This window comes from Halovenus anhuiensis (assembly GCF_037080055.1).
Classification (GTDB): Archaea; Halobacteriota; Halobacteria; order Halobacteriales; family Haloarculaceae; genus Halovenus.
In genome coordinates this window covers 1-55,685 of the sequence record NZ_JBAOJI010000005.1, presented here as the reverse complement: position 1 = coordinate 55,685, position 55,685 = coordinate 1, and the positions used below count along the sequence as shown (strand labels likewise).

At 55.3% G+C, this 55,685-nt stretch carries 62 protein-coding genes and 1 tRNA gene (1 of these 63 running past the window's edge); 36 read left to right on the top strand and 27 right to left on the bottom strand.

The genetic code is table 11. The features are described from left to right. A protein-coding gene (locus V8P86_RS12660; RefSeq protein WP_336327641.1) for a PAS domain-containing protein crosses the window boundary here: on the bottom strand, window positions 1-2,232 show its 5' portion. It extends 21 nt beyond the left edge of the window; 2,232 of the gene's 2,253 nt are visible here — the first part of the coding sequence; it begins with the start codon at window positions 2,230-2,232; its stop codon lies off the left edge, out of view. Window positions 2,233-2,660: 428 nt separating this feature from the next. Here V8P86_RS12660 and V8P86_RS12655 point away from each other — a divergent pair, with 428 nt between their 5' ends. Continuing rightward, window positions 2,661-3,008 (top strand): DUF5811 family protein, encoded by a 348-nt coding sequence (locus V8P86_RS12655; protein ID WP_336327640.1) that lies wholly within the window; start codon window positions 2,661-2,663, stop codon window positions 3,006-3,008. Between the two features lie 11 nt (window positions 3,009-3,019). Here V8P86_RS12655 and V8P86_RS12650 read toward each other — a convergent pair whose 3' ends face one another. Further along, window positions 3,020-3,247: a DUF8015 family protein gene (locus tag V8P86_RS12650; RefSeq protein ID WP_336327639.1), complete on the bottom strand. Its 228-nt coding sequence runs from the start codon at window positions 3,245-3,247 to the stop codon at window positions 3,020-3,022. Between the two features lie 129 nt (window positions 3,248-3,376). On the opposite strand from V8P86_RS12650, the gene V8P86_RS12645 reads away from it, so the two are divergent. From V8P86_RS12645 to V8P86_RS12635, 3 genes are read left to right on the top strand one after another with little or no spacing between them, the layout of a single operon-like run. After that, window positions 3,377-4,282: an ABC transporter ATP-binding protein gene (locus V8P86_RS12645; protein ID WP_336327638.1), complete on the top strand. Its 906-nt coding sequence runs from the start codon at window positions 3,377-3,379 to the stop codon at window positions 4,280-4,282. Next, a complete protein-coding gene (locus tag V8P86_RS12640; RefSeq protein ID WP_336327637.1) occupies window positions 4,279-6,180 on the top strand; it encodes a PrsW family intramembrane metalloprotease in 1,902 nt (633 codons plus the stop codon). Before V8P86_RS12645 ends, V8P86_RS12640 begins: the two co-directional genes overlap by 4 nt. Next, window positions 6,173-7,267 carry an ABC transporter permease gene (locus V8P86_RS12635; RefSeq protein ID WP_336327636.1) on the top strand — a complete coding sequence of 365 codons (1,095 nt, stop codon included), beginning with the start codon at window positions 6,173-6,175 and terminating at the stop codon, window positions 7,265-7,267. Before V8P86_RS12640 ends, V8P86_RS12635 begins: the two co-directional genes overlap by 8 nt. 3 nt (window positions 7,268-7,270) lie before the next feature. On the opposite strand, the gene V8P86_RS12630 is transcribed toward V8P86_RS12635, so the two are convergent. Further along, a complete protein-coding gene (locus V8P86_RS12630) occupies window positions 7,271-7,696 on the bottom strand; it encodes a DUF371 domain-containing protein (protein WP_336327635.1) in 426 nt (141 codons plus the stop codon). 85 nt (window positions 7,697-7,781) lie between these two features. Continuing rightward, on the bottom strand, window positions 7,782-7,937 hold the full coding sequence (locus tag V8P86_RS12625) for a hypothetical protein (protein WP_336327634.1): 156 nt from the start codon (window positions 7,935-7,937) through the stop codon (window positions 7,782-7,784). Window positions 7,938-7,958: 21 nt separating this feature from the next. Here V8P86_RS12625 and V8P86_RS12620 point away from each other — a divergent pair, with 21 nt between their 5' ends. From V8P86_RS12620 to V8P86_RS12610, 3 genes are read left to right on the top strand one after another with little or no spacing between them, the layout of a single operon-like run. Beyond that, window positions 7,959-8,558 (top strand): rhomboid family intramembrane serine protease, encoded by a 600-nt coding sequence (locus V8P86_RS12620; protein WP_336327633.1) that lies wholly within the window; start codon window positions 7,959-7,961, stop codon window positions 8,556-8,558. A gap of 49 nt (window positions 8,559-8,607) precedes the next feature. Further along, window positions 8,608-9,255, top strand: coding sequence for a helix-turn-helix domain-containing protein (locus V8P86_RS12615; RefSeq protein ID WP_336327632.1), 648 nt, complete (start codon window positions 8,608-8,610; stop codon window positions 9,253-9,255). A gap of 59 nt (window positions 9,256-9,314) precedes the next feature. Next, window positions 9,315-9,773: a pyridoxamine 5'-phosphate oxidase family protein gene (locus tag V8P86_RS12610; protein ID WP_336327631.1), complete on the top strand. Its 459-nt coding sequence runs from the start codon at window positions 9,315-9,317 to the stop codon at window positions 9,771-9,773. Window position 9,774: 1 nt separating this feature from the next. Here V8P86_RS12610 and V8P86_RS12605 read toward each other — a convergent pair whose 3' ends face one another. The 5 genes from V8P86_RS12605 to V8P86_RS12585 form a co-directional block, all read right to left on the bottom strand. Then, a complete protein-coding gene (locus V8P86_RS12605) occupies window positions 9,775-9,909 on the bottom strand; it encodes a DUF7560 family zinc ribbon protein (RefSeq protein ID WP_336327630.1) in 135 nt (44 codons plus the stop codon). 292 nt (window positions 9,910-10,201) lie between these two features. Beyond that, window positions 10,202-10,906, bottom strand: coding sequence for a DICT sensory domain-containing protein (locus V8P86_RS12600; RefSeq protein WP_336327629.1), 705 nt, complete (start codon window positions 10,904-10,906; stop codon window positions 10,202-10,204). A gap of 8 nt (window positions 10,907-10,914) precedes the next feature. Beyond that, entirely contained in the window at window positions 10,915-11,298 is a 384-nt protein-coding gene (locus tag V8P86_RS12595; RefSeq protein ID WP_336327628.1) for a DUF7344 domain-containing protein, read from the bottom strand. A gap of 76 nt (window positions 11,299-11,374) precedes the next feature. Then, window positions 11,375-12,340, bottom strand: coding sequence for a formyltetrahydrofolate deformylase (locus V8P86_RS12590; protein ID WP_442909395.1), 966 nt, complete (start codon window positions 12,338-12,340; stop codon window positions 11,375-11,377). Between the two features lie 83 nt (window positions 12,341-12,423). Then, window positions 12,424-13,266: a VOC family protein gene (locus tag V8P86_RS12585; RefSeq protein WP_336327626.1), complete on the bottom strand. Its 843-nt coding sequence runs from the start codon at window positions 13,264-13,266 to the stop codon at window positions 12,424-12,426. Between the two features lie 194 nt (window positions 13,267-13,460). Here V8P86_RS12585 and V8P86_RS12580 point away from each other — a divergent pair, with 194 nt between their 5' ends. The 3 genes from V8P86_RS12580 to purQ all read left to right on the top strand — a co-directional run bounded on the left by V8P86_RS12580 (window position 13,461) and on the right by purQ (window position 14,725). Further along, window positions 13,461-13,634 (top strand): hypothetical protein, encoded by a 174-nt coding sequence (locus V8P86_RS12580; RefSeq protein WP_336327625.1) that lies wholly within the window; start codon window positions 13,461-13,463, stop codon window positions 13,632-13,634. 162 nt (window positions 13,635-13,796) lie between these two features. Continuing rightward, window positions 13,797-14,048, top strand: a complete 252-nt coding sequence (purS, locus tag V8P86_RS12575; protein WP_336327624.1) for a phosphoribosylformylglycinamidine synthase subunit PurS — start codon at window positions 13,797-13,799, stop codon at window positions 14,046-14,048. Further along, window positions 14,045-14,725, top strand: a complete 681-nt coding sequence (gene purQ, locus V8P86_RS12570) for a phosphoribosylformylglycinamidine synthase I (RefSeq protein ID WP_336327623.1) — start codon at window positions 14,045-14,047, stop codon at window positions 14,723-14,725. Before purS ends, purQ begins: the two co-directional genes overlap by 4 nt. Here purQ and V8P86_RS12565 read toward each other — a convergent pair. Both V8P86_RS12565 and V8P86_RS12560 read right to left on the bottom strand, forming a co-directional pair. Next, window positions 14,722-16,056, bottom strand: a complete 1,335-nt coding sequence (locus V8P86_RS12565; RefSeq protein WP_336327622.1) for a metallophosphoesterase — start codon at window positions 16,054-16,056, stop codon at window positions 14,722-14,724. The genes purQ and V8P86_RS12565 overlap by 4 nt on opposite strands. Before the next feature lie 64 nt (window positions 16,057-16,120). Next, complete coding sequence (locus tag V8P86_RS12560) at window positions 16,121-17,197, bottom strand: archaeosine biosynthesis radical SAM protein RaSEA (protein ID WP_336327621.1); 1,077 nt, start codon at window positions 17,195-17,197, stop codon at window positions 16,121-16,123. Window positions 17,198-17,389: 192 nt separating this feature from the next. On the opposite strand from V8P86_RS12560, the gene V8P86_RS12555 reads away from it, so the two are divergent. The 11 genes from V8P86_RS12555 (at window position 17,390) to V8P86_RS12505 (ending at window position 26,266) form a co-directional block, all read left to right on the top strand. After that, on the top strand, window positions 17,390-18,205 hold the full coding sequence (locus tag V8P86_RS12555) for a DUF726 domain-containing protein (RefSeq protein WP_336327620.1): 816 nt from the start codon (window positions 17,390-17,392) through the stop codon (window positions 18,203-18,205). A gap of 45 nt (window positions 18,206-18,250) precedes the next feature. Continuing rightward, window positions 18,251-19,522: a histidinol dehydrogenase gene (gene hisD, locus V8P86_RS12550; protein WP_336327619.1), complete on the top strand. Its 1,272-nt coding sequence runs from the start codon at window positions 18,251-18,253 to the stop codon at window positions 19,520-19,522. A gap of 56 nt (window positions 19,523-19,578) precedes the next feature. Further along, window positions 19,579-19,974 (top strand): YlbF/YmcA family competence regulator, encoded by a 396-nt coding sequence (locus V8P86_RS12545; RefSeq protein WP_336327618.1) that lies wholly within the window; start codon window positions 19,579-19,581, stop codon window positions 19,972-19,974. Window positions 19,975-20,014: 40 nt separating this feature from the next. Next, window positions 20,015-20,845, top strand: a complete 831-nt coding sequence (locus tag V8P86_RS12540) for an MBL fold metallo-hydrolase (RefSeq protein ID WP_336327617.1) — start codon at window positions 20,015-20,017, stop codon at window positions 20,843-20,845. 57 nt (window positions 20,846-20,902) lie between these two features. Then, window positions 20,903-22,159, top strand: a complete 1,257-nt coding sequence (locus V8P86_RS12535) for a hypothetical protein (RefSeq protein WP_336327616.1) — start codon at window positions 20,903-20,905, stop codon at window positions 22,157-22,159. A 113-nt stretch (window positions 22,160-22,272) separates the two neighbouring features. Further along, window positions 22,273-22,806: an amino acid-binding protein gene (locus V8P86_RS12530; RefSeq protein ID WP_336327615.1), complete on the top strand. Its 534-nt coding sequence runs from the start codon at window positions 22,273-22,275 to the stop codon at window positions 22,804-22,806. After that, on the top strand, window positions 22,803-23,747 hold the full coding sequence (locus V8P86_RS12525; protein WP_336327614.1) for a homoserine dehydrogenase: 945 nt from the start codon (window positions 22,803-22,805) through the stop codon (window positions 23,745-23,747). Before V8P86_RS12530 ends, V8P86_RS12525 begins: the two co-directional genes overlap by 4 nt. A gap of 181 nt (window positions 23,748-23,928) precedes the next feature. Beyond that, the gene (gene tuf, locus V8P86_RS12520) at window positions 23,929-25,197 is read left to right on the top strand and encodes a translation elongation factor EF-1 subunit alpha (RefSeq protein WP_336327613.1); all 1,269 of its coding nucleotides are present in this window, start codon (window positions 23,929-23,931) and stop codon (window positions 25,195-25,197) included. 1 nt (window position 25,198) lies between these two features. Continuing rightward, a complete protein-coding gene (rpsJ, locus tag V8P86_RS12515) occupies window positions 25,199-25,507 on the top strand; it encodes a 30S ribosomal protein S10 (RefSeq protein WP_336327612.1) in 309 nt (102 codons plus the stop codon). Window positions 25,508-25,586: 79 nt separating this feature from the next. Then, window positions 25,587-25,658, top strand: a tRNA-Ala gene (locus tag V8P86_RS12510). A 197-nt stretch (window positions 25,659-25,855) separates the two neighbouring features. After that, on the top strand, window positions 25,856-26,266 hold the full coding sequence (locus tag V8P86_RS12505) for a hypothetical protein (protein WP_336327611.1): 411 nt from the start codon (window positions 25,856-25,858) through the stop codon (window positions 26,264-26,266). Between the two features lie 82 nt (window positions 26,267-26,348). Here the strand turns inward: V8P86_RS12505 and V8P86_RS18930 are convergent, their stop codons facing one another. Further along, window positions 26,349-26,567: a DUF7692 domain-containing protein gene (locus tag V8P86_RS18930; RefSeq protein ID WP_442909394.1), complete on the bottom strand. Its 219-nt coding sequence runs from the start codon at window positions 26,565-26,567 to the stop codon at window positions 26,349-26,351. A 238-nt stretch (window positions 26,568-26,805) separates the two neighbouring features. Here V8P86_RS18930 and V8P86_RS12500 point away from each other — a divergent pair, with 238 nt between their 5' ends. The 8 genes from V8P86_RS12500 to V8P86_RS12465 all read left to right on the top strand — a co-directional run bounded on the left by V8P86_RS12500 (window position 26,806) and on the right by V8P86_RS12465 (window position 33,475). Beyond that, the gene (locus V8P86_RS12500; protein WP_336327610.1) at window positions 26,806-27,597 is read left to right on the top strand and encodes a transcriptional regulator FilR1 domain-containing protein; all 792 of its coding nucleotides are present in this window, start codon (window positions 26,806-26,808) and stop codon (window positions 27,595-27,597) included. Between the two features lie 176 nt (window positions 27,598-27,773). Then, window positions 27,774-28,124, top strand: a complete 351-nt coding sequence (locus tag V8P86_RS12495) for a nuclear transport factor 2 family protein (RefSeq protein WP_336327609.1) — start codon at window positions 27,774-27,776, stop codon at window positions 28,122-28,124. A gap of 208 nt (window positions 28,125-28,332) precedes the next feature. Then, complete coding sequence (locus V8P86_RS12490; protein WP_336327608.1) at window positions 28,333-29,364, top strand: sugar phosphate isomerase/epimerase family protein; 1,032 nt, start codon at window positions 28,333-28,335, stop codon at window positions 29,362-29,364. Between the two features lie 314 nt (window positions 29,365-29,678). Continuing rightward, window positions 29,679-30,725, top strand: a complete 1,047-nt coding sequence (locus V8P86_RS12485) for a thiamine pyrophosphate-dependent dehydrogenase E1 component subunit alpha (RefSeq protein ID WP_336327607.1) — start codon at window positions 29,679-29,681, stop codon at window positions 30,723-30,725. Next, window positions 30,725-31,750: an alpha-ketoacid dehydrogenase subunit beta gene (locus tag V8P86_RS12480; protein WP_336327606.1), complete on the top strand. Its 1,026-nt coding sequence runs from the start codon at window positions 30,725-30,727 to the stop codon at window positions 31,748-31,750. Before V8P86_RS12485 ends, V8P86_RS12480 begins: the two co-directional genes overlap by 1 nt. Beyond that, window positions 31,747-32,007, top strand: a complete 261-nt coding sequence (locus V8P86_RS12475; RefSeq protein WP_336327605.1) for a lipoyl domain-containing protein — start codon at window positions 31,747-31,749, stop codon at window positions 32,005-32,007. The genes V8P86_RS12480 and V8P86_RS12475 overlap by 4 nt, the downstream gene beginning before the upstream one ends. After that, window positions 32,000-32,791 (top strand): 2-oxo acid dehydrogenase subunit E2, encoded by a 792-nt coding sequence (locus tag V8P86_RS12470; protein ID WP_336327604.1) that lies wholly within the window; start codon window positions 32,000-32,002, stop codon window positions 32,789-32,791. Before V8P86_RS12475 ends, V8P86_RS12470 begins: the two co-directional genes overlap by 8 nt. Window positions 32,792-33,052: 261 nt before the next feature. Further along, a complete protein-coding gene (locus V8P86_RS12465) occupies window positions 33,053-33,475 on the top strand; it encodes a CBS domain-containing protein (RefSeq protein ID WP_336327603.1) in 423 nt (140 codons plus the stop codon). A 570-nt stretch (window positions 33,476-34,045) separates the two neighbouring features. On the opposite strand, the gene V8P86_RS12460 is transcribed toward V8P86_RS12465, so the two are convergent. Continuing rightward, window positions 34,046-34,846 (bottom strand): Cdc6/Cdc18 family protein, encoded by an 801-nt coding sequence (locus tag V8P86_RS12460; protein WP_336327602.1) that lies wholly within the window; start codon window positions 34,844-34,846, stop codon window positions 34,046-34,048. Between the two features lie 207 nt (window positions 34,847-35,053). Here V8P86_RS12460 and V8P86_RS12455 point away from each other — a divergent pair, with 207 nt between their 5' ends. Continuing rightward, window positions 35,054-36,076 (top strand): Cdc6/Cdc18 family protein, encoded by a 1,023-nt coding sequence (locus V8P86_RS12455; protein WP_336327601.1) that lies wholly within the window; start codon window positions 35,054-35,056, stop codon window positions 36,074-36,076. Here V8P86_RS12455 and V8P86_RS12450 read toward each other — a convergent pair. Continuing rightward, window positions 36,068-39,349, bottom strand: a complete 3,282-nt coding sequence (locus V8P86_RS12450) for a KAP family P-loop NTPase fold protein (protein WP_336327600.1) — start codon at window positions 39,347-39,349, stop codon at window positions 36,068-36,070. The genes V8P86_RS12455 and V8P86_RS12450 overlap by 9 nt on opposite strands. Window positions 39,350-39,615: 266 nt before the next feature. Here V8P86_RS12450 and V8P86_RS12445 point away from each other — a divergent pair, with 266 nt between their 5' ends. Both V8P86_RS12445 and V8P86_RS12440 read left to right on the top strand, forming a co-directional pair. Then, entirely contained in the window at window positions 39,616-40,068 is a 453-nt protein-coding gene (locus V8P86_RS12445) for a hypothetical protein (protein WP_336327599.1), read from the top strand. Further along, window positions 40,065-40,280: a hypothetical protein gene (locus V8P86_RS12440; protein ID WP_336327598.1), complete on the top strand. Its 216-nt coding sequence runs from the start codon at window positions 40,065-40,067 to the stop codon at window positions 40,278-40,280. Before V8P86_RS12445 ends, V8P86_RS12440 begins: the two co-directional genes overlap by 4 nt. Window positions 40,281-40,448: 168 nt before the next feature. On the opposite strand, the gene V8P86_RS12435 is transcribed toward V8P86_RS12440, so the two are convergent. After that, window positions 40,449-40,808: a hypothetical protein gene (locus V8P86_RS12435; protein ID WP_336327597.1), complete on the bottom strand. Its 360-nt coding sequence runs from the start codon at window positions 40,806-40,808 to the stop codon at window positions 40,449-40,451. 77 nt (window positions 40,809-40,885) lie between these two features. On the opposite strand from V8P86_RS12435, the gene V8P86_RS12430 reads away from it, so the two are divergent. Next, window positions 40,886-41,281, top strand: a complete 396-nt coding sequence (locus V8P86_RS12430; RefSeq protein WP_336327596.1) for a hypothetical protein — start codon at window positions 40,886-40,888, stop codon at window positions 41,279-41,281. A gap of 10 nt (window positions 41,282-41,291) precedes the next feature. Here the strand turns inward: V8P86_RS12430 and V8P86_RS12425 are convergent, their stop codons facing one another. The 7 genes from V8P86_RS12425 to V8P86_RS12395 form a co-directional block, all read right to left on the bottom strand. Then, window positions 41,292-41,771, bottom strand: coding sequence for a hypothetical protein (locus tag V8P86_RS12425; RefSeq protein WP_336327595.1), 480 nt, complete (start codon window positions 41,769-41,771; stop codon window positions 41,292-41,294). Next, a complete protein-coding gene (locus V8P86_RS12420) occupies window positions 41,768-42,292 on the bottom strand; it encodes a hypothetical protein (protein WP_336327594.1) in 525 nt (174 codons plus the stop codon). The genes V8P86_RS12425 and V8P86_RS12420 overlap by 4 nt, the downstream gene beginning before the upstream one ends. Window positions 42,293-42,302: 10 nt before the next feature. Further along, entirely contained in the window at window positions 42,303-42,926 is a 624-nt protein-coding gene (locus V8P86_RS12415; protein WP_336327593.1) for a transglutaminase-like domain-containing protein, read from the bottom strand. 99 nt (window positions 42,927-43,025) lie between these two features. Next, on the bottom strand, window positions 43,026-43,442 hold the full coding sequence (locus V8P86_RS12410) for a DUF8104 domain-containing protein (RefSeq protein WP_336327592.1): 417 nt from the start codon (window positions 43,440-43,442) through the stop codon (window positions 43,026-43,028). Between the two features lie 33 nt (window positions 43,443-43,475). After that, window positions 43,476-43,628 (bottom strand): hypothetical protein, encoded by a 153-nt coding sequence (locus tag V8P86_RS12405; protein WP_336327591.1) that lies wholly within the window; start codon window positions 43,626-43,628, stop codon window positions 43,476-43,478. A gap of 59 nt (window positions 43,629-43,687) precedes the next feature. Next, window positions 43,688-44,929, bottom strand: coding sequence for a tyrosine-type recombinase/integrase (locus tag V8P86_RS12400; RefSeq protein ID WP_336327590.1), 1,242 nt, complete (start codon window positions 44,927-44,929; stop codon window positions 43,688-43,690). Window positions 44,930-45,072: 143 nt separating this feature from the next. Then, window positions 45,073-45,294 carry a hypothetical protein gene (locus V8P86_RS12395; RefSeq protein WP_336327589.1) on the bottom strand — a complete coding sequence of 74 codons (222 nt, stop codon included), beginning with the start codon at window positions 45,292-45,294 and terminating at the stop codon, window positions 45,073-45,075. 80 nt (window positions 45,295-45,374) lie between these two features. Between V8P86_RS12395 and V8P86_RS12390 the strand changes: the two genes are divergently transcribed. From V8P86_RS12390 to V8P86_RS12380, 3 genes are all read left to right on the top strand, one after another. Continuing rightward, window positions 45,375-45,779 carry a dual specificity protein phosphatase family protein gene (locus V8P86_RS12390; protein ID WP_442909393.1) on the top strand — a complete coding sequence of 135 codons (405 nt, stop codon included), beginning with the start codon at window positions 45,375-45,377 and terminating at the stop codon, window positions 45,777-45,779. Between the two features lie 74 nt (window positions 45,780-45,853). Continuing rightward, on the top strand, window positions 45,854-47,929 hold the full coding sequence (locus V8P86_RS12385; RefSeq protein ID WP_336327587.1) for a GmrSD restriction endonuclease domain-containing protein: 2,076 nt from the start codon (window positions 45,854-45,856) through the stop codon (window positions 47,927-47,929). A 226-nt stretch (window positions 47,930-48,155) separates the two neighbouring features. Continuing rightward, window positions 48,156-48,584: a hypothetical protein gene (locus tag V8P86_RS12380; RefSeq protein ID WP_336327586.1), complete on the top strand. Its 429-nt coding sequence runs from the start codon at window positions 48,156-48,158 to the stop codon at window positions 48,582-48,584. Between the two features lie 24 nt (window positions 48,585-48,608). Here V8P86_RS12380 and V8P86_RS12375 read toward each other — a convergent pair whose 3' ends face one another. The 5 genes from V8P86_RS12375 to V8P86_RS12355 form a co-directional block, all read right to left on the bottom strand. Then, the gene (locus V8P86_RS12375; RefSeq protein WP_336327585.1) at window positions 48,609-48,938 is read right to left on the bottom strand and encodes a hypothetical protein; all 330 of its coding nucleotides are present in this window, start codon (window positions 48,936-48,938) and stop codon (window positions 48,609-48,611) included. A gap of 73 nt (window positions 48,939-49,011) precedes the next feature. Further along, window positions 49,012-50,994: an ATP-binding protein gene (locus V8P86_RS12370; RefSeq protein WP_336327584.1), complete on the bottom strand. Its 1,983-nt coding sequence runs from the start codon at window positions 50,992-50,994 to the stop codon at window positions 49,012-49,014. Window positions 50,995-51,041: 47 nt separating this feature from the next. Beyond that, window positions 51,042-51,587: a TATA-box-binding protein gene (locus V8P86_RS12365; RefSeq protein WP_336327583.1), complete on the bottom strand. Its 546-nt coding sequence runs from the start codon at window positions 51,585-51,587 to the stop codon at window positions 51,042-51,044. A gap of 10 nt (window positions 51,588-51,597) precedes the next feature. After that, complete coding sequence (locus tag V8P86_RS12360; RefSeq protein ID WP_336327582.1) at window positions 51,598-54,582, bottom strand: type I restriction endonuclease subunit R; 2,985 nt, start codon at window positions 54,580-54,582, stop codon at window positions 51,598-51,600. Window positions 54,583-54,594: 12 nt separating this feature from the next. Then, window positions 54,595-55,685, bottom strand: a 1,091-nt coding sequence (locus V8P86_RS12355) for a restriction endonuclease subunit S (protein ID WP_336327581.1), incomplete at its 5' end; no start/stop codon positions are given.

Genomic DNA, 55,685 nt, shown 5'->3' with positions numbered 1-55,685 from the left:
GATGAACACGCTTCCGTCAGGTTCGTTGTCCTCGATCCAGACAGCTCCGCCGTACCGATCAACCAGTGTCTGGACGAGATACAGTCCGATTCCAGTCCCTTCACTGTCGAGACCTTTTTCACCCTCCTGGAACATTTGCTCCTTTTTGTCGTCGGGAATCCCTGGCCCGTTGTCTGCAATACGAACCCGAACCACCTCCTCGTCAGCAGTCGCCGAAACGGTGACTTCGGGAAGCTCTTTGTCGTTGTGAACGATAGCGTTGTTCAGCAAGTTCCGGAACACCGACTCCAGCATATCATCAGCCAACACTGTTACCTCCGGGACCGTTCCATCAGCAGAGATGAGGGCGCCTTCGTGGTTCGTTCGCACGTGTTCCATCTGCGTGTTGAGGACCGATCGAAGATTCACTGGCGTCTGCTCGGTCTCTGAGCCGAGCATCACATTAGTAACTTCAGCAGCAGTCTGAGTGATTCCAACTGCGTCGCGGCCTGCGTCCATTATACTTCGAAGATACTCTTCGCCGTCTTCCTCGATGTAGTTACCGAGGACATCGCCGTAAGTGAGTATGATCTGGAGGTCGTTGCGAATATCGTGACGGACAATTTTATTGAGCACCCCCAGATTATCCCGCTGGCGTTCGAGTGCTCTCTCGTATTCTTTGAGTTCGGTTACGTCTCTGGCATATCCCAACACCGCATCTTCGCCGCTGCCCTGAACCTCGTACGGGATTTTTGTCGTCTGAAGAATCCTCGTTTCGCCCTCGGCAGTGGTCAACTCTTCTTCGGGGATCACTTTTGATTCTCCCGATTCAATCACGTCGATATCATCCTTTCGGAACGATTCAGAGTCATCAACATCAGGAATGATCTCCTTTTCTTTGCTCCCTTCGACCTGCTGGGGAGATAACCCATAGATGTTGGCGGTGGTTTCGTTGGCCAGAAGGTACACACCGTCGCGGTTTTTTGCGAAGACGAGGTCAGGTACGAGATCGATAATCTGCCGGAGTTGCTCGCGCTGGCGTTCGAGAGCCTGCTCGTACTCTTTTATCTCGTCGATGTCGAGATGGATACCGACGGCCCGAACTGGTTCGCCGTCCTCGTCGCGTTCAGCGATTCTTCCGATGTCACGGATCCACTTCCAGTCACCGTCGGCAGTCCGCATCCGGTGTTCCGTATCGTACATGTCGGTTTCACCTGCAATGTGTTCGTCCAAAACCGCCTCGACGGCGTCGAGATCGTCGGGATGGACGCGCTGTTCCCACTCCTCGAGACGTGGTTCGATCTCGTCGAGAGAGTATCCGGGCATCTGGGCCCATTGCTCGTTGAAATCGACCTCGTTGGTCCTCATGTCCCAGTCCCAAAGACCGAGATCTGCCCCCTCGACAGCGAGTTCGAACCGCTCTTTGAGGCGCTCAATCTCTCGTTCCCGTTGTTTTTGCTCGGTGATGTCAGTCGAGACACCGCAGATACCCGTGACCTCCCCGTCGTCGTCGTGCACTGGTGATTTTCGGGTGAGTCGGACGGTGTTTCCTCCGGCCATCGGGAGTTCCTCTTCGAGTTCGATCGTCTCGTCGCTCTCGATGACCCGCTGATCGTCTCGTGAGATCTGTGTCGCGATTTCTGGTGGGAAGATATCGTCGTCCGTGAGCCCGACGATCTCTTGATCGTCTACGCCGAACAACTCCCGGCATGCCTGATTCATCAGCAGATACTGGCCGTCGACATCTTTCAGAAAGACCGCTGCAGACATGGTTTCGAGGACGGTTTCGAACTGGCGGTCCAGTCGCTGTAGCTTCTGCCGTTGGTCTTTTTGTTCGGTAATGTCACGGGCAACCCCCACGATTTGGGTTACGTGCTCTCCGTCGGTTATCGGGGTGAGTTTCGTCTGCCAGTGACTCATTCCACTCGGGAGATCTAGTGTCTCTTGGTACTGTATCGACTCTCCCTGTTCGACACAGCGGCGGTAGTTCGCTGCAACGGTCGCGCCCTGTTCGTCGCCGAGGAGTTCTCGTGGTGTCTGTCCGCGTACTTCCTCCGAAGAAAAGCCAGTCGGATGCTGGTGTGTGGCGTTGTGTCGTCGGTACCGGAACGTATACTCCTCGTCGTGTTGCTCAACATCGATCAAAAAGACGGCATCTTCCATTTCGCGGACGATTACCTCGTAGACGCTCTCTCCCTCGCCGCCAATCGCTTGAAACTCTCTCGTTGTCTCTGGGCCCGAGTCCTCGTGCATGGTGTATTATCTAGACACTAATGGGATGCTGACAATTAGCAATTCTGCATTATGTCAGTATTTTATTAATCTGCATGGATATCATCATTCGAGAAGTACACACACGAGATTTGAGTTTCTGGAGCGTTCGCCCACCGGACAGAAAGTCCCAACTGCTCGATGGTATCATCGTGTAGTGTCTGAGAGATTAGCTCGTAATACCCGACATAGAGTGTAATCCAGCAGCGCTCGTTGGCGGCCCGTCGACACGGTCCAAATGACGAGGTCAAAGCGCTATTTGCAGCGCGCTAACCTCGCAAACAGGTCGCTCGACCCATTTTGAGAGGCGAATAGCACTGTCGTGACGTGTACCTCGGCGGAGACAGCCGCAGGTTTTGTACTGGCCGCCGCCTTTATAAGCGCCTGCCACCTATGGAATAGGGAACCACATGTATGGGAATACCCCGTTTGGCGACGAGTCGTCGGACATCGAGCTGACTGCCGAGCAGCGCAAACATCTCCGACAGGAACTCTCGACCGTCGCGGACCGGACGCGTGATCTCCTGCCCGGAGAGTTCGTCGTCGGCTCCGAACTCGTCGATAGCTCGAACGGTCCGCAGGCGACCGTTGCGGTCCAGCCGCCCATCGGCGGCATCGTGAGCGCGAACTGTACGCTCGACGAGGAGATGACAATCGACGAAACACAGCAGGAAGATCTCGCGGTCGGCCTGGCAGCGAGCGCTGCGCTGCAGGTCAAACAGGCACAGCAGGGCGAGCGCTCGCCCGTCGCGCGGTAATCAGATTTTTTCTACTCCCGGCGCTCACTCGCCGTATCTGCGGATTCGACCGTCGGTGGCCGATAGAACAGTGTGTAGATCATCCCCCCGGTAGCCGGAACGCTGGCGGCGAACAGCGACCGCGAGAGCTCCACTGCCGGAAGGAGCCCCACCACTAGCCCCACCAGCAACACGCCGCCGATCACGAGCAGGGAGAGATCGTGCCGGCAGATTTCGATCTCGTTCGCCTCTGCTGCCATGTTCATCTCTCCGGTCGCATCGTAATTAAATATTATTACCCGCGACGGTCGTGGGAGACCACAACACAGTTTTGCTGGCGATAATCGGGGGGCCAGATATACATTGGTCGGGTCGAAAGAAAAGGGTAGATGATCGAGGCGCGGGAGCTACGCAAGGAGTACGGTGGCTTCGTCGCCGTCGAAGGGAGTACGTTCAGCGTTGAGTCGGGGGAGGTCTTCGGCGTGATCGGCCCGAACGGAGCGGGCAAAACGACGACGCTGAAGATGCTCGCCGGCTTGCTCGACCCGACCGACGGGAGTGCCGAGGTGGCCGGCTACGACGTGGGCGAGACGGAGATGCGCCACCATCTCGGCTTTCTACCGGAGGAATCGCCGCTGTACGAGGAGATGACGCCGATTTCGTATCTCTCCTTCTTCGCGGATCTGTACGACGTCGACGACGACGTGGCCGAGCGGCGCATTCACGAGACGCTCGACGACCTCCAGTTAGAACACCGTCACCGCCAACTCGGCGATATGTCCAAAGGGATGAAACGGAAGGTCGCCATCGCACGCTCGCTGATCAACGATCCGGAGGTGTTGATCTACGACGAACCGGCGAGTGGACTCGATCCGCTCACGACGAATTACATCATCGAGTTCACCGAGCGGCTTGCCGAGGAGGGGAAGACGATCATTTTCAGCGCGCACAACCTCTTTCACGTCGAGTCGATCTGTGATCGGGTCGTGATCATGAACGAGGGTCAGATCGTCGCCCGCGGCGACCTCGCGCAACTGCAGCAAGAGTACGGCGAGACGACCTATCACGTCTACACGACCGTCGAACTGCGGGACAGCATTCGTGAGAACGGCCGCTACCGAACCGTCGTCGAGAGTATGGACGCCGTCGACGAGGTTCGGACGTCGGCACAGGAGGCCGGTGGGGAGGTGATCGATATCCGGACGGAAGAATCCAGCCTCGAAGAGGTGTTCCTGAACGTCGCCCAGTCCGGGACGACCGGCAGTCGATACGTCGACGAGGAGGACAGACAGTGAATCCGCGCAAACTGCTGCGGATCGCCCGCTGGGAAGTCCAAAAAAACGCCGGCGGGCTCGACCGGCGGACGGTTGCCATCACGCTGACGGTGATCGTTCTGTTCGGCGCCGTGTCGCCGCTAATCGCTTCCGGTGGCGTCGGACTGGAAGACGGGATCTATCGCGTCGGCGTCGACGAAGACAGCCAGTACTACGGCGTCGCCGAAGCCGATCCCAAATTCGAGATTATCGAGGGCGCAGGTGAAGACGAACTCCAGAACGGAGAGATCGAACTGCTGATCGAACGCGACAGGATCCGCATCGCGGACACCCGGAAAGGGTCGGCGGCGTTCTCGGAGTTCCGGGACAGCATCCAGTTGTACAACAACCAGCAACTGGCCGGCGAGGACAACCAGACTGCTGCCTTCCCGATTCAGGTTACTGTCGAGTTCCGCGAACAGCAGGCCCCCGAGGAGCAAGAGCCGACAGACAACGAGACGATTGTCGACGAATCCAGCGATAATACGGACGACGGCAGCGGAACGGACGGCGGCAGCGGAACAGACGACGGCAGCGGTTCGGACAACGGGAGTGGCGGAGAAAGCGGGACAGGGGACGGCGACGGATCGAGTGATGGCGGAGACTCCGACGGGACAGATGGCTCGGAGGACGGCAACGATTCGAGTACCAGCGGAGATCCAGCGGTCGGCACTGCGACACCGACGCTGTCAGAAGACGAAATCAGCGGTTCACCCGCGGACATCAACCCACCATTCCCCTTCCAGTCGCTGGTGCTTGCGTTCGTCTTCGTCATCCCGCTGAACTTCCTGATTCAGGCGTACGGATCGACGATGCTCTCGGAGCGACTCAACCGGCGCGGTGAACTCATGCTCGTCTCGCCGGTCTCCCGGTTGGACATCATCGGCGGGAAGACGCTGCCGTATTTCCTCGGGGCGATGGCCGTCGAGGGGGTGATCGCCGGCTCGCTGTACTACATCGCACAGGGCGGGTTCGGCGGCCTCATCTCGCTGTTTGCGGTCATGCCTATCGTCCTCCTGTTTCTCTCTGCGACCTTCCTCGGGGCGATGTTCGCCCGGTCGTTCAAAGAACTCACGTTCGTCACAGTCACGATCACAGTCGTCCTGACGAGCTATGCGTTCGTCCCGGCGATATTCACCGAGTCCGGAGCGCTCGCGCTGATCTCGCCGCTGACGCTGGTCGTCCGGGAGTTACAGGGCGAGGCAATCGCGCTCTCGTCGGTCGTGTTCTCGACGATTCCCCCACTGTTGACCTCGATGCTCTTTTTCGGTCTCGGCTCGGGGCTGTACCGCGAGGAAGACCTGTTCAACCAGCGCTCGATTCCGGGGAAGATTCTCGACGCACTCGCAGTTCCGATCTCTCGTCCCTCCCACGTCGGGATCATGACGGTCGTTCTGATCCCCTTTGTCTTCGTGAGCCAACTGCTCGCGATCGCGTTCATCTTCGCCATCGGGCAGGTCTCGTTGCAACTCGCGACCGTGCTCATCCTGGTCGTGGTCGCAGTGGTCGAGGAGTTTGCCAAGAGCCTGCACATCTACGCCGCTCACAGTCACAACACCTTCGAGCGGACGAGTCGAGTGGCGCTCGTCCTTGGTCTCGCCAGCGGCGTCGGTTTCTTCCTCGGGGAGAAAATCGCGCTGCTCGCCCAGTTGGTCGGACTCCCGGAACTGGCGGTTGCCGAGGCGGGACTGACCGGCGGGATCGTCGAGGGGCCGGTCGTCCTACTCTTCTTGCTCGCGCCGCTGGCGTTACACGTCGTGACGGCGACCATCTCCTCGTTCGGGGCCGCCCGGGATCGGTGGTCGTATTTGGCGGCGGTCGCGCTGGCGATCGTCGTCCATCTGGCCTACAATCTAACGGTGGTGACCTTCGTTGCGTAACCCATTGACTGCATTCAGTTCGGACAGTCGCATAACGATCGCCGGCAGAGAGATATCGGCACTCAGCCGCGAGAAGACCATCGTGCTGGCGCTGGTGATTCAACTGATCATCGCGGGCTTTTCCTCGTTTCTGGTCGTCGGGCTAACCTCGCTGTACGACCCGTCGGCAGAGGGAGGAGAGGTCGAGGTGGGCATCACCGGCGACGAACAGACGAAACTGTACCGCGTCGCAGAAGAGACCGAGGGCGTCAGCCCGAACGCGTACGAGGATCGACAGGCCGCCCTAGAGGCCTTCGAGAACCGCGAACTGAACGCGGTGTTACACACGAGGACCGTACAAACCGACAGTGGCACCCGTATCGCGGTCGATGCAGACGTGCCGGCCGAGAGTCTGGAGACGACGCTGATCATCGTCCGCCTGCAGGAGTTGCTGCTGGAGTTCGAGCGACAGGAGCGTACTCTCCGGGGCGATGCACTGGAGTTCTCGCCCGTCGAGATGCCCGAAGAACAGGACAACAGCGACGACTTTACCCAGTATTTCACCTTCACCTACACCATCCTGCTGCCGCTGTTGCTCTTCTTGCCGCCGTTTATCAGCGGCTCTGTCGTCGTCGACTCGGTGACCGAAGAGTTAGAACGGGGCACGCTCGAACTACTCAGGGTCGCACCGGTTTCACTGACAGAAATCGTCGATGGGAAAGCGATCGGGATGATTCTGATCGCCCCACTGCAGGCGATTCTGTGGCTGGGACTGCTGGGCGTCAACGGCATCGCCGTCGCCAACGTGGGCCTGTTGCTGTTACTCGTCGCCGCAGTCGCGACGCTGACCGTCGCTATCGGCCTATTTCTCGGGCTGGTTGCCGGAACCCGTCAGAAGGCACAGCTTCTGTACTCGACGCTGGTCTTGCTGTTGTTCGGCGCAGCGGCCGCCCTACCGGAGCATCCGGCCTCGACAGCGGCCTTGCTGGCGGTCGACAGTCCAGCAGCGATCACCTTCGGCCACGTCGCGGGGATTACCGTCGTCTCGGTGGTCAGTTTCGCACTCGTTCGGCAGTACGTGAACGGACTCGATCCGGAATCCCTCTAGACGCTATTCGACACGCAGCGTGGCGGTAAGCGCCGCCCCATCGGCAAGCGCCGCGACGAGATCGCGGTCGAGATCGCCGGCAGCGGCCGTCGCGTCGACGGCGATTGTCCGGTCGTCGTCGGTGTACTCGCTAGTTCGGATCACCGCGCTGCGCTCGCTGTCGAAACTCAGTTCGGGATCGCCGCGGGCCTGGAGGCGGTCGGTGTACCCGCCTGCGTCGAGTTCGACCGTGATCGTCGCGCTGGCGTCCTGACAGTCCGCGACAAAGTCCTCATCGAAGTCTGCAGGCACGCGGTCGGCCTCGATCCCAATGATACAATCACCCGCAGGCGTGAGAAAGTCGTCGCTGGTCAGTTCGAGTGTACTCGCGTGTTCGGCGCTGACGTGGTCGTGACCGACGGCGTGGATCTGCTCTCGAAGCGAACTCATCGCCCCCATCTCGGGGGATGTGGAGTAATTATGTTGCGATCCGCAGAACGGCAGCGCGGTGGGTCGGGACGGAGGCCACCACTGGTCAGATGAGCGTTGCGCTGTACGCGAGCATCGAGAGCACCATCAGGCCGACGAAAAACAGCGCGATGATCTGTTCACTGTTCATACAGGCAGCTACTGGAGTGGAGCCATTAGGCTTTTCGTTCCCCGGGTGCCGGATCGGCGGCAGAATTATCACAGAAAAAGTCACAGTGACAGTATGGGAAACGGTTCAGGTATGCCGGTCCTCGAATTGTTGTTCGTCTTCGTCCTCGTCTACGTCCTCCAGTTTATCACGGCATTCGCTGGCGTCGTCGAGAGTCTGTTCATCCTCTCGCCGCCGATTGCACAGAATCCCTGGACGATTGTGACGAGTATCTACGCCCACAACGGGACCGGTCATCTCCTCTCGAACGCCGTTGCACTCGTGTTATTCGGCTGGCCGGTCGCCCGCGCGACGACTCGGCTTCGATTTCATCTATTCTTCATTGTCAGCGGTGCAGTCGCTGGCATTACCCAAATCGTCGTCAGCGACGCGGCCGGCGTGCTCGGTGCGAGCGGCGCCGTCTTCGCACTGTTTGGGTATTTGATAGTCGGTAACCGGCTGTCGAGTTCGCTCGTCCAGGCGGTTCGGGTGCCGACGTGGGTGACACTCGTCGTCTTCATCGTCATCGCAGCGGTGGTCACCCTCGCGACGGCCAGTCCAGGTGTCGCGCTGATCGCACACTTCGCCGGACTGCTCGTCGGATTGCTCGCCGGCCGGATCGGACTGCTCGATACCGGACCACGCCGACAGCGAACCGAGCCAACGGGCGCTTGACCCGGAGCAATACGTTCAAGCCCGGCGGGTTCGAAACGTCGGCCAATCGATGTCCTCCGGTATTCGCGCGACGATTGCGTTTGCAGATCCCGGCGAGTGCCCGATTGCGGCCACAGCGGGGTTGGTCGAGACGCAGATCGATCAGGTCTCGACCTCGGTCGGTCTGGACGGAACCGACAGCGTGACCGAGTTTCTCGCCCCGAGCGATATCGAGGCTCCTGACAGTGTCGATCCAATCTTCTCCTATGGCCCCCAGACCATCTACCGGGTCGTGCACGACGGGCCGGAATGTTGTCCGTGTGAGTGTCTCGGGCAACACGACTGTCCGGTCCACCGGTATATCGCCGAGGATGGCGAGCTAACACTAGTCTTTCACGCCGAGAACTTCGGGACACTCCAGACCGTCGTCGGGGAGTTGCGCGACCGGTATTCACCAGTCGATGTCCAGCGACTGCTCCAGCCGCCGTTAGAGGGGACGCCGGAAGACCGGGTGTTCGTCAACCGCGGCCGACTGACCGACCGGCAACTCGAAGTGCTCGAAGTCGCCTACGAGATGGGATACTTCGAGCGACCCAAACAGTCCAACGCGACCGAAATCGCAGAGAGTCTCGGAATTGCACAGTCGACGTTTACAGAACATCTAATGACCGCACAGCGGAAACTGCTCGGCGACGTGCTCGAAACGAACCAGTCGTGAACGGTTCCCCATGAAATAGCTTAAGGGCCCAAGAGCATTTGTTCATGACGAAGGAAACAATGAGTCTAGCCCAGGAAACAGAGATGTCGGCCGCAGAGATCGACGAGTTTCTTAGCGGCGCGGAGACGGGCGTACTCTCGCTGGCCCGTGACAACGAGCCCTATTCGATTCCGATCTCCTACGGGTACGATGCTGATTCGCGAGTGTTCTATATGCGGTTAGTCTCGACCCCGGACAGCGACAAGGGGCGGTTTCTCTCTTCCGAGCCACAGGCCCGACTGGCCATCTACGACGAAAACGATCCCCAGACCCAGTACCGGAGTGTACTGGCCAGCGGCCCCCTCGAAGAGATCGATCCGTCCGAGATGTCTGTCGAAGAGATCGAGCAGTACGGCGAAGCACGCCGCCCCCTGTTCGAGATCTGGGGCACAGGAAAAGACGAACTCGATATCAAACTATACCGCCTTCGTCCGGACGAACTGACTGGCCGCCGGACCGAAGTCGACCGCGATTTCTGAACTACCCGGAGAACTCACTCTCGTCGACTGCCGCCGCACAGACTGGACAGCCGTTCGTTTCGATTGCCTCCCGCATCGTCTCGTTAACATCGATCTGTTGCCCACACGAAGAACATGTGAACTGATACTCTTTCATGGATTGATATCCGCCTCCTGATCGTGTTTCGCGTTCTGACATCCGCCTCGTGGCCTCTTGATACAACAGTACTGGTCTATCAGCATAGGAATGGGACCAGCATATACTGGTTGCTTCAAGTAGGGTCTGGCGTCGATCCCAACGGTCACTTATTGTACCCGAATAAATGCGGTCAGCGGGTTAAAAACATGCGAAATCGCTCATTCGAGGGTGGGTCCACTGTGTGGGTCGTATCAGATCTGTGAATGGTGCAGCGTCGAGCCTGGAGGATTGTTCACACTGTGGAGTACAGTCAATCAACAGTTTTCAATTCGTCTACGACTCTCGCCACGAGGTCCGGGTCGTAGCTCCAGAACCCTTCGTAGCCCGCATTTCCTTCCTTGGCGAGGAGAACGCAGGCTTGCTGGGGGTCGGGTCCGCCGTCAAAGGCCAGACACCAGAACGGCGCAAGTGTGCCCGTTGGATCGGAGTGAACCGTGATCCCGTCGAGATCCGACGGCGTCCGGTCGGACGGTCCGTACAGGTGAACGGAGAGATCCGTCTCCGTCGTGAGTCGGTGGTAGATTTCCTTCTGTGGCTCGAACGAGTCCCACGTCTGGAACTGAGCACGGAGTGTCCCGCTTCCGACCCGAAGTGCCCGGTCTTCGATCTCGCGGCTCGCGAGCAGTAGCTGTCGGCGATCGAGTGAACGAAACAGCGTCTCGTCGAACAACTCGAAGGTCTCACTCGATCCCGGATCGATTGTATTGGCGTCGAGTGACTGATCGACTGTCGGAGAGAGCAGCCCCTTGAGACGCTGCACTGACAGTGCACCGACTGTGTCGTTGTCTTCTCGGATCGTCACGAACGGTCGCGGGCCGCCAGACGGGAGCTCTCGATGCGTGACCGACACGTTTCTGGTGGCGAGTCGCTCGTCGAGGTCAGTGTCTGAACTGGCACTGTACACGGTACACTTCTTGTGCTGCTGTTCGACAGAATCGAAAAGTTCATCGAACATAGACGGAATCAGGCGTCCCGTGGTCGCTCGTGTTGCTCCGCTTCGATACTGTGGCGAACAACCGCACGGACCGCCTCGGGTAACTCGACCTGGGTGACTGTCCCGGTTTCAGGCTCGAACTCGACGAGGTTGCTCGCCGCGAGCCGCGGCAGATGGACGTGATGGAGCTCCGTGTGGATCTGCTCGTAGGTCGCGCCTTCACCCGTCGTCGATTCCCAGCCGTACAGAAGCTCTGCCAACTCCTCGGTGCTGAACTGCTCGTTGTTCAGCAGTGAAAACAGGACCCGCCGGCGCACTGTACTCGCGAGTACCCGGTAGAACTCGTCGCTGGCAAATTCGTGGGTTACCTCGCTAACCCCCCCTTCTGTGAGTTCCCCGTCTGGTTCTGTCATATATAATTGTAAGACAATTCATACGTAATAGAGCCTACGGTGGTTCTGAGATTACAAAAAAGTCGAAGCAGCCGTCTCAATCGTCCGCTTCGCCTTCACTGGCGACGATTTCACCGAGACCGTCGAGCGGTCTGTCGGGGTTGAGGTCGTCCAGTTCGGGCGGCGAGCCGAGTTGCACGTCGTCGTCGGCGCTATCGCGCAGTTGAGTGCGCCCGCGGTGGACGGTGATATCGTCGTTCAGATGGAGATCGATCGCTTCGAGCAGGGCGTCGGCTTCCAGTGGCTGGCCGAGTCGTTCGAGATCTTCGACCTCTGCGTCGGCCGGCACGTTGAACGCTCGCTGAGTGATGATCGGTCCCTGATCGAGATCGGTCGTGACGTAGTGGGCAGTCACTCCAGCGATGCGGACCCCCTCTTCGAGTGCCTGCAAGTACGCCTCCGCGCCGGGGAAGGCGGGCAGCAGCGAGGGGTGGACGTTGATGATCCGCTGTTCGTATCGGAAGACAACGTCGGGACTGAGGATCCGCATATACCGTGCCAGGACGATCAGATCGGCGTCGTACTCGCCGAGGAGATCGAGCAGTTGTTCCTCGTCGGGGGTGCCCTTCTCGTCGCCGATATCGTGGAATGGCACGTCGTATTTCTCGGCGAGCGGTTCCAGATCGCTGTGGTTGCCGATGACGACGCTCACGTCCGCGCCGAGTTCGCCGCTGGCCCACGCCTCGAAGATCGCTTCGAGACAGTGTGATTCCTGCGTGACCAGGACGGCGATCTGTTGGGTCTCTCGGTCGGCGGGAAACCGGACCTGCACGTCGACGCCGAGTTCGTCACCGAGGTCGTGGAGATCCTCGCGGAGTTTCTCCTGTGTGCAGACCATCTCGGAGGTGTCGACCCGCATCGTCATGCGGAAGACTCCGTCTCGGACGGCCTGATCGAGATCCTCGATGTTGATGCTCCGCTCGAACAGCAGCGACGTGACATTGGCGATCAGCCCGGTATCGTCCTCGCCGACGACGGTAATTTCAGTGAACTCCCGGGTCATTCGTACCACCTCGCAGCGACAGTCATACTCGTAGTGAGTGTATTAGGGGCCGATAAGCTTTCGTTTTCTCCACTCGCGGTGGGTCATTCTTCGGTCCGCAGTCGAATCTCGATGCGATCCGGATCCGATACCGAGATCCCCTCCGCTGTCTCCGTTACCGAGTACTCGCTGCGGTCGAGTCGCTCTCTGAGCGCATCGAGTGACTCGCTGTCGGGCAGTACGACCTCGAACCAGTCCAGCCCTCGCTCGCCGGCCGTTCCGGTCCGACCGTTCCACGTGTTCGCGCCGACGTGATGGTGATAGCCGCCGGCCCCGAGAAACCGTGCCTCGCGCATAGTCGCCTGCAGATCGAATCCAAGTGTCTCGGTGTAAAACGCATCGACCGCGTCCAGCGAGGAGACTTCGAGATGGACGTGGCCGAGGTCGGTCCCCGGTGGTGCTTCGGACGCGCCGCCCGCCGCGGCCGCGACGGATTCGAGGTCGAGCGGATAGGTCCCCATCTCGACGGTACCGTCGTCGGTGCGCGGCCACTCTTCGCGAGGAAAGTCCCGGTAGATTTCGACGCCGTTGTCTTCGGGATCGGAGAGATACAGCGCCTCGCTGACGCCGTGATCCGAAGCGCCGTCGAGTCGCCACTGCTCACGAATCCGTGTCAGTGCGTCGCCCAGCGCCTCCCGGGTCGGGACTCTGAATGCGTTGTGAAAGAGTCCCGGTGTCCCCCGCTGTTCAGGGACACTCTCGTCTTCGGTCAGTACGAGCAGCGGCGATCCGTCCACGCCGAGGATCGTCGTGGCTCCGGACTCACGGAGAACTGAGAGGCCGACGACACCGCGATAGAACTCGATCATCGCAGCGCTGTCTGCCACCCTCAGCGCCGTTCGCCCGATTTCCGTCCCCGCCGGAAGCGAGTTCGGCGTAGATTCCATGCCAGTCATTGGGGCCGTGTCGTGTTGTCGATTGCGTCGACCGTGGCGAGTTCCAGATCTGTTCAGCGGAGAATCCGCTGGTACCGACAGAGGCGTCAGGCGCTGCGGTGGGAGAACACGGACAGACACCCGGTCGTTTCAGAGCCTGCAAGGCTGGCTGGTTCTTTATGAAATATCCCTCGAAAATTACGGGTATGGTACACTGCACTGAATGCGGTGAAGAACTCACCGAAGCATCGGACGTGGAATTTCTCGACCTGGACGCGAAGATTTCCGGCCTGTTCCGCTCCTCCAAGCGGTTCTACGTAGTTGGCTGCAGCAACTGCGGCGCGGCAATCGGGAGCGGTGTCGCTGGCGGTGGCGACTAACGGCAACGACTCGCCCGGGGCCCTCCGTACACGTCCATCGAGCGAGGGGTTTCTGCCGTCTCCCGTAGCAGAGTCGCTGACAGAGCACGATCACTGATAAAGTACACCTCGACGACCCCCAAACCGCAAGCGTTTTCGAGTTGCCCACCCCCACAGCAAACAATGACAGCCTACACCGCGACGATCACCGTCCGTCTCAAGCGGGGCGTCCTCGATCCGGAGGCCGAGACGACACAGCGCTCGCTCGAACGGCTCGGCTTCGAGCTCGAAGATCTGCGTTCGGCCGACCACTTCGAGATCGATATCGACGCCGCTGACCGCGAAGAGGCCGAAAATCGCGTGACAGAGATGACCGAGCGACTGCTCGCCAACCCGACGCTTCACGACTACGAGATCACCATCGACGAACAATGACTGTCGCTGTCATCCAGTTTGGCGGGAGCAACTGCGACCGCGACACGGTACAGGCGCTATCCGCGGTGGACATCGACGCGGAACTGGTCTGGCACGAGGACGGCTTGCCGGCGGACACCTCGGGAATCGTCCTCCCAGGCGGATTCTCCTACGGAGACTATCTCCGCGCAGGCGCGATGGCTGCCCGCTCGCCGATCATGGACGAGGTCCGCGATCAGGCCGAGGAGGGGACACCCATTCTCGGGATCTGCAACGGCGCACAGATCGGCTGTGAATCCTCGCTGACTCCCGGCGCGTTCACGACAAACGAGAGCGCCCGTTTCCAGTGCGAGCGCGTCCACCTGCGCGTCGAAAACGCTGACACGCCGTGGACCGCCGCCTACGAAGAAGGCGAAGTCGTCGAGTTCCCAATCGCTCACGGCGAAGGCCGCTTCGAGATCGAAGACGACCGACTGGACGAACTCGAAGACGAGGACCGGGTCATCTTCCGGTACTGCGACGAAGATGGGAACGTGACTGACGACGTGAATCCGAACGGCTCGAAACATAACGTCGCGGGTGTCACGGGCGAGAACGAACACGTCGCAGTGATGATGCCCCACCCCGAACGCGTCTCGCTGCCCGAACTGGGCAGTACCGAGGGCCGGGGCGTGCTGAAAGGCTTCGCCGACAGTTAACTGTCGGAATCGGCGGGCACTTTCGTTACCGTGCCGTCCCGGTCGACAATTCGGCGTGTGGGCACGTCGAACGCTGGCTCTCGACCCACAGTCAGAATCCGTTCAGTCCGGGTGAGCTCTTCTGTTGCTGGACTCGGCTTTTTGATCTCTTCGTACTCGACGGCGATGCCGTCGTCGGCTGGTTCCATTCGTACGACCAGCAGTTGGTAGGAGGGATAGAACACCGGCGGGAGGATGCCGATGATTCCGTCCCGGCGGTGGAGGCGTTTGAGCCACGTGCCGGTGTTGACGATCAGTCCACCGTCAACGTTGTTGACCTGCGGCCGGTGGGTGTGGCCGTAGCAGAAGATGCTCGTCTCGGAGTCGTCCTCGAAGACATCTTCGGCGGCCTCGATGTACGGCGAAACACCGTCAACTGTTAACTCCGTCTCGAAGACGCCAAAGCGGTCGATCGTCTTGCGGACATCTCGGCGGATAAAATACAGCGGGATTCCCATCAGCACCAACATCCCGACAGCGGTGACGTTGAGCGCGATTAAAAACCAGACAGCGGTGCCAGCGGAGCCGAACTGGCCGAGAAACGCCGTCACCGATTCGACGGGGGTCGACCACACGCCGATGACATCGAGTCCGGCGAGCACCGCGAGGACGAGGCTGATGTTGAACAACAGCAAGAAGGGGATCAACGAGTAGCGGATCAGCGGATTCATCTCTCGATAGAAGTACTTCGAGAACAGCCAGATCGGCATCCGTTCGGTTGGCGTTACTGCCTGCACGTCTTTCAGCCAGTTGTACCGGCCGCGGTCCGAGAGTTGGCCGGCACGGCTCGTAACCAGCGTGTTGTAGTAGTAGCCAAGCGGCGAGGCGTGTGGATTCCCCCAGTCGTCGATCTGATTGTTCGGGTCGCGCTGGTGACCGTGCTCGAAGTAAATCGCTTGTTCGCCGACCGCCCGGGTCATCGATTGGTCCGGCACGAGGTCGACGTTGTACTCGGCGAAGCGGTCGATGTACTCCTCGTAAGCGGCTAATTCGTGGTCGTGATTGCCCGGCAACAGCGTGATGTCGATGTTCTCGCCGGTTTCGCGGAACTGCTCGAACAGGTTCGGATAGCTCTCTTCCAGAGAGTCGAACTTCGCCATCCCATCGATGGTCGTGAACTCCCACAGTCCGAAGGCGTCGCCGTTGATGATCAGCTCCGCGTTTTCATCGGTCTCAGCGAGGCGGTCGAGAAAGCCGAGCAGTTCGTCCAGAAAATCCACTTGCTCCAACTGCTCGTCGCCGCCGATGTGGAGGTCGCTGATCACGTAGTACACCAGGTCGTCGTCGGCCATCGAGAGGAGATTCACCGGGAAGGGGGATAAGGATTTGTGACAGTATCGTCAGCGAGTCTATCAGTCATCGAACCAGCGGCATCGAGTAACTCTGCTCGCGGTTGCAGACTTCCTCCCACGTGCGCTCGCATGCACACGACACCTGCTCGAAGACCGAGGGGTCTTGCCGGAGATTGAAGTCCTTGATCGCGCGCTGGACGCGGTCGTCACACTCGCCGCAGTTGTGCGCGCCGCGGTCGCTGCCGTGACCGACCGGATCGGAGACGACGATCACGTCTTCGTCCGCGGTGGATTCCAGCACCTCGGCGACCGACCAGAGCCACGGCGGGCGGTAGCCGTCGTCGAAGTAGAGTTGTTCGACCATCGTGTACTGCTGGACGTTCGTCGGATTCATCGAGACGGTGTGACAGCCTTCGACCGCAGCGCAGCGGCGGATCGACCGCTTCATGTCCTCGATAGCTTCCGATTCCGAGAGGAACGGCGGCTTCATCAGGAGATAGGCTTTGATCCCCGCACCGACTTCCTGTGCAGCCTCGGCGGCGCGCTCGAACTCCGAGAAGTCGAAGTACTTGTTGATGCAGTCGTGGCGGATCTGGTCCGTGGCGGTTTCCAGCCCGACTGCGATGTCAGTCTCGATGCCGCGGTCGGTGAAGTCGCGGATTTTCTCCTCGTCGACGAAATCCGGGAGTGACTCGACGACCATCCGGTCGCGGTCGGCGAACGTTTCGGCGATTGCCTCCCGGGTTTCGGCGGGAATCTCGCGCTCGTCGAGGAAGGAACCGGAGGTGTAGATCTTGATCTGGCCAGCCGGCTGTTCGGCGTTTTCTTCCTCGTGTTCGAGACAGAGCTCGATCTGTTTCATCAGATCCTCGTGGGCGACGGTGCCGCCGTCGACGCTCTCGGCGACGTAACCACACATCGTACAGCCACCGGCGCGGGCCCAGCGACAGCCGCCGGTGTTGAGGATGATCGTCAGCGAGTCGTAGACACCGTCGGGCGTGTTGTCCTCGTCGAGCCAGACGCGGGTCGGCTCGCGGGGGTCGTGACTCTCGTCGTTCCGGGAGCGGATCTCCCGCATCGCCTGATTGTGGGCGTCCATCCCCCGCCCTTGTTCGTAGACATCGGGACTGGGTGTACTCATTGGGACGCTATAGGGAAGCAGCCGGTTTACACGCTCCGTTTCTCTACAGATCAAAATACAAAATCAACTAATTTACAGGATCGCATCGACGAGTGTATAGCCGAAGCAATGACGCAAGATTCCGGCGACCACTCGAACCCAGCCCCACAGTCGAGTAGACTGCGCGGACGGCTGGGAGAATCCTGGGCCCGAGTGCAGGAACGAGTCGCCGCGACGCGGGCACGATTCGGCGATGGACTCGTGCCGATGCTCGAAGAGCAACTGACCGACTGGCCGACCGAAGTCGAGAGCCAGATTGATCTTACCGGCGAGACGGCCGTCGAGTCCGGCGAGATTCCCGACGGAGAGCTGATTCTCTACGTCCACGGCTTTCTCGGGCAGGGCCGGTTCGATGTCGCCAAGATGAGCGGGGCTCACCAGGCCGCGGCACTGCAGGAAGCACTCGAACTGGAGTACGAGTCGCGCACCCGCAAGTCACCGACCGTCGTCGCCGGGATGTGGGACTCCTCGACGACGTGGCCCCGAGCGAAACGGCGGTCGACGCACGCCAGCGAGACGCTGGCCGACTGGCTCCGAGCACAAGGCCAGCGCTCTGTCCACCTCGTCGGCCACTCACTCGGCGGTCGAGTCTCACTGGAAACACTCGATAACGGCCCCGGAAGCTGTATCGAATCCGTCGCTTTGCTCGGGGCCGCCGTCGACCCTGATTCGGTCTGTCACCAGTACCGACCCGGCATCGAAGCCGTCGACGGCCCGGTGTTCAACTATCACTCCGAGAACGACGGGATGGTCTGTCGACTCTACCGGGTCGGTGAGTTCTCTGCCGGTCTCGGCTGTCGCGGGAGTGACTGCCGGGGCGGCCTGCTCCGCTCGTCCGGACGACTCCCCTCGAATTACACCGACGTGGACGTCTCCGAGCAGGTAACTCGCCATCTCGATTACTACAAACCCGCAGAGTACACCGCCAGCGGAAACTGCGTCGGCGAACTCGTCGACAACCAGTTCTGAGACCGCTCCGAGGGGCCTATGTATCGGGCACCCGGTAGAGGGAGTATGGAGATTCGAGAAATCGAGGGCCTCTCTCCCGACGAGCGCACAGCGGTGTTCGACCGGGAGAGCGGCGTCGAGGCAGTCCGGGAGGATGTCGCGGAGATTGTCGACCGGGTGCAGACGGAGGGTGACGTTGCCCTCCGGGAGTTCGCCGAGGAGTTCGACGGCGTGTCGGTCGGCAACATCGACGTGACCGACCGAGCCGAGCGAGCGGTCGACCAGATCGACGACGATCTGCGCGAGGCAATCGAAGATGCAGCAGAGAACATCAGAGCCTTCCACGAACGGACTCGCCCCGAGGACTGGCGCGAGGAGTTCGACGGCCGCGAACTCGGCCGCCGATTCCGTCCGCTCGACCGCGCTGGCGTCTACGCACCGGGCGGAACGGCCGCCTACCCCTCCAGCGTGTTGATGGGTGTCATCCCCGCTAACGTGGCCGGTGTCGAGCACATCGCCGTCGCAACGCCGCCTGCTGACGAACTGCCGGCGGCCACCCTCGCCGCCGCGGAAATTGCTGGCGCTGACGCAGTCTATCAGGTCGGCGGCGCACAGGCGATCGGCGCGCTCGCCTACGGAACCGAAACTGTGGTCCCGAGCGACGTGATCGTCGGCCCGGGGAACAAGTGGGTGACCGCCGCCAAGGCGGAGGTCCGTGGCGACGTGGAGATCGACTTCTTGGCCGGCCCGAGCGAGGTGCTCGTGGTGGCGGATTCGAGCGCCGACCCCGAACTGGTCGCGGCGGATCTGGTCGCACAAGCCGAACACGACACCGACGCCGCCGTCGCTGCGGTGACCGACGACGAAGAACTCGCGGCGGTAATCGCCGATCACGCCGACGAACAGGCGAGCGAGCGCGAACGCGAGGAGATCATCCGCGGGGCCTTCGACAGCGAGGCCAGCGGTGTCTTCGTCGGTCGATCGATGAGCGAGGCGACGCTGTTTGCCGAGGAGTACGCGGCCGAACACCTCTCGATCATCGCCGAAGACGACGAGGCGCTGCTCGACCGGATCGACAACGCGGGATCGGTGTTCCTCGGCCCGTACAGCCCCGTCGCCGCGGGCGATTACGCCAGCGGACCGAACCACGTCCTGCCGACCGGCGGCGCGGCGAAGCGAGTCGGTGGCCTCTCCGTCGAAACCTTCCTTCGGTCGACGACCGTCCAGCGACTCGACGAAGACGCACTCGACGATATCGCTGACACCGTGACGACACTCGCCCGGACCGAGGGACTGGAGGCCCACGCCGAGAGCGTCGACAAGCGGTTTGAGGAATAAGCGAGAGAACAACGCGGACCGCCAACGCTTTGCATACTCACGCCAACCAAGGCACAATGAGCATCGACAGCGACTCCCCCGCCGACAGCGAACAGAGCATCGAGGACCTCGCCCGGAGTCTCGGCGACGCAATCGCCGACCTGCCGGAGTACCAGACCTTCCTCGAAAAGCAGGAAGCCGTCGAGGCCGACGAGGACACACAGGAGAAAATCGCCGAGTTCGAGCAGGTCCGCACCGAGTACATGTCTGCCCGCCAGCGCGGCGAGGCCAGCCAAGAGGACCTGCGCGAACTGCAAGAGACCCAGCAGGAACTGCACGACATCCCGGTAATGAGAGAGTATCTGCAGGCCGAAAATGACCTCGAACTCCGCCTGCAGGCGCTCAACGAGTACGTCAGCGACCCGCTGGATATCGACTTCGGCGAGAAAGCAGGCGGCTGCTGTGAGGACTAAAAGGCGAAACGCTTAGTCGCTCGCCCCGCCAGCCACGGGTATGACCATCGAAAGCGACTGGGGCGACTGGCTGCTCGAAGAGGTTGCCGACGCAGACCCCGACGGCGTTGACTTCTGGTATCTCGGCTGTAACGGCTTCATTGTCAAGAGTGCCGACGGAACGACGGTGTTCATCGACCCGTATCTCGGACTCGGCGATCCACCGCGGACGGTGCGGATGATTCCGGTTCCGTTCAATCCGGATGACGTGAGCGAGGCCGACGCCGTGCTCGCGACCCACGAACACTCCGATCACGTCCACGGCGAGAGCCAGGCACCGATTCTCGATAACACGGGCGCGACCTTCTACGGCCCCGACGCCAGCGTCGCCGTCACCGACGAACAGGACTGGACCGGCCGCTGGGACGTGAGCGAGGATCAGATCGAAGAAATCGACGACGGCGACAGCTTCGAGATCGGCGACCTGACGATCTCTGTCTATCCGGCGAACGATCCAGACGCCGACCATCCCGTCGCCTACGTCATCGAACACGAGGCCGGGACCTTCGTCCACGGCGGCGACGCGCGACCCGGCCAGTTCGAGGAGATTGGCGAGGAGTACGACGTCGACGTGGCCGTGCTTGCCTTCGGGTCGACGGGGATGATTCCGGACAAACAGACCCGCGAGCCAAAGCGGACGACGTGGTACAGCGACGAGAACATGATCGTCGAGGCGGCCAACGAACTCCAGACCGAGCGGCTAGTTCCGACGCACTGGGATATGTGGAAGGGACTCACGGCCGATCCGACGGTTATCCACAGACACGCCAGTAGCTTCCCGTACCCGGAGACAATTGCGGTTGTCGAAATCGGAGACCGCCGGAGTCTGTGAGCATCCGAGTGCGAACAGTAACTAAGTTTAATACATCGGAAGATCCCACATGGATACATGAGTGATTCACAGGCGTACGAGGAGGTCACTATTTCGTCGGACGGGGTGACCGTGGTCAAACGGTTCGAGGAAGACGAGTTCCCCGTGCCGGCGATTGCATTCGAGTTCGAGTCCACTCGCGACGAATCAGTGACGGTGCGGATGAGCGACACTGTTCCCGAGGGAATCGAGGTAGAGGATCTGGGCTTTCACCCCGAGTACGGCAGCGAGTTCTGGACCATCGACGACGATACCATCACTTTCGAGCGCGAACTCGATGCCGAGGGCTCGTATACGACGGTCTACGGGATTCGGGCGACCGGCAGCGACAACGTCCAGCAGTTTCTGACCGAGCCAACGATCGAATCCGTCGATCCGCCGCTGCCGGAGGACGAGCAGGACGACCCCGAGGATGTCATTCCCGAAACCGACGACGATGTCGTCAAAGACGCCATCGCCGGTGACGGCGAGATTCCCGGCCTCGAAGAAGAGGACGGCGACGAGGCCGACGAGGAGGATGTTGCGACGCTGGAGCTGAACGATCCGAACGAATCCGAATCTGCGGCGGCCGCGGCCGAAGACGACGAGCAATCGGTGTCCGAAGAGGGAGACGAGCCAACGGTTTCGGCCTCCGGCGAGAGCCTGACCGCCGCACTCGCCGCCGAGATCCGGCAGAAGAACGTCTCCGGCGAGGACCTCAAACTGCTTCGACGGGCGCTGGATGTCGCCGCACAGGAAGACGGCGGCGGGAGCGACCAGGCACGAATCGCACAGATTCAGGACGACATTTCAGATCTTCGCGCGTATACGAGCGCACTCGAGGAGTTCCTCGACGAGAACGGGACCGGCGAGGAACTGATCGAGGACTTCGAGCAGCAACTGAACTCCTTCGATCAGCGGCTCGAATCCGTCCAGTCCGAACTCCAGTCCAACAGCGAGGAGGTCTCGGCAGTCAGCGAGGAAGTCGAGGAGATGAGCGAGACCGTCTCGACGGTCGATTCCGAGATGGATTCACTCGGCGAGGAGGTCGACGAGGTGAGCAGCGACGTGAGTTCTATCGAATCTGAGGTCGAAGACGTGAGTTCAGACCTCGAAGAGATGGATACGACCGTCGACGAACTCGATGCCTCTATCGACGAAATCGAGGAGTCGATCGGAGAACTCGAAGCGCAGGTCACCGACGAGGATGTGGCCGAACGAGTCGACGAACTCGAAGCACAGATCGACGACCTCCAGACCTGGCAGGAGCAGATCAAGAATACCTTCGGCGGCTGATCGGGCCGAGGGCCGCGTTCGCGGGGTCGAATCGACGGCGAACGACTGGTTTCTTATAGTCGGCCGTCTGAGATGGACCTAATGAGGGACACGACCGACGAGGTGAGTGGACGATGAGCGATTCGGCCGACGACGTACGCGCCTATACCGTCCGGCTCGAACTCGTCGACCGGCCGGGAGAGTTGCTTCGGGCGCTCGAACCGATCGCCAACCAGGGAGGGAACCTCCTCTCGATTTTCCACGAGCGCGGCAATCTCACACCCCGCGGCGATATCCCCGTCGAAGTCGATCTGGAGGCGACACCGGGACAGTTCGACAATATCGTCGACGCGCTGCGAGACGCCGGAATCAACGTCATCCAGGCTGGGGCCGAGCAGTACAGCGACGAACTCACAATCGTTCTCGTCGGCCATCTCGTCAACACAGATCTCTCCGACACACTCTCACGTATTCAGGACTCGACCGGTGCATCGGTCCGAGATTTCTCACTGTCTGCACCCGAAGGCGAGGAGGAAGAATCCAGCGCGCGAATGCGTCTCGCGACGCAGAAAGGACAGGCAACGGACGTGATCGACTCGATTCGTGGGATCGCCGAGGAGAAAGGACTCCGTGTCGTCGAACCGCTACTCGGAGGTGAGGCAGTATGAATATCGCCGTGATGGGTGCCGGTGCGGTCGGCACCGCTGTGCTCGAACTCGCCGCCCAGTACGGTCACACCGTCACCGCGATGGCCGATTCCAGCAGTGCTGCGGTCGATCCCGATGGCCTCGATCCCGCGGCCGTGCTCGACCGAAAGAGCAGCGAGGGCATCGTCGGAGACGCCGACCCCGAAGACGCGCTGGACGCTTCCTACGACGTACTGGTCGAGGCGACGCCGACGACACTGGGCGACGCCCAACCCGGCTTCGGCTACCTGGAGGCAGCGCTCAAACGCGACCGTCACGTCGTCCTCGCGAACAAGGGACCAGTCGCCGAACGGTACGGCGACCTGCGCGACCTCGAAGCCGACAGCGAGGGCGAAGTCCGCTTCGAGGCGACCGTCGGCGGGGCGATTCCGGTATTGTCGACCATCGAGAGTTTCGGCCCTGACCAGATCACCACGGTCCGAGGCGTGCTCAACGGCACGGCGAATTTCATCCTCTCGCGGATGCAAAACGAGGGGCTGAGTTACGAACACGTCCTCGCGGAAGCACAGGATCTCGGCGTCGCCGAAGCCGACCCCTCCTTCGACGTCGAAGGGACCGACGCCGCGCTGAAATGTGTGATCGTCGCGAACGTGCTCCAGAACGGCAAGGAGTTCACCCTCGACGACGCCACTGTCGAAGGGATCCACGAACTTCCAGCGAGCGCGCTGGATCTCGCCGACGAGGACGGTCAGACGATCCGACTGGTGGGAGAGGTGACCGGAGACACCGTTCGCGTCGGGCCGCGACTGATTCCCGAAAACAGCGCGCTTGCAGTCTCCGGAACCCAGAATATCGTCCAGTTCGAGACGACCTACGCCGGGTCGCTGTACAACTCCGGGCGCGGTGCCGGCGGCCCCGAGACGGCGACGGCCGTGTTCGCGGATATCGGCCATCTCGACTGACAACCGCATCGACTTCTGATAGCTTGCCGCCGAAACCAGGACACGTCGCTTCGACCGAGTGCCGTGGGACCAGTTCACAGAACCACCAGAGGGCATCGGTGTGGGTGGCGTGCGGTATCGAAATGATTTTATGAACAACCGCGTTAAGTATCCGGTATAGCGCCTCTGCGCGTGAGAACAAATGAGTGACGATAAACCACATCAGAACTTGGCCGTGATCGGCCACGTTGACCACGGGAAGAGTACACTGGTCGGACGACTCCTGTACGAGACCGAAAACGTACCGGAGCACGTCATCGAACAGCACAAAGAAGAAGCAGAAGAGAAGGGCAAGGGCGGCTTCGAGTTCGCCTACGTGATGGACAACCTCGCAGAGGAGCGAGAGCGAGGTGTCACCATCGACATCGCCCACCAGGAATTCGACACTGACGAATACTACTTCACGATCGTCGACTGTCCGGGCCACCGGGACTTCGTGAAGAACATGATTACTGGCGCGAGCCAGGCCGACAACGCTGTGCTCGTCGTCGCCGCCGACGACGGTGTCCAGCCACAGACCCAGGAGCACGTTTTCCTGGCTCGAACCCTCGGTATCGACGAGATGATCATCGCGGTCAACAAGATGGACCTCGTCGACTACGAAGAAGGTCGCTACGAGCAGACCAAAGACGAAGTCACCGACCTGCTCAACCAGGTCCGCTTCGACACTGACAGCGTCAAATACATCCCCGTCTCCGCGTTCGAGGGGGACAACGTCCAGAGCGCATCCGACAATACGCCGTGGTACGACGGCGAGATTCTCCTCGAAGCGCTCAACAACCTGCCGGAGCCGTCGCCGCCGACGGACGCCGACCTCCGACTCCCGATCCAGGACGTCTACACGATTTCCGGAATCGGTACCGTCCCGGTCGGCCGTGTCGAGACCGGTATCCTCAACACCGGCGACAACGTCTCCTTCCAGCCCTCTGACGTGAGCGGCGAAGTGAAGACGATCGAGATGCACCACGAAGAGGTGCCGGAAGCCCAGCCCGGTGACAACGTCGGATTCAACGTCCGCGGCATCGGTAAGGACGACATCCGCCGTGGCGACGTCTGTGGCCCGGCCGACGACCCGCCGAGCGTCGCCGAGACGTTCCAGGCACAGGTCGTCGTCATGCAGCACCCGAGCGTGATCACCGCGGGTTACACCCCGGTCTTCCACGCCCACACGGCACAGGTCGCCTGTACCATTGAGTCCATCGACAAGAAGATCGACCCTGCCTCCGGCGAGACCGCTGAGGAGAACCCGGACTTCATCCAGTCCGGCGACGCTGCAGTCGTGACGGTGCGACCGCAGAAACCGCTCAGCCTCGAGCCGTCCAGCGAGATTCCGGAACTGGGCTCGTTCGCCATCCGAGACATGGGCCAGACCATCGCGGCCGGAAAGGTCCTCTCGGTCAACGAGCGATAACATGCAGCAAGCACGCGTCCGCCTAGCGGGCACTAACCCCGAAGACCTCGACAGCATCTGTGGCGAGGTCAAAGACATCGCCGACAACACCGGCGTGAAACTGTCGGGTCCGGTGCCGCTGCCGACGAAGACGCTGGAAGTACCTGCCCGGAAGTCCCCCGACGGTGAGGGGACTGCCACCTGGGAGCACTGGGAGATGCGCGTTCACAAACGGCTGATCGACATCGACGCCGACGAACGTGCACTTCGCCAGCTGATGCGCATCCAAGTCCCGAACGACGTCAGCATCGAGATCGTCCTCGAAGACTGACGACGGGACGGCTCACGCGCAGGCTTTCCCGGCACGAAGACAGCACGTATTTACTCGTCCAGACTGAACAGACGTTTGCGGGCTCGTAGATCAGTGGCAGATCGCTTCCTTCGCAAGGAAGAGGCCCCGGGTTCAAATCCCGGCGAGTCCATACCTCTTTTTACTTCGTCGGGTTCGCTCTTCGAGCGAACCGCTCCTCGTAAAAACTAGGGGAAAAACGACCTCAGCGTTCGCTTCGCTCACGCTGAGTGAACCGCGCCTTCGGCGCGGATGCTTGACCGTAGATCGCACCGCAGAGATTTTCACTAGATAGAGGAATTTAACAAGAAAAAGCCTGAATACCAGCGTATGCCGGAGTGCACCCGATGTGGGGACTTTACTGATGTGAGCTCAACTGGGGAGTACCACTACTGTGAAGGCTGTCAAGAAGAATTTCAGGAGGTGGAGAAGTCCGGAATTATCGTAGAAGACGACACCGATGGCGATGTCCATGTGATCGTCACCGCACATGACGAGGAGTTTGATGGTGGAACCGAAAACAGTCAGGTGGACGGCATTGCACGTGGGAAGTACATCGCCGAAGAAACCGATCTGCCAGCGATGTTCAAATATCGCAAGACAGGATCGATGTGGATGCTCGATGAGTACCTCGAAGCGCACCCAGATATTCGCAAGCGTGTTCATCAACGGTTGAGTCGAGTCCCAGACAAATCGGAAGACGGTCTACTTGATCGAGTTCGGGCATTCCTAAATCGGTAGTATATACGATTCCCATCCAAGCAACAGGGCGTGAGTTACTCCTTTACAAGGAGTTCAGTATCCAGCTCCACCGTCATCTCAATCACATCAGTGCTAAGAATATCGGCAACTTGTTTGATTTCTTCCGGCGAGAGCCGACCACTGAGATATTCAATTGCCCTCTGTTTAGCTTCAAATTCCTGATGGTGTGAATACACGCGCTGTCGATCGCCCCTGTTTTGGGACTCTCATTGAGCGTGTTAGCAGTACGCTCGTAGAGATCCGTCCGCCACTCTTTCTTGCCGCTCGTATTGATGCGCATAGTTTTGCACATGGGGCTGGGAACCTAGTTTTTTCGAGTAACTGGACGGGGGAGAAATCAGCAATTGTTACAGGATTGTCGTGCTTCCGGGTGGGGCCGTCGGCGTGGTCGAGGCGATCGACCTGACTGCGCGCAGGCTGCCCGTCCCGCTCCCAGAAAAGGCACCTGCGGATGCCCATCAAATATGATTTTGACATAAACCTATTTTTCCCACGACTGAAATCGTTCTAGTATACGAATGGACGCGATTGATGAGCAAGCAGAACATGCCGAATTGTTATCGAGGGCACTACTCACCAAAGAGAACATCGCAGCCATCTACCGAGTGAAAAATGGGGGCGGCGTTGATGTCGAACGACCCGTCGTCGACGAACTCGAAGACGAGAACGTCGTCAAACGCGTCGACGGGTCGGTCGAACTGACCGAGAAAGGCGAGATCTTCTACCCGATCGTGCACCAGCTCATGGACAAAAGCTTTCTCGACAAACTGGACTGGCTGATCGACCGGGCTGAGGACTGGGAAGAAACGTTGCCGCCGTTTCACCTCCTGCAGGACGCCTCGGTGAGAGTCGAGCAATCCCAGGAGTGCACACGAGAGGTCGTCGACAGGTACAATGAACTCGCAGGAGAGAGTGCGACGCTGCAGGAGTTGTCCCCGTTCATCCTCGGAGCGGGAATTGAATCACGCGAAGCCGTCCTCCCCACCGACACAGACTGCAGGTACATCTTCTCCGAGGGTATGATCGAGGACATCAACGACTCAGAGAGACACCGGAAAGCACTGCAAAAATACAAAGAAGACCCGCATGTCGACCTGCTACGCTATCCAGGCGAGTTCCCCTACATGCTGACCTGCCTCGACGACACCACGCTACTAATCACTCGCGGAGAAGAGTACATGACCGTCCTGATCGAATCCCAGGGAGAGGGCCTGCGGATGTGGGCCGAAAACAAGATCGCCGAATACCGGGCCCAATCACAGGAACTGCAGGTGGATCGAGGTGTAGAACCACCGGAAATCCAGAAATAGAGGCCTAGTGGAGAGAATCCACGCTTCGAGTCCGAGCGAGTGAGGTTTCAGCCCGTCCTACGGACAGTAACGATGGTATAACGGCCCGGTCACAGTGCTATCGGGAGCCCTAGCCACAGCCAGTGTTGTCGGTAACCTACTCAGAACAATAATTGTGGCTGTCCCTACAGTTCGGTATGTCATCGACTGACTCGGTGCTCGACCACCACTTGGAGATGTTCGGCGAATGCAACCTCGACGGAATCATGGAGGATTACGCGGCGGACGCGACGTTCATCTCGGACAGCGGCGTCCTCCACGGGACCGACGAGATACGGGAGATGTTCGCGGACTTGCTCGAGGAGTTCGACGACCCATCAGTCGAGTTCTCCCTCGACGAACGAGTCATCGAAGATGAGTATGCCTACATTGTCTGGCACGCCGAGACGCCTGCACACGAGTACGAATTCGCCTCAGATACGTTCATCATCCGCGACGGGGAGATTGTCACCCAGACACTCGCCGCCGATGTCTCGCCGAAAGACTAAGCAGCCCCTGCCTTGGCACCTGCTGGGAATTCTGTTGTTTTTCGTCAGTGTCCGTGGACGGATATGGGATTCACCGAGACAGTGAGCGGGCGCACGCCCGTGAACTAATGCGATCTTATTTTCGATACTATGCTAGTAACAAACATGTCTGTACCCCAATAGGTGGTCTGCGGGGTGGCACGAAACCGAACACACACGAGGGCACACCATGAGACCAAACAGACGCGACATTCTCAAAGCGACAGGGGGAACGTTGACAGTCGCTGGGATCGGTCAGGCCAGCGCACAAGAGGACGGAGACGACGAGGCAGAGGAAGACGCTGACGAGGAGGAAACCGACACCGACGACGGTGCGCCACTGCTGGCGAGCATGTGGGCACACGGCATCGGTGCGACGCCGTTCAGGGGGGCACACGGCCACCGAAACTGGAGCGTCTACCCGATCGAGCAACGCGCCAGGATTCTCTCGGAAGTCGGGTTCGAGGCCATCGGATTCATCCAGCAGGACATCAGGCACATCCTCGAGTACGAACTCACTGAACCGAACAGCAGACGGGGCCGCCTCCAGCAGTTGAACAGCATTCTGGAGCAAAACGGCATCGACTTCGTCGAACTCGAGTTTCTCACCGAGTTCATCCTCGACGAGGACGACCCGCGCCGGCAGGCCGAACAGGACGATCGCGAACTCCTGCTCGAAGCCGCGGAAGTGCTGGACGCCAATCACCTGAAGATCGGGAACATCAACGGCTATCCCGTAGAGATGGAAGACATCCAGGACCGATTCCTCGACGTGAGCGAGGAGTTTGCCGATGTCGGTACTGAGGTCGGGCTGGAGTTTTTCCCGGTCGACCCGAACATCCAGAGCATCTCCGAGGCACTCGAGGCCACGAGTCTCGCTCGCGACGAGGGGGTGGGCGGGCTCTACCTCGATCTGTGGCACAACGTGAAACTCGACGTCGACTTCGATGAGATCGCCGACCTCGACGCCGATGACGATATCGTCGCCGTCGAGTTCAACGACGGCTACGTCGAGACTGACCTGGACTTCCTCGAGGAGACGATCAACCTCCGGAAACTCCCCGGCGAGGGCGAATTCGACATCGAAGGCTGGATCGATGCCCTCGACTCGGCCGGCTTCGAAGGCCCCTACGGATTGGAGATTCTCTCGGAGGAGTACCGACGATTCGAGCCTGAAGAAGCCTACCAGCGTGCCTACGACGCCGGCGCAGAGTACTTCTAATTAGCCCGGCTCGGGCGCTTTTTTCGCCTTCCATTGGACGCCCCGGTACGATCGTCCCGGTGAGTCTCGGCTACCGTCTCCCACAGGTCGACACTCCCCGTGCTGGTCACTGGAAGTCCCAGGCGATGCTCGACAGACCACCTGTCGCGGTGCAACCCCCGAGATGTATCGCGCGAGAAATCACGACTATTCTTTCGTTATTCGGACCCCAGGTAATCGATTATGAGCACACAATGTATACACGTTACTGGCGGTTTCGGCCTTTGACCCGGAATTTTATATTCTATTCTAACAAACATTTCTGTGGGGGTTTTATGACTAGTGTCAGCACTTCACAAATAAAAGCGTTCTACGAAGATATGGTGACGGCACGGGTGTACGAAGAGCGGTTGCAGGAGGAGTATATGGAGGGGAAAACACCGGGCTTCGACATCAGCGCCGGACAGATTCCGGGCGAATTGCACCTTGCGGCCGGACAAGAGGCCGCAGCGGTCGGGGTCTGTCACCATCTCCGTGCGGAGGATACCGTGACAGCACCACACCGCCCGCACCACATCGCCATCGCGAAGGGAGTCGATCTCAAGCGAATGACCGCCGAGATATTCGGCCGAGAAACGGGGCTCTCCTCTGGGAAGGGGGGTCACATGCACCTGTTCGATCCGGACGTGAACTTCGCCTGTAGCGGGATCATCGCCGAAGGTGTTCCTCCGGCGGTCGGGGCGGGCCTGACAGCACAGAAGCGCAACGAGGACAGCGTCGGCGTCGCCTTCCTCGGCGAGGGAGCGATCAGCCAGGGGGCCTTTCTCGAATCGCTGAACTTCGCGAGCGTCCACGACATGCCGGTCGTGTTCGTCATCGAGGACAATGACTGGGCGATCAGCATGCCCAAAGATCGAGTCGCGGATTCCCACGATGGCTCCCGCCGAGCAGACGGCTTCGACATGCCGGGCGTACGAGTCGATCAAGACGACGCCCTCGCAGTTTCCGAAGCCGCTCGGGAGGCAATCGGACGCGCCAGAGACGGGAACGGACCGACGGTCATCGAGATTCAGGTCCACCGTCGGATGGGTCATTTCATGGGCGATCCAGAAACCTACCGGTCCGAGGAGGATCAGGAGGCCCACCAGCGCCGGGACTCCATCGAGCGCCTCGCAACAGATCTCCGCGCCCACGGTGTCGACGACGAGACCCTGACGGAGATCCGCGAGCGCGCAGAAGAGCGCGTCGACGAGGCAATCGAGTGGGCCAAAGACCAACCGAAACCGGACCCGGAGGATGCTTACGATGACATGTGGGTGAATCCACCCTCGGGCGTAACAGACACAGAACCAGACTTCGATCTCGCAGGAGGTGACGACTAATGGCACAACAACAGCGACAGACAATCGATCGGACCCGGACGATGAGCGACGCGATGGTCGAAGCCATCGCGACCGAGATGCGGGAGAACGAGGAAGTCTTCTACATGGGCGAGGATGTCGCAGACTACGGCGGTATCTTCGACTCCACAGACGGCCTCTTAGAGGAGTTCGGCTACGACCGGATCATGGACGTTCCGATCAGCGAGACGAGCTATATCGGCGCTGCTGTCGGCGCTGCTCAGGAGGGGATGCGCCCCATCGCCGAGTTGATGTTCGTCGATTTCTTCGGCGTCGCGATGGACCAGATCTACAACCAGATGGCCAAAAACACCTACATGAGCGGCGGGGCGGTCAACGTCCCGATGGTGTTGACGGCCGCGGTCGGGGGGACGTACAACGACGCCGCCCAGCACTCACAGACGCTGTACGGTACATTCGCGCACGTCCCCGGGATGAAGGTCGTCGTCCCGTCGACGGCCTACGACGCCAAGGGACTGATGCACAACGCCATCCGCGACGACGACCCGGTCGCCTACATGTTCCACAAGCGCCTGATGGGGATCGGCTGGCTCCCAGCGCCAGATGGACCCAAGACAGCCGTCCCCGAGACGGACTACACCATCCCCTTCGGCAGCGCCGACGTGAAACGCGAGGGCGATGACGTCACCGTCGTCACCCTCGGTCTGCACGTCCACCGCGCCCTAGACGCCGCGAAAGAACTCGCCGACGACGGCATCGACGTCGAAGTGATCGATCTCCGCTCGCTGGTCCCACTCGACGAGGAGACGATCCGTGAATCCGTCAGCAAGACCGGGCGTCTCGTCGCCGTCGACGAAGACTACCAATCCTTCGGCGTCACCGGCGAGGTGATTACACGCGTCGCTGAGAACGATCTCGGCACTCTGGAGGCCGTCGAACGGGTTGCGATACCAGACGTTCCGATCCCGTACTCACGCCCGATGGAAGACGAAGTCGTCCCCGACAGCGAGGACATCCAGGAAGCAATCCGCGCGACAGAACCATGAGCGACGAACGGGTGGCGATCAACGTCGACGAGTACTGGCCGGAGGACGCCGACGACGACGAGGGGATCGTCATCAACTGGTTCGTCCGCGAAGGCGGCGCCGTCGAGGAAGGGGACGTGCTCTGTGAGATTCAAGTCGAGAAAGTCGACGTCGATATCCTCGCGCCGACCAGTGGGACGCTCACGGAAATCGTCGTGCCGGAGGACGGAGAGTTCGGACACGGAGACGTACTCGCGTACATCGACGAACATGACTGAAGACAACGACAGACCGACCAAACTGCATCCGGCCACGAAGGCCCGTGAGACGGTCGATCCCGCTCGTCTCCGTGCCGATGGAGGGCGGACCAACCCTGTCGAGCGGACGGTCCGCGAAGAGCACTCACTGGACCGGATGCGCCAGACCATCGCGAAACGGCTCTCCGAGAGTTACAGCGAGGCCGTCCATGTCACGTTGCGCCGGCGGGTGAACGCGGAACCGCTTCTGGAAGCGACCGAGCGCGCAAAAGAGGACATCGAGGACGTGTCGTTTTTCGACATCCTGTTGCGTGCGCTGTCGGCGACGCTCGCGGAGCATCCGGAGTTCAACGCCACCTACGAGGACGGCACCCACCAGCTCTACGACGAGCACAACCTCGGTATCGCCGTCGACATCGAGAACGGTCTCGTCACGCCGGTGCTCGGCGATGTCGGCTCGAAGTCGCTGGCGACGATCACCGAACAGCGGCGGGCGCTCGTCGAGCGCGTTCAGGCCGGAGAATTCTCGATGAGCGACTTCAAAAACGGGACGTTCACGGTGACGAACCTCGGCCCACTCGGGGTCGACTCGTTCACGCCGATCATCAATCCACCGGAGATTGCGATCCTCGCTATCGGACGGCTCGACGAGCGGGCCCGACCCGGCGGTGACGGCGGCGTGACGTTCCGCCGGGAACTCCCCCTTGATTTGAGCTTCGATCATCGAATCGTCGACGGAGCCGACGGCGCGCGCTTTCTCCGAACGCTCGCCGAGAACCTCGAAACGGCGGAACGGTTCGTCTGAGCTGCCCGTTCCACGCCATCTTTCGAACAGTAGTTGCGGCGCACAGAGAACCAAGCGTGGCCCAGCGGAGCCCACAGTTGCGGTTGGATTACTTCGCTCGGTTGACCTCCAGTCGGACGAGAAAGAGAAATATCACCCAAAAACCGAGTTATATCCTAATTATGTCTTTTCGAGAGTATAACTGGCCACAGCTAGTATTGTATGAGGCTATTGTATGTATATGTACAGAAAACTTACCTGAGTCGAGAAAAACGTCGAAATATGATTGACGTTCCAGTCACGTCGGCGATGGCCGAGCGAGAACTCCTGATCGGTCCGAGGGCGACGACAGTGGTTGCAGCCGAGCAGTTGCGAGATCCGGAGACACCGGCGTTGTTCGTGCAAGACGAAACGGAAACCCTGGTTGGTGTGGTGACGGAATCAGATATCGTGGCTACCATCGCAGAGGGAGGCACGAACCCGCCTGTTGAGTCGTACATGTCGACTCCAGTGCAGACAGTCGATCCGAAAGTTACGGTGGGGCTCGCCGCCGACAGGATGCGTGACTCTGGCGTGACGGTGCTTCCCGTCGTCGACGATGGATACGAAGGGTTCGTAACGGGAGAGCAACTTGCGCCGTATCTCCCGCGTCACCGACTCGATATCAGCTGGAACGGTGACCCGATCAGGCTACCCGACTCCTGAGCCACGGCTCCGAGGGCGGGAATAAAAAAGCTCAAACTCCGGGTCCGGCTTTTCGCGCGCTCCGATCCGTCGCTGACGCTCCGGAATTAGTCGCTTGGAAAAAGCCTAGGCCGGAATTTGAATCCGGGGTCTCGTCCTTACCAAGACGTTGATATGTTTCGTGGCCTGAAAACGGCATTTTGACCGTCTTCAGACGACACGTATTCTCTCTTTCTTTCAGACCACGTCGCCGTCTTGGACTTTGCTGTATTTCCGGTAGCTGGCAGGTTTCTTCGTCAACTTAGTATTATCGTGCACCCCCTTGAAACACCGGGGAAGCAGTCTTTCGGCCTGAGAAGGAATACGATATTGATGAAAAGAAAATAACGAGAAAATGTTCTATCCAGCTATTCCTGTCGGCCAGAAACGACTACCGACGTACACCAGAGCAACAAGTAGCAAAACGACCAATCCAGCTAAAACATAGTACTTGTTGTCTTCCAAGAACTTCTCTAATTCCATACTAATGGTTCTTGATCTTGTATTTAAATGAAAACTTGTAGTAGAAGACCATTATTGTGATATACTCTTTCAATCTCCTACGTATGAAACACTGAGCAAATCCTCATCACGCTGATCTGCTTTCCGTCCTGCTCTCAGTAGTTTCTCCAGTGCTTCTCGACAGTCCCCGCTGTTCTCCGCCACAGTCTCCGCGATCTCTTCAAGGACGTCGTCGGAGACGGTTCCCGGTTTGAAGGCCTGCTCCACCCGTTTAGACAGAATCTCTTGTAGCTGTGGTGCATTGTAGGAGTTGAACTGTAGTGTCTGACAGTTCAAGCGGCTCTGACTCCTGGGATCGAGGTGGACCTTGGAAGGAGGCTGGTTGGAAACCATCACCAAGCCGAGCGAGTTCTCTGCTTCCTGATTCAGCATTTGCAGGTCGTAGATGATCTCCGTCTTCTCCTCTAACTGATCGAACTCGTCAATGGCTACAGCTACTCCACGGTTCTTATCCAACCACTCACGAAGCTTGGAAAGCAGTTCATCCACCGGCTTACCTTTCCGAGGCGCAGGATACCCGAGCTGAATCAGTAACTCGGTCAGAAGCGAGGAACGGGAGTTGTACTGCCAAGCATTGATGTACACGGATTCTGCGCCGGCTTCAGTCTCTAAACGGTCGAAAACGTGCTTGACACAGGTGGTCTTCCCGACTCCAGCAGGTCCATACACCAGGAGATTCTCCGGTGTCTTCCGTCGAGTGAGTGGTCGGACAGCGTCAGCTATCCTCTTGATCTCGGTCTCTCGACCCACCGGTTCATCCGGCTCATAGTTCGTTGTCAAGTAGGTTTCTGAACGTAGAATCCCGCCGCTGCTCGTTGATTCTTGGAACAAAGTTCACCTGTCACCTCGTATCATCTAACGTGTAACGGGTAGCTTCAAAAACCGGATCAGGGGAGGCGTTTCACTTGCCTCTATCCGTTCCGCGGAAACCTCCGGACTCGAATTAAAACAAAGAGTGCCCCAGTACTCAAACACCGGTGCATCCGAACCCTGGTGCCTGTAAAACCGTGTAACCCCTTTCCTCGAAGAAAATGATCTATGCCAGAACCACTGAAAGACCCGACACCACTGCAACCAAACTACCTGCCCGAGAAACTCCACGACAGACAGGAAGAGCAAGAGCTGCTGGAAAACATTTCATCGAAAAACTCTGCTCCACAGAACCTCTTCCTCCACGGACCACGCGGCACAGGTAAAACCCACGTCACACACCTTGCCCTGGAAGAAACCGACAGGAAATGCTACGTTCCCTGCACCCAGCACGACACCCAGTACAAGGCCTTGAAACAGATACTCAGAGGACTAAACGAAGAAGTCAACGACGGCCACCACACCTCCGACCTACAGAGAAAACTCGTGGAGAAAACCAAGGCCGTACATACGGTAATCATCCTCGACGACATCGACTTCCTGCTCCTGAACGACGGCGACGACCTCCTCTACTTCCTCACCCGGATGGAAACACGCAACGACGTAGATCTAGTACTCATCTCCTCAAACCACTCCGGCCTCAGATCAAAGATCGAGGAACGGACCTACAGCAGCCTACAGCCCCGGAGAGTCAGCTTCGAACCCTACACCGCAGAAGACGCATACCAAATCCTTGTCAAAAGAGCTCAGAAATCACTGGTCAACCAAAGCCTCCAGAAAGCGGCGTTGACCTACATCACATCCACAACCCAGAACATCGCCGTCGGCCTGTACTGGCTGAAACACGCAGCCGAAACCACGGAATCAGTCATCACAGAATCCCACGTCCAACAAGTCCAGGAGAAAGCATACGAGAAGTACGCCGCACACCTCCTAAACCGGTTCACAGAACACCACCGACTACTCTACCAGGCAGTACAGGAACTCGACGTCGAAGAAAACACGATACGGACCGGAGAAATCTACACACGGTACGAGGAACTCTGCAAGACCTACAACGAAAACACATTGTCCAAACGCCGGCTCAGCGACTACCTGAAGCACTTGGAGCTGCTCGACTTGATCGAAGCAGAGTACCACTACGGCGGTAGCAACGGCAAAACAAGAGACGTGAAACTGGTCTCACTCTGAAAGGTAATCTTCTCTAATTTGATCAATCCGTGCCTGATCCGCCTCACCAATTTCTTCAAACTTGTTTAGTAGCTCCTCTGCTTTCTGTTCAACGTTATTATGATTCGACTGCTTCAATACAATCTCTACCCGATCCAGAATCACATCTTCCTTGCCGAAGAACTCATCAAACTCCGATATATGACCTAATACTCTGGCCTTTTGACCATCGTTCAGATTATTCTGTTTTAACTGATTGCTGATACGGTCCATAAACTGCTGCCCGTTATCCTCGGTCAGATATCCAGTAATAGAACTCATTACCTCGATCAAAGCATCAAGCTGCCCAGGATTCTGATTCCGGCTGAAAGCCTGTGCCAATTCGTCCCGTACATCTTCAGCAACAGTCTCCTTACGGTCTGCATCCACATCTGAAGCTATCTTATTCCAAAGATCCCGATACAACTGGTACTCATTCTGATTACCACTGAGTAGATTGTCTATCTGACCGAGATAGTTCTCCTGTTCCGGTCCATCAAGCTTCGAGAAAATCTCAGAACCAGCTTCTAGGTAGCGCTCTTTCCGATTAACGTTGTTTTCACGGTTTGCCTGGTTACCGCAGATTTCAATGACTTCTCCCCAGACAGGCTCAAATCGGCCGGCGTATTCGGTGAATATGTCAATCCCAAGTCGGCTATAATTGTTATTGTTGTTCTTAATTAGACTCTTTACCTTCTCGTGGAGTTGCTGATTGAATTCTTCTGGTATAGCCGGTACAACCGTATTCTTGACAAAGTCTTCATTGTCGACAGGATTCGGGATCTGCGATAGAATTGCATTGACACCGACCTCGGATTCGAGAATGGGAACTTCGTAGTCTTCACTGAGGACGAAGAGTTGTTCTTTGTTGTTCGCATTCCATTGTTTGAGCAAGTCATCTATCCAACTATGGAACTCTTGTTGAATCTTACGTGGGAATGAATCGTAGAAGTGGAAACAGACCTCAACGAGATCTATAGGTTGCTGGTTTCCACGACCTTCTACAATCTCTCTAAGAGTGTCAAACACCTCCTTACCACTTGATTGAAGAATTCCACCTTGGGTATCTAATAACAGGACTGCGAGCTCTTGGTCAACTTGCTGCTCCTGGTTACTTGAATAATCCTGTCTTTGCTCTAAAAGATGGGTTACGTAGTCTCCCCTGGCACCCTTTGAAGCCACATCATCAAATAGAGTATAATACTCTGTATCTGTGAATTCATTCTTGTTATCTTGTAGTTCAATCATCGAAACCGCCCGCTTCAGGGTCTCTGTGAAGATGAATCGGTTCTTTGCTTTCTCGGATGACTCAATAGTTGTGAGTGCGTTCTTGAATACCTCATCATCGAGGGAAGAAATCTGGCTTGAGACTTTTCTAGCTACACTCGGAGGTATATCTTCAGCATTCTCTACAAATGCCTCCAAGATATTCTCGCGTAGTTCTTTGCCATCACCCACTAGAACAGCATACTCCTCTAGGAGTGATGTCGAATCAGACTCCCGCATCTGGATAATGATAGGAAAAAGAGTACTCGGATCCAGATCGATCAAGAATCCTTTCCCAGGTTCTACAGTTAGATACTCCCCAAGGAGCTGAATCAATCTTCCTTGTGAACGCTGATTAAATTCATCGAAGACCGCTATAGTAGTGTCTATTGTCCCGAATAGCGGTTGCTCTCTCCTCTTCGTGGTGTATTCTTGGACTGTACTCTCAATTGCGTCAACATACGGTCCATAGTCGTCCACTTGCTCAAGTTCCTTCCTAACATCTTCCTCTTGCCCGGTCCTGAGATTTTGTAGGAAGGCGTCGACGTCGGTAAGACTGGTTGCATAAGACGGCTCAGACAAGTTCAGGAACGGATCTGGGTTTTCAACTTGGATACGGCGGGTTGAGCGGAGAAACGCCTCAAGACGGGATTCTTGATCGCCGTTCTTTTCTGAGTCATCATTTGGTTTCAAAATATTTTCAATTCGATTCCGGTCGTCTGAATCACTAAGCTGATCTCGGAAATAGTCGTTAATATCTTCCAGCAACCGAGGATTCTCCGAAAGTGTGCCATAGAAGTCTGGATATTCCTCTTCTAAAATAGAGACCTTTGCCAAGAATGGGATGTTGTCGGTGATTCTACCCTCAGTTAACCCGCCGGTTTCCTCAACTTCCTCTGCTAAAACTCTAAGCGTGGAAAGTCTATTGAGAGCGTGTTTAATCCTCCGTGGATTGTCGATGTAGGCATTAGTGAGTACGTCGAGAGCCTCTTCCTCAAATGGGTTGGTGAGTCTCTGATTTTCTTTCTCAGTGTACTCCTCGATATCTTCTGGTAGGAACGGTGGAATACGGATATGGGTTTGGAAGAACTTCCGGAGAAACTCCCGCTCATTCTTTCCTTCTTCAAAATATTCGCCCTTGTCAATCGATTTGATGTGGCTCTCTAGAGCTTTGTCATCACACGGTATGAGATAGATACAGTTGTCGTTCTCCATAAACGTCTTGAGAGACACCAGGACATCGTAGACTGTCGAACTCTCGCATCTATCTAGATTGTCGATAGAGATTACGATAGTTTCTGCGTTTGATTCTTCGATTATATCTTCGAATATTCGCTGGTAAGCTCCTGACCACTCTTTTCTCGGGTGTAGGAACTTTCTCTGGATAGTCTGAGCCACAGTATCCAACTGCTGTAGGATATAACCGAGAATCGGAAGTAGTAATCCAGTAACAGCCACCGATGCGAGGGTCGATTGGCCAATATACTGTAAGAGCACAGCAGCTCCGGCAATAACGACAAAGCTGATTGCAAGTATTGGGCTGTCTTCCCAGAAGTTTACTATGACTTCTTTAGGGTTAGATGGCTTCGAGACATCCTCTTCCTCTTCTACATCATACAGTCGGCCTGTAATCTCGTCTTCGCCAAGAATTCCATCTGAATCATCTCCATAGACCTCCTTACCGATTCTCTCATCTAATTCAAGAAGTAGCTCAGTTCGGATTGATCCTTCAGCGTGAGACCAAGCATCAAACTCTACAAAAACAGTATCTTCGAACTCTTTTTTCTCCCTAAGACGATTATACAGCATCCGGATTATAGAAGTCTTACCGGATCCCCACTCGCCGAAGATGCCAATGTGCCAAGGCGGGTTAGCGTTCCGTAGAATTCTCTCTAAACTGTCTGCGTATTCTTTGTGCCCGAATTCATCGTCCTCTTCTGATGTAATTGCGCGATCCTCTAAGAAGAGGTCTTCATTCTCAGGGGGCATTAACGAAAATCCGTTCCTCCAATTATAAATAACCCGTCACCGACATCTTTCGATCCAGAAACTGTGAAAAGGATAAGATGTTTTTATTACACCTCGTTCATCCGCATAGGGCTTTTTAGACCTGTATCTCCTCCCTCCTCATATGAATTCACGTTGACAGCACGGACTTCATCCGGATACATTCACCACTTAATCACTTTTACCGAATAGTTGACTCCTCCAACTGCCGCAGTTTTATATCAGCGACAGTGTATAGGTTCGAGTCAATGAGTGATTTGAGCAGGGAAGATCTAGAAGACCTTGCTGATCTCTACCAAGCCCTTTCAAACGAGAAACGTCTGCGTATCCTTCTACAACTCTACAACGACGAACCGGTCTCCGAACTCACAGAAGAACTCGGTATCTCACGAAGCGGCCTCCAGAAAAACATCGAACGCCTGATCGACTCGGAACTCGCCTTCAGACCACAGGAAGAAGGATCAAAGACATACGCACTAACCCCGCTCGGCGAACACTACGTCCACGTACTGGAGAAAGACAAAGAAACCAGTCTTAAGACCAGAGAGATGTTGGAGGAAGAGCTAAACCGGTTAGAAGGAGAACAAAGCGATACACGGGAAACCCTGGAGGAAGCCGGTGTCGACGTTACTGAGTTCGAGCGAAAACTGAAGCAAGAAGCCTGGCAAAACATTTGGGAAGAAGCAGAAGACCTGTTATGACTGATCCCGCCGAGATTGAAGATGAGATCCTGGATACGTTGACCGGCGACGAACCTGTTCGGACACCCGGTGATATCGGTTTAGAGCTGAAGAGGAGAGGTGTGATAGAGGAATACGATGTCGGGGAGTTCCACGACCACTTGGAGGATATGCGGGAAAGAGGGCTCGTAGAGCTGAACAAAGGTAACTGGGGTGAATACACTGTTGATTAGGAGGGACAGAGTCAACGAACTAGTTGAGAAAAACTGTCTAGCCTACTTCATTCAAGAGAGTTACGAAGGACCGACCGAGTATATTTCTATGATCCGCCGCCGAGACCACGTCCTCGACTGCGAAGAAGAAGCTGTAGCAGACCTGCCGAAACAGGAACTCTGACAGGTTTACTCGTCGAAAGCAGTGAAACGGATATCTGACGAAAGAAAATCCTCCAGTCCTTCCTGAAACCACTCCTCAACGATACCTACACCACCTAAATCATGGCCGCAGTACCAACCAACCCCTTGAGCATACATCAACACTCCCTCCTGCTTACCTTCAACCTCTTCACTACTGTACTTCGACTCAGGGCACGGATAAAACGCGGCATCCCCGTCAACGTCGTTGAAGTAATGGAAATCAGTGAAAGTCAAATCTATACCCAGTGACTGCACATTAACCAGCTCCGCATCACATTCAAAATACTCTAGCTCATCAAACGGTTCCACAAAATCCTGAATCGACTCCGGGACATCACTATCCATACTAAATCCTAATATCCGTATCAGAATTAACCTTTTGGTGAACTGCTCTAAAAGGTCAAATAACATCGGAGGGAAATATGAAGGACAAGGATCTCGACGAGGAAACACGGGAATACATCGACTACCTGCATCAACGCATCCAGTTCCTCGAACAGGAATTAGAGGACTCTGAGAAAACAGTTCTCGAACTCAAACAAGAGCAAAACCAGGCCCCAGAACTACCCGGTGTAAACATCGAAGAAATCCTCGACAAGCAGCCAAGCCGAGAAGAACTCGAAGAACTATCAGCTGAAGACTTCTCCCAGTTTGAAGACCGGATGCTTCACGACCCGGAGCAGATCCTGGAAGACCCTGAGAAAGCCTTGGAGGAACTGCAGCACGCCACCCGGCAAGCACAGGAACACAACGAGAAAGTCAGCAAGATCAACGACAAGATAGAAGAGAACAACGAAGACTGGTTCGGCAAAGACTAACCGTATTCTCTTAGACGCCGTGTGTTTTCTTCTCAATTAACTTCTCGCCGCAGGTCGGACACTCTTCCTCAAACACTCTCTGCCCCGGCTCACCATCCACCATTAACTCCATCTTCGGCTGAACATCCACCTCGTGACGCGTATGGCAGGTAGAACAGTATATCCTCACTTTCTCAAAGCTGGACGGCTTTTCCCGGATCTCCACATACTCGGAAACCAGTTCCTGGACTTCGTCACACAACTCCTCCACGTACCTGATCTCCCTTCCGTAGAGGAACCGGCCTACCCACTGGATATCCTTAGCGTAGACTTCGTACCCTAGTACGCTGTCCCGGTCCTGGACGACGAAATTGAAGTTGAAACCGGCGTTCTCCCAGTTGAAAATCCAATGCCGCCCCGAATCCTGTTCACTCGGCGGATTATACGCAACAGTGCCGTTCCCTGCCCCGTGTAGAAACCGGGTCATCGGATGAACTTCATCTTCAGTCATCGCCGGGCGTGCTTCCAAGTGTATTCGCTGATGTCGATTTCTTCCTGTTGAAACTCTTCTTGGTATTGCTTCGGTGGGTGAAAAGTACTTCTTTGAATCAAAGGTTGGCCGCAGTCCGGGCAATACTCCTCGATCATTCGTTGTGCGTAGTACCCGTCGATCAACAGGTCGATTTTCGGCGTGACATCCACCAAGTACTCTTCCTGGCACCGGACACAGGTATCCTTCAGTACAGCCAGTGCGTCCGGATCTTCCACCAGTTCCACACGTTCCTCAACGGTGTCACTGACGACAGTAGGTGGCTCTACGTATTCGAAGACTGCGACGTGCTTATCGATCCAGTCTAGATTCCGGGCCTGAATCTTTTTCACCTCTCCATCCTCCGACTGGATTGAGAAGTGGAACGTGTACTTCAACTTCGGTAAGGCGTACACCCAGATATCCTCATCACCCCGCTGTAAATACGCTACTTCGTCACCGTTCGCTCTCTTCAGAAACTCAGCAAATTCTTTCAGAACCATAACCTGCTATTCAGGAATCCTCCAAGGAAAAGTAATCATACCTGGTATCCTCCTTGAACACCAGTTCACCACCGTTCCTCTCCTGAAAGAATTCTTCGTTGATACAACCAACTACAGGACTGTAAACCGGGTCACACAGCAACCAAACACCGCCACTCCTGTCGGACTGAAACCGAATACCTGGAACCTCTACACTGTAGAAATCCTCTGCCTCTCCGTGCAAATCCTCGACGCTGTTCTCCGGGAAACAGACCTGAATCATTAAATGATTCCCCCAGTCCTTACCTACTACACCCAGTAAACGGGTTTTGAAGCTGCGAACCATTAACAAAGACGCCAGCAAGACGGCTTGATCCTCGCAATCCGACTTCACGCTGTGGTCAAGGACGTAATCCGGTCGGTACAGTGCTTTGTTGCTTTCACCATCTGTACCATCCACGTTTTCATAGACGAACTCGGTCAGTGCAGCAGCGTACCTGTACCGTTCAACACCTGGCTCCACATCCTCCAACACTTCTGCTGCGTGGTCCCGAACCTTCTCCGGGTACACACCGTTGACAAGTAATTCAGCCCGTGTCCGATTCGTGGTACTGTACTCCTGCTCCGTGCCTCCTGGCGCAGAATAACCAGTCATAGCCAAAAGAAAGGCCTGCGATAAGTTAACCTTTTACTCAACTACTCTACGAGGTTAACACCAAGGTGATTTCGGCGGACAGAAGATCAATTGGGAATGCTATTCGAGCAACTTCCACAGGTCATCTTCATCTCTAACTTCTTCCAAGGCCTGTTCAACCTCCCGAACCTCCATCTCCAGTTCGATCCGGTCCCGCCACTGCTGACGCTTCTCACTCCTTAGTTCCGAATAGAACCCTTCGATCTTCGACTTCAGCCGCTCTTTCCTCTCCTCCTGGGCTCCGCCGAAACCGTGGTACAGATCCTCCAGTCGCTCAACATACCAGTCAAGCTTCGACTCCAACTCTTCGACAGTCTCTGAGTGAATCTCTCTACGCTCCTCCAACAAAGATTCAAGCCTCTCCAACTCCTGCTCCAGTCTCTCTTCCTCGCTTTGCTGCTCCTCGCGCAGAAACTCTTCAATACTGAACCCGGAGGACGACAGATCTAGGTCTTCCCAGTAGTTCCGGTACTCCATAACGCAGTAAAGATCGGATAACTGGAAAGGATGTTATCCCTCTCCAGAGTTCGTTAGACCCCGGAGTTCCCTTGCCTTCTCCCTGTAGAGCTTCGGCAACTCCTCAATCTCCTCTTCACTCCAAGAATCGACTTCTTCCAAGAGTTCCTCGGCCTCGAACACTTCGCTTGATGCGATTCGACTCATACCAGAACAAGAAGAGAGGAAAGGATTGGAAAGTACCTGAACACCGGGTTTCCCAAGGATTAATCCTCAAGCTGTTCCAGCTTCTCCAAGACACCTTTCTCCTCCAGCTCGGCTAGCCGTTCAAGAACCTCTTGTTTGTCCTCCTTCTCCGATTGCTGTTCGAGACTCAATGGTCGACCACAGTCTCGGCACTCGCTGAACTGAGGTTCGTTTGAAGTCCCACAGAAAGGACAATCCTTGCTCTGATCCTCTTCCTCAACCTCTGTTTCCACGTTGTACTTGTCCCGAATGGCCTTATTGACGTCGTCGTTGTTCAAGTGGACATAGACCTTGGCTCGTCCAGATCCAGGCACCCAACCAGCGAACTTGTTCAATTGCTCATAACCCATAAACGTCGCAACCTCAGTCAAACGCGTGTGCCGCAGGTTGTACGGCCGCCGCTTATTCTCCGGAATACCTGCCTTCTCACAGGCCGCTTTGAATCGTCGACGATACGCCTGGTAACTCATCTCCTCACGGAGATCCGGCTCATAACTACACGACCCATCGTGCTGAGTAACTCTCTCACCGCACTTCTTGCACATCTGCTGCTCTTTCTTCACCCACAGCGGCGCACTGGGGTCCTCGATGTCGCCCATCTCTCCACCCAGAGGATGATGCGCAATCCATTCACGCAGGGTCCTACCGGCACGCACCAACTGATTCGTCCGATCAGGAGTACCCTTCAGGCCCTCCAGGTAGACGAAGTCCCCTTTCCCGTTCGTGGTGAAATCTCCGATGCTGCAGTTCAAGAGTTCTCCAGGCCTGGCTGCCGTCTCATAGAGAGTGATGGTGAAAGCCCTGTCCCGTGTATTGCTGAAGTTCCGCATCAATTCCCTCAGTTCTTCCTTTGTGAATATGTCCTCCCGTGAGATCGTGTTCTCCTCCTTGCGGCTGGTGTGTACCGAGAAGAACTCAACCTTCTCCGGGTGCTCGTTTCCTCCGTTCTGCACCTTGTAGAACTTCTTCAGTGAGCCACGGATTTTCGCCTTCGTGGATTCAGCGTAATCGCTCCGGTTCAACTCTGCCACGATGGTTTTCAGTTCCTGCTCTGTAGCTCCATCGAGCGTGAAGCCTTCGGGTGCGAACTTGTTCAGAATGGTCTTGAGGGTGTAGATCTGCCTCTGCTGCTGGCTGTCACCGATACCTTCTGCCGCAACCTCATTGATGAAGGAGCGAATAGTATTGTAGTTCTCCGTGCTGACTTGGTCCTCTAGATTTTCAAGGGCGTTAGAGACACTGATGTACTGTGTAGAGCTCATAGTTTGGTGGTTCACCTAATCTTGTGCGACCCAAACCTTGGAGGAAAACAGGGTGAGACCACAGTTCCAATGGTTCAATGCTCCACCCGAAATCGGGTATAGTGTTCCCGTCGGGAATTGGCACGGATGGTTCACTGGCTGTTTCAGTTGAAACTCACAGCACTTCTCTTGGCCTTTGAGGCCTCATTTCGCTTCTGGCCCACTATACGGTTGTTACAGTGGGCGGGTGGAGCATCTGACAAACGATTTAATGTCTCGTTCTTAGTTTGCTCGTGGCTTTCGTTTGTTTCCTTTGCTCTCCTCGCTTCGTTTGGATTTTCATCTGAAAATTGGTCTAGAATATTTAAATAATCTATCCTGACCATCATCAGAACTCGGGGGTTATGGACAGGTAGAATTTAACCAGATCCTGCTCACAGATTCTTCTCAACAAGGTTGTATTGGGATGAATGAGGTGGCTGAAGGTATTCTCGTAGGTACCGAATCCGACGCCGGCGACGAGCCACTTCTACAGAAACACGGTATCGACACCGTCATCTCTCTAACCCATAGCGAACCAGATACAGGAGACATCACCCGTGTAGATGTGCCGATGATAGACGGACCACAGAACAGCTACGAAGCATTCACCAAAGCTGTAAACGAAGTGGTGAAGCAGCGAGAAAACGGTCAACGTGTCCTAGTCCATTGTTCGGCAGGTTCCTCCCGGAGTCCTTCAGTTGCCGCAGCAGCAATAACACACCTCACAGAAAACAATCTCAACGAAGCCTTCAACCAGATAATCGAACGAAGAGCAGAGACAGATCCCCACGACGCACTGGTTCGCCAGGCAATCAAGTTCACAGACTAGAGTCCAGACTAACGCGTAATTTGAGGTAAGAATAGTGGGTAGGATTTTAACCAGTTTGTGTTAATGACTACAATATGCCGGAAATCGGAAAGCTCGTTGACAAAGTAGAGTCAAACGAAATTGTTCTCCCAGAATTCCAACGTGAGTACGTATGGGGCAAAGACCAAGCAAAAGAACTGATGAAGTCCCTATATCGAGAATATCCTATTGGAAGCCTTCTCATCTGGGAAACTGAAAACCCGCCTGAAATAAAGAACGACGCTGTAGACCGTGAACAATACGGCTTGTTCAAAGTACTTCTTGACGGCCAACAGCGATTGACTGTTCTCTACCTGATGATTAAGGACGACATCCCACCATACTACACTGAAGACGATATTCAAACCGATCCAAGACATCTATACTTCAATCTGGATTCTGGCGAGTTCAAATACGAAAATAAGAGCACTCGGGACAATCCAGAATGGGTGAAGGTCATTGACTGCTTCAAAGATGACGTTAGCATATTCCAGATCGCCAAAGAGACGACAGAGGACGATGCAGAAGTAGGCGAGAAAGCTGAAGAGTACAACCGTGAACTGAAGAAGATCAACAAGATCACGTCGCTTCAGATGCCGAAAGAGGAACTCGGCAAAACCGCTGACGTTCACCAAGCGATCAACCTCTTCGACAAGGTCAATTCACAGGGAACAGATCTAGGAGACGCCGAACTCGCCCTGGCCCATATGAGCGCACAATGGCCGTACATCCGCCGCGAAATGAAGAAGACCCAAACTATGATGGCGGAGAACGGGTACGACTTCAACCTCGACTTCTACGTCAAATGTATGATCGCCGCCGTCACCGGCGGTATGACCTACGAACACGTCTACGACATAGAGAAAGAAGTACTCAAGCAGAACTGGGATCTTATCGACCAAGTCCTCGACTACCTAACCAGCTTCCTCGAAAACGAGGCACTCATCCCCGACTCAAGCTACATCAACACCCGAGCAGTCCTCATCCCACTGATCAAATACCTCAGCGATAACGAGGTCAGAATGACACGAGAAGAAAAAGATGCCTTCCTCAAATGGCTGTACTCCGCGATGATGTGGAGAAGATACAGCCGCTCCACCGATAGCACACTCGACAAAGACCTCTCCCTACTCGGAGGACCGAACCCCGTCGAAGACCTGATGGAAGAAATCAAAGACGACAGGGGACGTATCGAAGTCCAGCCCTCCGACCTGGAAGGCCGTGGAAAGTCGAGCAAGCATTTCTACAACATGGTTCGTATCATCAGCCGGAACAACAACCCCAGCGACTGGAAGACTGGAGAACCCCTACGCGGAAGCTACGAACTGGAGTCACACCACATCTTCCCAAAATCACAGCTCTACGGCAACCTCTACGACTCCAACAACCATATGGGCCGAAAGAAGGTCAACGAGATAGCCAACAGAGCCTTCCTCACCCAGAGAGGGAACAAGGACATCTTCACCTCACTACCGGAAGACTACCTCCCTGACGTACAGGAAGACCACCCTGAGATATTCAAGAAACAATACATCCCAGAGAACCCCGAGTTCTGGAAGCTGGACAACTACGAACGATTCCTGGCAGAGCGTCGAGAAATGCTGGCTGACGCGATCAACGAATTCATCCAGTCATTCGACACGCCAGATGGCCCAGAAGAAATTTCACTTGAATCCCTGATCGAAAAGGGAGAGAACCACAGAATCGAGTTCAAGGAAACGCTGCTCTACGATGTCTATCAAAACCAAGCCAACAAGGAACTGAAGAAAACAGCGGTGAAAGAGATCGCATCATTCGCCAACGCAGAAGGTGGTACTCTAATTATCGGCGTCGACGACGACAAAGAAATCAAAGGAGTTGAACGCGACCTGAAATTGATGGATGATCTCGACGACTTCGAGACCACTCTTAGCCAGGAAATCTCTGCACGCCTCGGAGATGCAACAGCCTCGCTCTACACAGAGATCGACTTCAAAGAAATCAACGGCAAAACCGTCTGCACGGTTTCAGTTGAGTCTAGCACCCAACCCGTCTACTTCGAAGAAGACGAATTCATAGTACGACAAGGCAGCTCGGCAAGACCACTCAGCATCCAAGACGCCAACCAGTACATCCAAGAAAACTGGGCATAGCTGTTAGATTGGGATCCACAACTGTATAATATCCAACATTAGGATGCCATAGAACGGGCGATCCACTTTTAGATTCTATTTGTTAACTCCAGTTGAAAACATGGCGACGAAAATATTATATGTTCCATTTTAAATGGTTCACATACTGGATCATATGTGTTATACAACATACTCCAGTCGAAATAAAGGCTTATAAAATTGATATCGTCAAACTATCCTGTTCGTTATGGTAGACATATGGAAGTTAGTTAGTGCAATTGCTGTAGCATTTGGCTTGATAGGGATTTTCCTCGCGTTCTCCGGCTCTCCTGAGCCTAAACTCAAGACGGCAACTTCGGGTCCCTATACTGCTGCGGAGGATAGTCCCGCTGAGATCACATTCTATGCAGAGAACACGCGTGATTCCGAGCAGTCCTACCTCGTTGAAGTTGGAGCTGGTGACCGACGATTCCTTGATGTAGCAGACTCAGATCGAAAGACCACACTCGATCTAGGTCCTGCCGAGTCTAATGGAGAGACAAGAGAAGTAAGTGTTAATCTTCATTCAACGTTGAATGGCTCTGTTGACACATTCGTAACCGCGAAACTATTTGAACAAAACGAAGGCCAATCAGAGCTGATCAGAACTAAGAGAATCGATGTTACAGCAGAATAACACCTGTTTTTCACTTTCTTCTTTTCATATATGAATTTTGAACCGAAGGTAAACTGCTCCAAATGCAACGCTCAGATAAAGTAAGACATCAAAATATCCTAGGAACTCTGTGCTCATTAACGTGCTAAGCGAAAATACGATTCCGATAACATACCCAGCAAGGTAGCCAAAAGACCAGTACCGGGATTTGTCGATCAAAAAGACTAGACCAACAATAGAGACGATATTGAACGCTACGAAGACCCATCTAGGGATCAATCCTGATTCAATAAAAGCCGAAAAAATAGCAGCCACTATAACCGCTTCTATAATCATCCCAAAGCCTCGCTCTACTCCATCAGGGAACTTAGGCATTTCAATCTATCAAACACTTCAGACACTAATTAATAAACAATTTTCACCACAACCGAACTCCACAAACAACCGGTTACAAACGATCCCCTAATTCTCTATACTCCCGAACCAATCTAAACGCCACCTGTTCTAGGTCTAACCCTTCCTCCTCGATCCTCTGCTTCAATCCATCCAGTACTTCCTGGTTCCGGCCTGCGACCCATACCGCGTCGAAACCTTTCTCCAAGTGCTGCTGAACGTGCTCGATTTCTCTTGGGTTGTCACCCATCGCCACCTCTACCACTAACTCTGTGTCTCCCATATTGACGTAGACGTCGGCGTCGAACTTTTCGAGAAACGCGTCCCAACCCTGTCTTTCGAATGCTTCCTTGATTTGGTGTTGCCAGTACCTGTGGATGATCCCTCCTCGCCCCCTGTGTTTCACTTCCAAATTTAGACTTTCTGCGTAGTCACGGCCTTTCTCGGTCAACTGGAGCAGCTTTCGCTTGCCATCCTGAGCTTTGACGTGGCGTTCGATGACGACGCCGTCGTCGACGAGTTCGTTCTTTGCCTTGTTTCCTTTGTACGTACTACTGAAACGCTCGTACCGCTTGGTGAGTGGCTTGAACGGGTTCTTGATGACATCCTTCAGTAATCGGTCGGCGTCCTTCGAGACCTGTATCTCGGTTGGGTCATCAGGGATCGAGGTCTCCGGTACCTCTTCGGAACGTCCGGGTGCGATCCTGTCGTCGAAACGCTTCGTGGTCTTCCTTCTCTCACTGCTTAGTTTACTCCACTTCTCCGCCTGCTGTTTTTCCAGTTCTCTGTTCGTGACTTCTTTTTTGACTTCGTAGTTTTCGAGTTTGACCGGGACTGGGTCACGGCTTCCGACCTGGACAACTGCTTCTCCCGTGGCAAGATCGTGTGCGAATTCCGCCTGTCTCCCAGACAGGTTCATCGCATCCGTCACTGCTTGGAACTGCTTCCGATCCGCTGTAGGCAGCAGAAGCTTGGTATGAGTATTCGCCTTGATCGAATCCGTCAATTTGGAAGCCTCCTGATCTGCAACCACGAGACCTTCACCAAACTCCCGCATCTTCGCCGTCAACTCATCAATCTCAGGGATACCAGCGGCATCCTGCCGCTCCTTATACACACTGAAAACCCGTTTCCCCTCATCCAGGAAAAACAGGTGATTCAAACCTTCGTCTCGGTGGTTCTGAGCCATACGGTACTCGTAGACGTACGCAAAAAGAATCTCCATCAAGAAGTTCTGGACGTCGTGAGAAAGACCGTCAAACTCGAAGACAACATCCTGGTCAAGCAACTCCTCTACCGGATAACCGATGTTGCAGTCAAAGACCGTGCCTGCGATCAGGTTCATCGCCTCCAAACGGTTCAATAAGGTGTCGCGGTAATCCGACGCCTTCCGAACAAAGTTCACCTTCTGCTTCTTGATCAACAGCTCCAACTCGTGAAGACTCGGATACGGCTCCGAAACCTTGTCAAACAAGTTGTACAGCGTGTAGAGTTCGATAATCTTCTTCATCAAGTAATTCTTCGAACCACTCAACAGAGAGGTAGCGTGGCCGTAGATCTCCGCGAAAACCTGTGCCCACCTTCTCGGCGGGACCCCTTCCGGCGGCTTCAGAGGATTGAACTTCAGCTTCGTCCACGGCAACACAAGAATATCCTCGTCAAAATGCCGGTAATCCTGCTTCAAGTCAAAAGCCCAGAACGGCTTATCGACTTCCTGCATCAAACTATAGAACAACGTCGTCTTCCCAGAACCAGACTGACCAACAGCCAAGAGATGCTTAGTCAATTCCTCCTGAGAAAGATAGAACCGGTTCTCTTGGAACGTCTCCCCTAGATAGACATCACCGTACCTGGCATTGGTGTCGAACGGGTAACGGTGCTGCTGGATCGATTTAGCGAGCACAGCTTTAGCCGCAGAACTCTGAATACGCTCATTCCCAGACAAACCAGCAGCGGAAACCAGCTTATGAACCTTCTCATCATCTAATACATCACTCCGCTTCGCCAGATCTAGAAGATTTCTCCCATCTCGACTCACAACACCTCGGATTGAAATATGAGAATCTAAAACAAGAATCCAAGGCCTCAGTTCAATTGAAGCCTTGCCAACTCATCCACTAAATGATCACTAGCAGCCTCCACTTCATCTAAATCACTGCTCCCCGTGATCACCGCTTTACCAGTAGAAAAAATCAGAATAACACTGTCAAGACTAGGATTTCGATAAACCAAACCTGGGAACTGCTCCGGTTCATACTCCGTCTGCTCTAAGCCCAAACCGATAGCCAGGGCAGACAAATTCAGATCCTTATCAAAGCTGGTGGTACACACCAAATTCTGGACCTCAAACCACTCAACATCATTTCTCTCAATAATACCATTATCACAAAATAAACCGATCAATTTTTCATTAAACTCGTGAAGCCCATCGACCGAATCTGCACCTGTGACGATATACTTTCCCGTTCTATACACCGTTACCAATGGAGAATCCTCAGAAAAACGAATATACATCCCAGGATAATTGTCAGGATCAAAATTAGCAATCGACCCGAGATCACCGGCAACCACAGAGAGATCAAACTCCCGATCAAAAAACCCAGAGCCGACAGCATTTACGACTTCAACCATTCCTAATTAGTCAAGCCGCGGCACCGCCATAGAAAGCTTCCGCCTGGGCAACAATCGGATCGACCAATTCTTCATGCCTGTACAGGCTCAGACCATTACTTCGCAGAACGGCCTTTACTTCGGTCTTGATCTCCGCACGGATCTTATCACGGTTCGTCCAATCCAGTTCCACCTTATCCTTCAAATTCTGCTTCAACTCCTGAGCAATAGTCTTCAATTTCTCCTCATCAAGCTCAGTATCCGTATTCGACGAAATAGCATCAAAGAAAGCCAACTCCTCGTCACTCAGACCTAACTCATCCTGCCGATCATCCGTCTCCTGAATCTCATCAGCGTAACCCCGGAGTTCGGAGATCACCTGCTGAGTCGACAAGAAGCCCTCATTGTAGCTTTCAATAGTCTCCTCAAGCTCCTCCTCAAATGACTCATACTTCGCCAAGTTACCCTTCTTCCTTGTGGAAATCTCGTTCTCCAGTAACTGGCGCAACATCTTCACCTGCAAATTCTCAAACTCAACCTCCTCCACATCCTGAAGGAACTCATCACTCAGAACAGGCTTCTCTTTCTCCCACTTATCGAAACCGGTGACCTCGACCAAATCCTCAATCCCTACACCTTCAGCCACCAACTCCTTCATCGCAGAATCCAAATCCTCGATCTCATCAGGATTACCAGAATTGTCAATACTATTGATAGCACCGAGTACCGCCTCAAAGAACGCTAAATCGGCTCTAATCTCGCTAGCAGCAGGATTCGGAGAAACCAAGGAATGAGCCTTTTTCAGGCCTTTCATCGACTCTCGGAAATCCTCTTCCCGCTTCTCAGTAATCAACACCTCATTCTGGGCCTTGTACAACAACCGCTGACGGTCCATCTGACCCAGCTGAGGCCAATCACTGTAATCAACCTCAGAGAAGAAATTAGCTACCTCTTGGTGTTTCTCCCTCATCACCTCAACAGCTTCCTCAATATCGAGCATAGCATCATCCCGGATTTCAGAAGTGTACTTATCCAATGCCTCTTTCAAACGCTCACTGATCCCGATGTAATCAACGACCAGGCCTCCCGGTTTGTCCTTGTAGACTCGGTTTACCCTGCCGATGGCCTGAAGCAAATTATGATTCTTCATCGGCTTATCAACATACAACGTGTGAAGATGTGGAGCGTCAAACCCAGTCAACCACTTATCACAGACTACAGCGATTTTGAATGGATCGTCCGGATCTTTGAACCTGCGCTTCAATTCCTCATTCGAGATAGGATCATCAATAAAGTCTTCTTGGCCTGAAATCACTACCCGGGTCTCCGGTGCCCCCGGTACTTTTCGAATCTCATTTGCTAGGTTGACTGCGGCCTGACGGCTAATAGCAACCACCATCGCCTTACCCTCTAGCTCCCGGTTGCTGTAGTGTTCGACAATATCTTTCGCGATCATCTCCGTCCGCTCATCACTATTCTCAATAACACGGCGAAGCTGGGTCCACTTCCGTTTCATCTCCTGCTTCAAATCATCAGATTTCGACTCCATCAACTCGTTAAATCGGTCTTCTATCTCAGGATCATTAACTTGGAGTTTTGCTAATCGGCTCTCATAATAAATTGGAACCGTTGAACCGTCCTTTTCAGACTCCTTGATAGTATACTGGCTGACGTAACCTCCGAAGGTATTGATCGTCGATCGATCCTCCTTCTGAATCGGAGTAGCGGTAAACCCGAGATGAGAGGCATTCGGCAAGCCCTGACGAACATTCGTCGCTAAAGTACTATACTGGGTTCGATGGGCTTCATCAGCTACCACAATCACGTTATCCCGATCGTTCACCTCGGGATACTCGACTTCATCATCCGTGGTCTGGAACTTCTGGATTGTCGCAAAAATAATTCCGCCTGCTTCCCGATCTAACCGGTCACGCAACTGAACACGATTATCGCTGTCCGCCCATTCCGCATCCAAACCATGCTTCCTGAACTCACGATACAGCTGATCGTCAAGATCATTCCGATCAGTTAAGAAAACAAGAGTCGGATTCCGCATCGAACTCTCCTGTTTAATTTTTTTCGCATAAAACACCATAGACAAGGACTTACCTGAGCCCTGAGTATGCCACACCAAGCCAATACGGCTCTCGTCAGGGTTAGGTACAACCTCACGGCTGCTCTCAACCGCACTATTAACCGCGTAAAACTGATGATAAGCAGCCAGCTTCTTACTTAACTTCCCGTCCTCATCAGAATACACTATGAAATTCTTAATCAAATCCAAGACCCGCTTCTTATTAAAAGCACCTCGGATCAATACCTCAGCAGGTGGTAACTCACCTGTCTCATCCTTCTCCTCATCAATATATCTCCAAGGCGAATACCACTCCCAGCCCGCAGAAAGACAGCCAAGACGGGCATTATTCATATCCAATATCCCGATCAACTCATTATAATGGAACAAGTCAGGAATATCATTTACGTACCGATCAGTGACCTGTTTATACGCATTACCCATCGAGGCCTGTGGATTCGTCGGGTCCTTCATCTCCAAGACTCCGATAGGAAGACCGTTCACAAACACGACTACGTCAGGCCTCCTCTGCGGCCCTTCACCAATCTGAATCGTGAACTGGTTTGAAACTAAGAAATCATTCTCCTCCGGCTCCTCAAAATTGAAGACGTCGACAAAATCCCCGCGTGGCTCGCCTTTAACCTCGTACTCAACCTTGATCCCGTTAACAAGATTCTCATGGAAATTTTGGTTATTCTTCAATAACTGAGTGGAGTTGTAACCGAGTAACTGCGAAATCGCATCCTCAATAGCTTCATTAGGTACAGAAGGATTAAACTCACGCAGCTTACGCTCAAGACGCCCCCTTAGTACAACATCAGACAAAGACTCCCGTTCTGGATCCTCACCATTAGGTCCTAACTCAGGACCAGGCTTGTAGTCATATCCAATATCTTGGAAAGCCTGTAGGGCCGGCTTCTCCGATAACTCCATCTCATTCATAGACATAACAGATCAAACCTCACTATCAACCTCTAACTCTTCCAACTTAATATCATCAACCCTTATTTCACCCGACATCAACTTAGGAAGGAGAATATCGCGTAACTCTTCTAAGTGTTTATTTTCATGGAATTTATTCTCAATTATATTTGCCATAGGCTTTACAGTATCTATGAACTCTCTCCTATCCTCTTCAGTTGGGCAAACAAATGGAAAGTTCTTCACATCTGTTGAATTCACTGATTCATAAGTAGTTCCGGATGCAAATTGATTCCATCTCTCTTTTCGGCTTTTGAGAAGGTAATAAATGTACTCATTACTATCAAAAGACTTGGATCTAAAAGCTGCTACTCCTCTCCCGATACAACTTTTCTCTTGTAACTTATTTATTTCGCCGACTGGCGCTCTAACTGTCATAATTACATCTCCTTCCTCTGCTACTTTCCCGGGATTGGAGCACCATCTTTTTATTTTTGGATATATATCTGAGAAGTTCTTATTTCCTTGGAAAAAAGGCAGACCATCCCCACTCTCATTATAGTACTTTGAGTCAGGAGAGCTACCCATTTCTATTTCTGCGATCTCAGACAGTTTCTTAACGTCGTATTCTTTTGGTATTTTGCCGAGATCTGAATCTTCGAGTTCTTTACTCTCATCAAAATCGATGAATCTTGACTTGAATAGACTCTGAGCTACATTTTCCAGCAATTTGCTGATCTGGTTATTGACTTCTATTTTTGAGTCTAAAGAGTCTAGTATATTGACAATCTTTTTTTGTTCTTCTAGAGGAGGTATATCTATTTTTTTGTTATCAAATATATCAAGAGGAACCCTCTGTCGCCCAGAGGTTCCCGTCATTCTTTTTATTGCAAACTGTCTTATTTCTGGTCTGCGGGCAGTGTAATAGACAAATTTAGGTAAGGTTCTATCAGTCGCAGAGAGAACAATGAATTCTGTTGACCCGACGGCTACCTCATCATCGTCAAGCACATTTACAAAGGCCGTCTTGCCGTTTTCTAAGCAAGGTCGGTACTTCCCAATCGAGAATTCGGAAGCCGAGTTGAATTGGTGTGAGCCGTTCAATCTCGGAGCGGTAGCTGAGT

Bases quoted from the DNA above. Each gene is read 5' to 3' on its own strand.
- V8P86_RS12600 (WP_336327629.1), bottom strand. From the start codon at position 10,906: ATGTTCGATGAACTTTTCGATTCTGTCGAACAGCAGCACAAGAAGTGT.
- V8P86_RS12535 (WP_336327616.1), top strand. From the start codon at position 20,903: ATGAGTGATTCACAGGCGTACGAGGAGGTCACTATTTCGTCGGACGGG.
- V8P86_RS12590 (WP_442909395.1), bottom strand. From the start codon at position 12,340: ATGACCCGGGAGTTCACTGAAATTACCGTCGTCGGCGAGGACGATACC.
- V8P86_RS12405 (WP_336327591.1), bottom strand. From the start codon at position 43,628: ATGAGTCGAATCGCATCAAGCGAAGTGTTCGAGGCCGAGGAACTCTTG.
- V8P86_RS12390 (WP_442909393.1), top strand. From the start codon at position 45,375: ATGAATGAGGTGGCTGAAGGTATTCTCGTAGGTACCGAATCCGACGCC.
- V8P86_RS12610 (WP_336327631.1), top strand. From the start codon at position 9,315: ATGAGTCTAGCCCAGGAAACAGAGATGTCGGCCGCAGAGATCGACGAG.
- V8P86_RS12545 (WP_336327618.1), top strand. From the start codon at position 19,579: ATGAGCATCGACAGCGACTCCCCCGCCGACAGCGAACAGAGCATCGAG.
- V8P86_RS12365 (WP_336327583.1), bottom strand. From the start codon at position 51,587: ATGGTTGAAGTCGTAAATGCTGTCGGCTCTGGGTTTTTTGATCGGGAG.
- V8P86_RS12410 (WP_336327592.1), bottom strand. From the start codon at position 43,442: ATGGAGTACCGGAACTACTGGGAAGACCTAGATCTGTCGTCCTCCGGG.
- V8P86_RS12445 (WP_336327599.1), top strand. From the start codon at position 39,616: ATGAGTGATTTGAGCAGGGAAGATCTAGAAGACCTTGCTGATCTCTAC.
- V8P86_RS12530 (WP_336327615.1), top strand. From the start codon at position 22,273: ATGAGCGATTCGGCCGACGACGTACGCGCCTATACCGTCCGGCTCGAA.
- V8P86_RS12420 (WP_336327594.1), bottom strand. From the start codon at position 42,292: ATGGTTCTGAAAGAATTTGCTGAGTTTCTGAAGAGAGCGAACGGTGAC.
- V8P86_RS12375 (WP_336327585.1), bottom strand. From the start codon at position 48,938: ATGCCTAAGTTCCCTGATGGAGTAGAGCGAGGCTTTGGGATGATTATA.
- tuf (WP_336327613.1), top strand. From the start codon at position 23,929: ATGAGTGACGATAAACCACATCAGAACTTGGCCGTGATCGGCCACGTT.
- V8P86_RS12525 (WP_336327614.1), top strand. From the start codon at position 22,803: ATGAATATCGCCGTGATGGGTGCCGGTGCGGTCGGCACCGCTGTGCTC.
- V8P86_RS12440 (WP_336327598.1), top strand. From the start codon at position 40,065: ATGACTGATCCCGCCGAGATTGAAGATGAGATCCTGGATACGTTGACC.
- V8P86_RS12485 (WP_336327607.1), top strand. From the start codon at position 29,679: ATGACTAGTGTCAGCACTTCACAAATAAAAGCGTTCTACGAAGATATG.
- V8P86_RS12465 (WP_336327603.1), top strand. From the start codon at position 33,053: ATGATTGACGTTCCAGTCACGTCGGCGATGGCCGAGCGAGAACTCCTG.
- V8P86_RS12380 (WP_336327586.1), top strand. From the start codon at position 48,156: ATGGTAGACATATGGAAGTTAGTTAGTGCAATTGCTGTAGCATTTGGC.
- V8P86_RS12585 (WP_336327626.1), bottom strand. From the start codon at position 13,266: ATGGAATCTACGCCGAACTCGCTTCCGGCGGGGACGGAAATCGGGCGA.
- V8P86_RS12495 (WP_336327609.1), top strand. From the start codon at position 27,774: ATGTCATCGACTGACTCGGTGCTCGACCACCACTTGGAGATGTTCGGC.
- V8P86_RS12595 (WP_336327628.1), bottom strand. From the start codon at position 11,298: ATGACAGAACCAGACGGGGAACTCACAGAAGGGGGGGTTAGCGAGGTA.
- hisD (WP_336327619.1), top strand. From the start codon at position 18,251: ATGGAGATTCGAGAAATCGAGGGCCTCTCTCCCGACGAGCGCACAGCG.
- V8P86_RS12435 (WP_336327597.1), bottom strand. From the start codon at position 40,808: ATGGATAGTGATGTCCCGGAGTCGATTCAGGATTTTGTGGAACCGTTT.
- rpsJ (WP_336327612.1), top strand. From the start codon at position 25,199: ATGCAGCAAGCACGCGTCCGCCTAGCGGGCACTAACCCCGAAGACCTC.
- V8P86_RS12475 (WP_336327605.1), top strand. From the start codon at position 31,747: ATGAGCGACGAACGGGTGGCGATCAACGTCGACGAGTACTGGCCGGAG.
- V8P86_RS12455 (WP_336327601.1), top strand. From the start codon at position 35,054: ATGCCAGAACCACTGAAAGACCCGACACCACTGCAACCAAACTACCTG.
- V8P86_RS12630 (WP_336327635.1), bottom strand. From the start codon at position 7,696: ATGAGTTCGCTTCGAGAGCAGATCCACGCCGTCGGTCACGACCACGTC.
- V8P86_RS12500 (WP_336327610.1), top strand. From the start codon at position 26,806: ATGGACGCGATTGATGAGCAAGCAGAACATGCCGAATTGTTATCGAGG.
- purQ (WP_336327623.1), top strand. From the start codon at position 14,045: ATGACTGTCGCTGTCATCCAGTTTGGCGGGAGCAACTGCGACCGCGAC.
- purS (WP_336327624.1), top strand. From the start codon at position 13,797: ATGACAGCCTACACCGCGACGATCACCGTCCGTCTCAAGCGGGGCGTC.
- V8P86_RS12395 (WP_336327589.1), bottom strand. From the start codon at position 45,294: ATGGTCAGGATAGATTATTTAAATATTCTAGACCAATTTTCAGATGAA.
- V8P86_RS12425 (WP_336327595.1), bottom strand. From the start codon at position 41,771: ATGACTGAAGATGAAGTTCATCCGATGACCCGGTTTCTACACGGGGCA.
- V8P86_RS12490 (WP_336327608.1), top strand. From the start codon at position 28,333: ATGAGACCAAACAGACGCGACATTCTCAAAGCGACAGGGGGAACGTTG.
- V8P86_RS12615 (WP_336327632.1), top strand. From the start codon at position 8,608: ATGTCCTCCGGTATTCGCGCGACGATTGCGTTTGCAGATCCCGGCGAG.
- V8P86_RS12655 (WP_336327640.1), top strand. From the start codon at position 2,661: ATGTATGGGAATACCCCGTTTGGCGACGAGTCGTCGGACATCGAGCTG.
- V8P86_RS12565 (WP_336327622.1), bottom strand. From the start codon at position 16,056: ATGGCCGACGACGACCTGGTGTACTACGTGATCAGCGACCTCCACATC.
- V8P86_RS12580 (WP_336327625.1), top strand. From the start codon at position 13,461: ATGGTACACTGCACTGAATGCGGTGAAGAACTCACCGAAGCATCGGAC.
- V8P86_RS12620 (WP_336327633.1), top strand. From the start codon at position 7,959: ATGGGAAACGGTTCAGGTATGCCGGTCCTCGAATTGTTGTTCGTCTTC.
- V8P86_RS12430 (WP_336327596.1), top strand. From the start codon at position 40,886: ATGAAGGACAAGGATCTCGACGAGGAAACACGGGAATACATCGACTAC.
- V8P86_RS12385 (WP_336327587.1), top strand. From the start codon at position 45,854: ATGCCGGAAATCGGAAAGCTCGTTGACAAAGTAGAGTCAAACGAAATT.
- V8P86_RS12645 (WP_336327638.1), top strand. From the start codon at position 3,377: ATGATCGAGGCGCGGGAGCTACGCAAGGAGTACGGTGGCTTCGTCGCC.
- V8P86_RS12470 (WP_336327604.1), top strand. From the start codon at position 32,000: ATGACTGAAGACAACGACAGACCGACCAAACTGCATCCGGCCACGAAG.
- V8P86_RS12360 (WP_336327582.1), bottom strand. From the start codon at position 54,582: ATGAATGAGATGGAGTTATCGGAGAAGCCGGCCCTACAGGCTTTCCAA.
- V8P86_RS12605 (WP_336327630.1), bottom strand. From the start codon at position 9,909: ATGAAAGAGTATCAGTTCACATGTTCTTCGTGTGGGCAACAGATCGAT.
- V8P86_RS12400 (WP_336327590.1), bottom strand. From the start codon at position 44,929: ATGAGCTCTACACAGTACATCAGTGTCTCTAACGCCCTTGAAAATCTA.
- V8P86_RS12415 (WP_336327593.1), bottom strand. From the start codon at position 42,926: ATGACTGGTTATTCTGCGCCAGGAGGCACGGAGCAGGAGTACAGTACC.
- V8P86_RS12505 (WP_336327611.1), top strand. From the start codon at position 25,856: ATGCCGGAGTGCACCCGATGTGGGGACTTTACTGATGTGAGCTCAACT.
- V8P86_RS12560 (WP_336327621.1), bottom strand. From the start codon at position 17,197: ATGAGTACACCCAGTCCCGATGTCTACGAACAAGGGCGGGGGATGGAC.
- V8P86_RS12450 (WP_336327600.1), bottom strand. From the start codon at position 39,349: ATGCCCCCTGAGAATGAAGACCTCTTCTTAGAGGATCGCGCAATTACA.
- V8P86_RS12650 (WP_336327639.1), bottom strand. From the start codon at position 3,247: ATGGCAGCAGAGGCGAACGAGATCGAAATCTGCCGGCACGATCTCTCC.
- V8P86_RS18930 (WP_442909394.1), bottom strand. From the start codon at position 26,567: ATGCGCATCAATACGAGCGGCAAGAAAGAGTGGCGGACGGATCTCTAC.
- V8P86_RS12540 (WP_336327617.1), top strand. From the start codon at position 20,015: ATGACCATCGAAAGCGACTGGGGCGACTGGCTGCTCGAAGAGGTTGCC.
- V8P86_RS12480 (WP_336327606.1), top strand. From the start codon at position 30,725: ATGGCACAACAACAGCGACAGACAATCGATCGGACCCGGACGATGAGC.